At 66.8% G+C, this 52,701-nt stretch carries 51 protein-coding genes; 27 read left to right on the top strand and 24 right to left on the bottom strand.

What is annotated here, in order from left to right:
- A partial coding sequence (locus tag B2R83_RS19730) for an anti-sigma factor family protein (RefSeq protein WP_414674450.1) occupies positions 1-376 on the bottom strand: 376 nt, incomplete at its 3' end.
- Positions 373-861 carry an RNA polymerase sigma factor gene (locus B2R83_RS19725; protein ID WP_292044281.1) on the bottom strand — a complete coding sequence of 163 codons (489 nt, stop codon included), beginning with the start codon at positions 859-861 and terminating at the stop codon, positions 373-375. The genes B2R83_RS19730 and B2R83_RS19725, both read right to left, overlap by 4 nt.
- Before the next feature lie 111 nt (positions 862-972).
- Here B2R83_RS19725 and B2R83_RS19720 point away from each other — a divergent pair, with 111 nt between their 5' ends.
- A complete protein-coding gene (locus B2R83_RS19720; RefSeq protein ID WP_292044280.1) occupies positions 973-2,277 on the top strand; it encodes a S8 family serine peptidase in 1,305 nt (434 codons plus the stop codon).
- A 94-nt stretch (positions 2,278-2,371) separates the two neighbouring features.
- Positions 2,372-3,196: a hypothetical protein gene (locus B2R83_RS19715; RefSeq protein WP_292044279.1), complete on the top strand. Its 825-nt coding sequence runs from the start codon at positions 2,372-2,374 to the stop codon at positions 3,194-3,196.
- A 3-nt stretch (positions 3,197-3,199) separates the two neighbouring features.
- Here the strand turns inward: B2R83_RS19715 and B2R83_RS19710 are convergent, their stop codons facing one another.
- The 3 genes from B2R83_RS19710 to B2R83_RS19700 all read right to left on the bottom strand — a co-directional run bounded on the left by B2R83_RS19710 (position 3,200) and on the right by B2R83_RS19700 (position 5,591).
- Positions 3,200-4,048 carry an SDR family oxidoreductase gene (locus B2R83_RS19710; RefSeq protein WP_292044278.1) on the bottom strand — a complete coding sequence of 283 codons (849 nt, stop codon included), beginning with the start codon at positions 4,046-4,048 and terminating at the stop codon, positions 3,200-3,202.
- 15 nt (positions 4,049-4,063) lie between these two features.
- Positions 4,064-5,221, bottom strand: coding sequence for a mechanosensitive ion channel family protein (locus B2R83_RS19705; RefSeq protein ID WP_292044277.1), 1,158 nt, complete (start codon positions 5,219-5,221; stop codon positions 4,064-4,066).
- Positions 5,222-5,411: 190 nt separating this feature from the next.
- Positions 5,412-5,591, bottom strand: coding sequence for a DUF3606 domain-containing protein (locus B2R83_RS19700; protein ID WP_027864044.1), 180 nt, complete (start codon positions 5,589-5,591; stop codon positions 5,412-5,414).
- 182 nt (positions 5,592-5,773) lie between these two features.
- Here B2R83_RS19700 and B2R83_RS19695 point away from each other — a divergent pair, with 182 nt between their 5' ends.
- Positions 5,774-6,097: a thioredoxin family protein gene (locus B2R83_RS19695; protein ID WP_285376230.1), complete on the top strand. Its 324-nt coding sequence runs from the start codon at positions 5,774-5,776 to the stop codon at positions 6,095-6,097.
- Entirely contained in the window at positions 6,094-7,395 is a 1,302-nt protein-coding gene (locus tag B2R83_RS19690; RefSeq protein WP_292044276.1) for an MFS transporter, read from the top strand. Before B2R83_RS19695 ends, B2R83_RS19690 begins: the two co-directional genes overlap by 4 nt.
- A gap of 53 nt (positions 7,396-7,448) precedes the next feature.
- On the opposite strand, the gene B2R83_RS19685 is transcribed toward B2R83_RS19690, so the two are convergent.
- Together B2R83_RS19685 and B2R83_RS19680 are read right to left on the bottom strand one after the other, a co-directional pair.
- Positions 7,449-8,258, bottom strand: coding sequence for a DUF481 domain-containing protein (locus B2R83_RS19685; RefSeq protein ID WP_036212589.1), 810 nt, complete (start codon positions 8,256-8,258; stop codon positions 7,449-7,451).
- Between the two features lie 120 nt (positions 8,259-8,378).
- Positions 8,379-9,671 carry an NCS2 family permease gene (locus B2R83_RS19680; protein WP_027864047.1) on the bottom strand — a complete coding sequence of 431 codons (1,293 nt, stop codon included), beginning with the start codon at positions 9,669-9,671 and terminating at the stop codon, positions 8,379-8,381.
- 147 nt (positions 9,672-9,818) lie between these two features.
- On the opposite strand from B2R83_RS19680, the gene B2R83_RS19675 reads away from it, so the two are divergent.
- Together B2R83_RS19675 and B2R83_RS19670 are read left to right on the top strand one after the other, a co-directional pair.
- Positions 9,819-11,039, top strand: a complete 1,221-nt coding sequence (locus B2R83_RS19675) for a hypothetical protein (RefSeq protein WP_027864048.1) — start codon at positions 9,819-9,821, stop codon at positions 11,037-11,039.
- Positions 11,040-11,478: 439 nt separating this feature from the next.
- Entirely contained in the window at positions 11,479-12,666 is a 1,188-nt protein-coding gene (locus tag B2R83_RS19670; protein WP_084416271.1) for a glycosyltransferase, read from the top strand.
- A gap of 278 nt (positions 12,667-12,944) precedes the next feature.
- On the opposite strand, the gene B2R83_RS19665 is transcribed toward B2R83_RS19670, so the two are convergent.
- The 3 genes from B2R83_RS19665 to B2R83_RS19655 all read right to left on the bottom strand — a co-directional run bounded on the left by B2R83_RS19665 (position 12,945) and on the right by B2R83_RS19655 (position 16,510).
- Positions 12,945-13,256 (bottom strand): KGG domain-containing protein, encoded by a 312-nt coding sequence (locus B2R83_RS19665; RefSeq protein ID WP_036212791.1) that lies wholly within the window; start codon positions 13,254-13,256, stop codon positions 12,945-12,947.
- Between the two features lie 186 nt (positions 13,257-13,442).
- Entirely contained in the window at positions 13,443-14,075 is a 633-nt protein-coding gene (locus B2R83_RS19660) for a mechanosensitive ion channel family protein (RefSeq protein WP_292044275.1), read from the bottom strand.
- A 128-nt stretch (positions 14,076-14,203) separates the two neighbouring features.
- Entirely contained in the window at positions 14,204-16,510 is a 2,307-nt protein-coding gene (locus B2R83_RS19655; RefSeq protein WP_292044274.1) for an ATP-binding protein, read from the bottom strand.
- A 208-nt stretch (positions 16,511-16,718) separates the two neighbouring features.
- Between B2R83_RS19655 and B2R83_RS19650 the strand changes: the two genes are divergently transcribed.
- Entirely contained in the window at positions 16,719-17,555 is an 837-nt protein-coding gene (locus B2R83_RS19650; protein WP_027864050.1) for a phytanoyl-CoA dioxygenase family protein, read from the top strand.
- A gap of 39 nt (positions 17,556-17,594) precedes the next feature.
- On the opposite strand, the gene B2R83_RS19645 is transcribed toward B2R83_RS19650, so the two are convergent.
- The 4 genes from B2R83_RS19645 to B2R83_RS19630 form a co-directional block, all read right to left on the bottom strand.
- Positions 17,595-17,867 carry a hypothetical protein gene (locus B2R83_RS19645; RefSeq protein WP_027864051.1) on the bottom strand — a complete coding sequence of 91 codons (273 nt, stop codon included), beginning with the start codon at positions 17,865-17,867 and terminating at the stop codon, positions 17,595-17,597.
- Positions 17,868-17,932: 65 nt separating this feature from the next.
- Positions 17,933-18,202: a DUF5985 family protein gene (locus B2R83_RS19640; protein WP_027864052.1), complete on the bottom strand. Its 270-nt coding sequence runs from the start codon at positions 18,200-18,202 to the stop codon at positions 17,933-17,935.
- Positions 18,203-18,206: 4 nt separating this feature from the next.
- A complete protein-coding gene (locus B2R83_RS19635) occupies positions 18,207-18,464 on the bottom strand; it encodes a DUF5985 family protein (protein WP_027864053.1) in 258 nt (85 codons plus the stop codon).
- A complete protein-coding gene (locus B2R83_RS19630) occupies positions 18,464-18,856 on the bottom strand; it encodes a hypothetical protein (RefSeq protein WP_027864054.1) in 393 nt (130 codons plus the stop codon). The genes B2R83_RS19635 and B2R83_RS19630 overlap by 1 nt, the downstream gene beginning before the upstream one ends.
- A gap of 181 nt (positions 18,857-19,037) precedes the next feature.
- On the opposite strand from B2R83_RS19630, the gene B2R83_RS19625 reads away from it, so the two are divergent.
- The 6 genes from B2R83_RS19625 to B2R83_RS19600 all read left to right on the top strand — a co-directional run bounded on the left by B2R83_RS19625 (position 19,038) and on the right by B2R83_RS19600 (position 25,920).
- Complete coding sequence (locus tag B2R83_RS19625; RefSeq protein WP_036212794.1) at positions 19,038-19,823, top strand: DNA/RNA non-specific endonuclease; 786 nt, start codon at positions 19,038-19,040, stop codon at positions 19,821-19,823.
- Positions 19,824-19,848: 25 nt separating this feature from the next.
- Entirely contained in the window at positions 19,849-20,103 is a 255-nt protein-coding gene (locus B2R83_RS19620) for a hypothetical protein (RefSeq protein WP_292044273.1), read from the top strand.
- 150 nt (positions 20,104-20,253) lie between these two features.
- Complete coding sequence (locus B2R83_RS19615; RefSeq protein ID WP_292044272.1) at positions 20,254-20,691, top strand: DUF2382 domain-containing protein; 438 nt, start codon at positions 20,254-20,256, stop codon at positions 20,689-20,691.
- Between the two features lie 13 nt (positions 20,692-20,704).
- Positions 20,705-21,916, top strand: coding sequence for a YsnF/AvaK domain-containing protein (locus B2R83_RS19610; protein ID WP_292044271.1), 1,212 nt, complete (start codon positions 20,705-20,707; stop codon positions 21,914-21,916).
- A 230-nt stretch (positions 21,917-22,146) separates the two neighbouring features.
- Positions 22,147-24,204: a hypothetical protein gene (locus tag B2R83_RS19605; protein ID WP_292044270.1), complete on the top strand. Its 2,058-nt coding sequence runs from the start codon at positions 22,147-22,149 to the stop codon at positions 24,202-24,204.
- 378 nt (positions 24,205-24,582) lie between these two features.
- Complete coding sequence (locus B2R83_RS19600; protein ID WP_292044269.1) at positions 24,583-25,920, top strand: hypothetical protein; 1,338 nt, start codon at positions 24,583-24,585, stop codon at positions 25,918-25,920.
- Between the two features lie 99 nt (positions 25,921-26,019).
- Here B2R83_RS19600 and B2R83_RS19595 read toward each other — a convergent pair whose 3' ends face one another.
- The 3 genes from B2R83_RS19595 to B2R83_RS19585 all read right to left on the bottom strand — a co-directional run bounded on the left by B2R83_RS19595 (position 26,020) and on the right by B2R83_RS19585 (position 31,019).
- Complete coding sequence (locus B2R83_RS19595; protein WP_292044268.1) at positions 26,020-28,896, bottom strand: M16 family metallopeptidase; 2,877 nt, start codon at positions 28,894-28,896, stop codon at positions 26,020-26,022.
- Between the two features lie 97 nt (positions 28,897-28,993).
- A complete protein-coding gene (locus tag B2R83_RS19590) occupies positions 28,994-29,992 on the bottom strand; it encodes a sensor domain-containing diguanylate cyclase (protein ID WP_292044267.1) in 999 nt (332 codons plus the stop codon).
- A gap of 127 nt (positions 29,993-30,119) precedes the next feature.
- On the bottom strand, positions 30,120-31,019 hold the full coding sequence (locus B2R83_RS19585) for a sensor histidine kinase (protein ID WP_292044266.1): 900 nt from the start codon (positions 31,017-31,019) through the stop codon (positions 30,120-30,122).
- A gap of 206 nt (positions 31,020-31,225) precedes the next feature.
- On the opposite strand from B2R83_RS19585, the gene queE reads away from it, so the two are divergent.
- The 9 genes from queE to B2R83_RS19540 all read left to right on the top strand — a co-directional run bounded on the left by queE (position 31,226) and on the right by B2R83_RS19540 (position 38,945).
- Positions 31,226-31,861, top strand: coding sequence for a 7-carboxy-7-deazaguanine synthase (gene queE / locus B2R83_RS19580; protein WP_027864063.1), 636 nt, complete (start codon positions 31,226-31,228; stop codon positions 31,859-31,861).
- Positions 31,862-31,876: 15 nt separating this feature from the next.
- Positions 31,877-32,323, top strand: coding sequence for a 6-carboxytetrahydropterin synthase QueD (queD, locus tag B2R83_RS19575; protein ID WP_027864064.1), 447 nt, complete (start codon positions 31,877-31,879; stop codon positions 32,321-32,323).
- Positions 32,316-32,789: a tRNA adenosine(34) deaminase TadA gene (tadA, locus tag B2R83_RS19570; RefSeq protein ID WP_027864065.1), complete on the top strand. Its 474-nt coding sequence runs from the start codon at positions 32,316-32,318 to the stop codon at positions 32,787-32,789. Before queD ends, tadA begins: the two co-directional genes overlap by 8 nt.
- A 174-nt stretch (positions 32,790-32,963) precedes the next feature.
- On the top strand, positions 32,964-33,890 hold the full coding sequence (locus tag B2R83_RS19565) for an alpha/beta fold hydrolase (RefSeq protein ID WP_292044265.1): 927 nt from the start codon (positions 32,964-32,966) through the stop codon (positions 33,888-33,890).
- Entirely contained in the window at positions 33,887-34,816 is a 930-nt protein-coding gene (ldcA, locus tag B2R83_RS19560; RefSeq protein ID WP_292044264.1) for a muramoyltetrapeptide carboxypeptidase, read from the top strand. The genes B2R83_RS19565 and ldcA overlap by 4 nt, the downstream gene beginning before the upstream one ends.
- A gap of 149 nt (positions 34,817-34,965) precedes the next feature.
- The gene (locus B2R83_RS19555) at positions 34,966-36,567 is read left to right on the top strand and encodes an ABC-F family ATPase (RefSeq protein WP_349681068.1); all 1,602 of its coding nucleotides are present in this window, start codon (positions 34,966-34,968) and stop codon (positions 36,565-36,567) included.
- 16 nt (positions 36,568-36,583) lie between these two features.
- Entirely contained in the window at positions 36,584-37,732 is a 1,149-nt protein-coding gene (gene nadA / locus B2R83_RS19550) for a quinolinate synthase NadA (RefSeq protein ID WP_292044263.1), read from the top strand.
- On the top strand, positions 37,729-38,625 hold the full coding sequence (nadC, locus tag B2R83_RS19545; protein WP_292044262.1) for a carboxylating nicotinate-nucleotide diphosphorylase: 897 nt from the start codon (positions 37,729-37,731) through the stop codon (positions 38,623-38,625). The genes nadA and nadC overlap by 4 nt, the downstream gene beginning before the upstream one ends.
- Complete coding sequence (locus B2R83_RS19540; RefSeq protein WP_229445947.1) at positions 38,622-38,945, top strand: hypothetical protein; 324 nt, start codon at positions 38,622-38,624, stop codon at positions 38,943-38,945. Before nadC ends, B2R83_RS19540 begins: the two co-directional genes overlap by 4 nt.
- A gap of 37 nt (positions 38,946-38,982) precedes the next feature.
- On the opposite strand, the gene B2R83_RS19535 is transcribed toward B2R83_RS19540, so the two are convergent.
- From B2R83_RS19535 to nadB, 4 genes are all read right to left on the bottom strand, one after another.
- Positions 38,983-40,029: an alpha/beta fold hydrolase gene (locus B2R83_RS19535; protein WP_292044261.1), complete on the bottom strand. Its 1,047-nt coding sequence runs from the start codon at positions 40,027-40,029 to the stop codon at positions 38,983-38,985.
- Positions 40,030-40,058: 29 nt separating this feature from the next.
- Positions 40,059-40,919: an NAD-dependent protein deacetylase gene (locus tag B2R83_RS19530; RefSeq protein WP_292044260.1), complete on the bottom strand. Its 861-nt coding sequence runs from the start codon at positions 40,917-40,919 to the stop codon at positions 40,059-40,061.
- 120 nt (positions 40,920-41,039) lie between these two features.
- Positions 41,040-41,939: a DMT family transporter gene (locus tag B2R83_RS19525; protein ID WP_292044259.1), complete on the bottom strand. Its 900-nt coding sequence runs from the start codon at positions 41,937-41,939 to the stop codon at positions 41,040-41,042.
- A 52-nt stretch (positions 41,940-41,991) separates the two neighbouring features.
- On the bottom strand, positions 41,992-43,620 hold the full coding sequence (gene nadB, locus B2R83_RS19520; RefSeq protein ID WP_036212699.1) for an L-aspartate oxidase: 1,629 nt from the start codon (positions 43,618-43,620) through the stop codon (positions 41,992-41,994).
- A gap of 159 nt (positions 43,621-43,779) precedes the next feature.
- Here nadB and B2R83_RS19515 point away from each other — a divergent pair, with 159 nt between their 5' ends.
- Together B2R83_RS19515 and pnuC are read left to right on the top strand one after the other, a co-directional pair.
- Complete coding sequence (locus tag B2R83_RS19515; RefSeq protein ID WP_209586656.1) at positions 43,780-44,280, top strand: pyridoxamine 5'-phosphate oxidase family protein; 501 nt, start codon at positions 43,780-43,782, stop codon at positions 44,278-44,280.
- Between the two features lie 93 nt (positions 44,281-44,373).
- Positions 44,374-44,967, top strand: coding sequence for a nicotinamide riboside transporter PnuC (gene pnuC / locus B2R83_RS19510; RefSeq protein ID WP_292044258.1), 594 nt, complete (start codon positions 44,374-44,376; stop codon positions 44,965-44,967).
- Here the strand turns inward: pnuC and B2R83_RS19505 are convergent.
- Complete coding sequence (locus B2R83_RS19505) at positions 44,964-45,305, bottom strand: hypothetical protein (protein WP_292044257.1); 342 nt, start codon at positions 45,303-45,305, stop codon at positions 44,964-44,966. The genes pnuC and B2R83_RS19505 overlap by 4 nt on opposite strands.
- 64 nt (positions 45,306-45,369) lie before the next feature.
- Positions 45,370-45,813 (bottom strand): DUF411 domain-containing protein, encoded by a 444-nt coding sequence (locus B2R83_RS19500; RefSeq protein ID WP_036212499.1) that lies wholly within the window; start codon positions 45,811-45,813, stop codon positions 45,370-45,372.
- Positions 45,814-45,920: 107 nt separating this feature from the next.
- Between B2R83_RS19500 and B2R83_RS19495 the strand changes: the two genes are divergently transcribed.
- Positions 45,921-47,081, top strand: a complete 1,161-nt coding sequence (locus B2R83_RS19495; RefSeq protein ID WP_292044256.1) for a tyrosine-type recombinase/integrase — start codon at positions 45,921-45,923, stop codon at positions 47,079-47,081.
- A gap of 22 nt (positions 47,082-47,103) precedes the next feature.
- Here B2R83_RS19495 and B2R83_RS19490 read toward each other — a convergent pair whose 3' ends face one another.
- Positions 47,104-47,382 (bottom strand): hypothetical protein, encoded by a 279-nt coding sequence (locus tag B2R83_RS19490; protein WP_027864081.1) that lies wholly within the window; start codon positions 47,380-47,382, stop codon positions 47,104-47,106.
- A gap of 246 nt (positions 47,383-47,628) precedes the next feature.
- On the opposite strand from B2R83_RS19490, the gene B2R83_RS19485 reads away from it, so the two are divergent.
- Together B2R83_RS19485 and B2R83_RS19480 are read left to right on the top strand one after the other, a co-directional pair.
- Positions 47,629-48,507: a protein phosphatase 2C domain-containing protein gene (locus tag B2R83_RS19485; protein ID WP_292044255.1), complete on the top strand. Its 879-nt coding sequence runs from the start codon at positions 47,629-47,631 to the stop codon at positions 48,505-48,507.
- Between the two features lie 503 nt (positions 48,508-49,010).
- Positions 49,011-52,001, top strand: coding sequence for a TonB-dependent receptor (locus B2R83_RS19480; RefSeq protein ID WP_292044254.1), 2,991 nt, complete (start codon positions 49,011-49,013; stop codon positions 51,999-52,001).
- The last annotated feature ends 700 nt before the right edge of the window (positions 52,002-52,701 follow it).

The following is a 52,701-nucleotide window of genomic DNA, read 5'->3' as shown; positions in this document are numbered from 1 at the left end:
CGCCACCCACCCATCCAGTGCCGAGGCTGCCGGCCAGCACGCCGACCGCCAGCGAGGCGGCGAGGGCGCCCCATTGGGGCCACGACACGCGGCGCCGCAGGCTTGCACGATCCTCCGGCGCCGTCGCGTCGCGTGCGGCGCGCGCTGCGCCCAGATCGAGAACCCGGGCCGCAGCCGGCGGCTGCAGGCGTTCGGGTACCGGTTCGTCGAGGGTCCCTGCAAAAGCGGCAAAGACGTCCTGGCGCAAGGCCTGGTGGCGTGCAACGGCCGCCGCCACGGCGGGATCGTCGCGCATCGCCTGGGCGATGGCGGCGCGTTGTGCCGGGTCGAGTTCGCCGTCGGCATAGGCCATCAGGGTGTCGTCGTCGTAATTCATGCGCGTGCTTTCGTGTGGTCGGACAGGATCTGCTGCAAGGCGTCACGGGCCCTGGCCAGGCGGCTGGTAAGGGTGCCCACGGGAATCTCGAGCACCTCGGCGGCTTCCTTGTAACCCAGGCCGTCCACCAGCACCAGGCCGACCACCAGCCGGTGCTCTTCGGACAGCAGGCTCACCGCCTTCTGGATCGCCAGGCGCTGCTGGTGCGCCTGCGCGAAGTCGTCGCCGACCTGCTCGCCCGCTTCTTCGGGAGCGAACAGCTCGTCGCGCCGGGCACGGCTGCGTACCTCGTCGATCCAGGCGTTCTTGATGATGCGGAACAACCAGCTGTCGAGGCGTGTTCCCGGCGTGTACTGCTCGCTGCGGCCGAGCGCGCGCTCCATCGCGATCTGGACCAGGTCGTCCGCGTCTTCGCGATGGTAGGCGAGCGAACGCGCGAAACGGCGCATCCGCGGCAGCAGGGCGGCAATCTCGCTGGCTAGCATGGTCGGCGGTCTTTCAAGGATAACGTGCGGCGCAGGGATTTTATTCCATCGTCGATTCGTTCATACATATCTCAGGTGCAATCCTCAGTTGCAATCATATATGATCCTCGCATGAAATCAGGTCGCCTCTTGCTCGTTTGCATGCTGCTTGCCGCCGCCTCGCCGGCCCGTGCCCAGCTCGGTTTGCCGTCGCTGCCTTCCGTGTCCTTGCCCGAGCGTATCGGTCCGCTCGGGACCGGGGAGCTGCGGCGGCCGCTCGAGCGCCTGCTGGACCGGGCGCCGCTGCCTGAGCTGGAACGCCTGCGCATCGACCGGCTCGCCGGCCTGCTGGCGCGCCATCCGGAGCGCCTGGCACAGGATCCCTACGGGAACGTCATCGTGCGCGGCGAGCTCCTGGCCTGGTCGCCGGGCCCGGCCGGCATGCAGGCCGCCGCCGACGCCGGCCTGTCCGTCGTGCGGGAAGAGGCGTATCCGGACCTGGGCCAGCGCCTGGTGGTGTTCCGGGCACAGCTAGCGAGCGGGCCGTCCGTGGCCAGCCTGCTGGAGGCGCTGCGATCGGCCGATCCGGAGGGTGTCTACGACTTCAACCACCTGTTCAGCGGCAGCGGAGCGCAGCCCGGGGACGGCGCCGGCCGCGCGTCCGGACCGGGTGCGGGCGCTGCGGTGCGCGTCGGCCTGGTGGACAGCGGCGTCGACCGTTCCCACGTCGTGTTCGACAAGGTCGAGGTCCGCCAGTGGGGATGCGGCGGCGCGCAGCATCCGGCGCCGCACGGGACGGCCGTGGCCGCGCTGATGGTCGGCCGTTCTCCCCATTTCAGCGGCGCGGCGCCCGGCGCCAGCCTGTACGCGGCGGACGTCTACTGCGACGAACCGGCCGGCGGATCGGTCGACCGGATCATGGGCGCGCTCGGCTGGCTGGCGCGCGAACGGGTCGGCGTGGTGAACATCAGCCTGGTCGGTCCGCGCAATGCGGCGCTGGAGCGCGCGGTAGAGGCACTGGTGGGACGTGGACACCTGCTGGTGGCGGCGGTCGGCAACGACGGCCCGGCGGCGGCGCCGCTGTACCCGGCCAGCTATCCGGGGGTGGTCGGCGTGAGCGGTGTCGACCGGCGCGGCCAGCCCTTGCCCGAGGCCGGGCGCGGGCCGCAGGTCATGTTCGCAGCCCCGGCGAATCACATGGTCAGCGCGGTACCCGGCAGTCCGCCCTACCGGCAGGTGCGGGGCACCTCGTATGCCGCGCCCATCGTGGCGGGGCTTCTGGCGCGCGACCTGCCGCGTCCCGACCCCGAGGCAGCCCGGCGTGCGCTGGCCGCATTGGTACGTGAAGCGAAAGGCAGGGATGGCAGCATCAGCAATGCGACCGGTCATGGTGTGGTCGGAACCGAGGTCCGTATCGACCCCGCGCGCCTGCGCTGAACTTTTTTTTGCGTTGATGGAATAAATCGCCACGCGGCATCGTTTTCCTTGTATCGGCAGCGAAATCAGTCGCGCCACTCACAAGGAGAACACCATGAAAGCCAAGAAGATCGTCCAGCACATCGTCATCGCCCTGTCCCTGGGTGTCGCAGCATCCTCCCATGCCCAGTTGCTGGGTGGTGGGTCCCTTGGCGGCTCGGTTGGCGGCATGATCGGAGGGGGCATGGGCCGGATGGGCGGCATCGACGCGTCAAGCATGGTGCGCGGCGCCGGCCGCCTGGATGCCGATATCGCACGCCCGACAAGGAGCATGGCCGGCCAGGCCGTCGAGCGCGTGCGGGAAGCACGCCCGCAGCCGGAAGCGCCAGGCGCCGGCCGCGGACTCGGCGGCGTGAACGGCGCCCTGGCGGGCACGGTGTCGGGCGATGGCGCCGCGACTGGTGAACTCGGTGCTGGCCAGGCCGCCGGCGGCTTGCGCGGCGCCGCGGATGTGGCCGCCGACAGGGTGGCACAACTGCGTTCCGCTGGCCGGGACGCCACAGGCAGCGGCAGCGCGGGCCTACACAGCGGCGTGCAGGCAGCAGGCGAAGGTGTACGTGGCGGCGGCCCGGGCGCAAGGTCCATGCTGGCAGCTGCGACGGGATCGGTGTCGGGCGCCGGCGCGCTGTCGCAGCCTGCCGGTGCCGGGGCGCAGGGCGGTAGCAGCGCGTCCGCTTCGGGCAAAGACGCCGCAAACCTAGGCCTGGATGCATCCGGCGCAGGGAGCATGGCCGGCAGTGCAGGCCGTGCGGTGCGTGCAGGCTCGGACGCCGATTCCGGCAGCGCCGGGAAGTCCACCCCGGCTAAAGGCGGCGCTGCGGCCTCCCTCTCGCTGAGCGCGAACGCCTCGGCCCGGGGCCGCGCGAACGGCGCAAACTAGGTCCTACAGGATCGGGGTGCCGCCCGTCACCGCGATGCGTGCCCCGGAGATGTAGCTGGCCTGGCTGGAAGCCAGCAGCACGTAGACCGGCGCCACTTCGGCCGGCTGGCCGGGCCGCTTCATCGGCACCTGCTGGCCGAAGCTTTCGACCTGGTCGGGCGGCATGGTGGCGGGAATGAGCGGCGTCCAGATCGGACCCGGCGCCACCGAGTTCACGCGGATGCCTTTCTCGGCCAGCAACTGGGCCAGGCCGGCAGTGAAATTGGCGATGGCGCCCTTGGTGGCGGCATAGGCCAGCAGGGTCGGTTTCGGGTTGTCCGAATTGATCGAGGTGGTGTTGATGATCGATGAGCCCGGCTGCATGTGCCGCACCGCCGCCTTGCAGATGTGAAACATCGCGGTGATGTTGACCTTGAAGGTGTACTCCCATTCGTCGTCAGGGATCTCTTCCAGCGAGTCGTGAGTCATCTGGAAGGCGGCGTTGTTGACCAGCACGTCGATGCGCCCGAATTCCTGCACCGCCTTGTCGACGATCGCGCGGCAGTGGCTCGGGTCGGCCAGGTCGCCCGGCGCCAGCACCGCCTTGCGGCCGGCTTCCTCGACCAGGCGCGCGGTCTCCTGCGCATCCTCGTGTTCGTTCAGGTAAGCAATCAGGACATCCGCTCCCTCGCGCGCGAAGGCCAGGGCGACGGCGCGGCCGATGCCGCTGTCGCCGCCGGTGATGAGGGCGGCCTTGTCCTTCAGCTTGCCGGAGCCCTGGTAGCTCGACTCGCCGTGGTCGGCCTTCGGCGTGAGTTGCGCCTCGGTTCCCGGCGCTTCCTGCTGCTGTGCTGGCTGTTGCGTCTGGTTCATCGCGTTTCCCTTCGCTCAGTGATTGAGGAGGCGCGGGCGCGCGGAAGCTGCGCCCGGCGTGTCTTCGTTGGCGGCCGGCTTTTCCTCGCCCCGCAGGTCGCGCGCCTCGGGCGCTTCCTGCAGCAGGACGTGCCTGGGACGCGGCGCGGTCGAGATGCCGAGGTCGTCGAACATTTGCATGGCGTCGAGGTTGATGGCCTGCTGGGTGTCCATGTAGAGGGTGTAGTCGGCGTCGAGCATGGTGTAGACAATCTCGTACTCGATCCAGTTCTGGTCGAGGGTCTTGAGGTGGGCGCGGTCGAAACGCACTTTCTCGCGCTTGCCGATGATCTCGCGCAGCATGTCCGGCACGCGGGCCGCCAGCTCGCGCGGCGTCGCGGGACTCGCCCGCAGCGCGAACACGATCCGGCGCGTGCTCATCCGGCGGTAGTTGTACACTGTGTTGCGCAGCAATTCGGCGTTCGCAATGATGATCTGTTCTCCGCCGAGGGCGCGCACGCGTGTCGTCTTCAGCCCGACATGCTCGACGGTACCGCTGAATCCGTTCACGGTAATGAAGTCGCCCACCTCGAAGGGCTTGTCCACCGCGATCGACATCGAAGCGAACAGGTCGCCCAGGATGTTCTGTACCGCCAGCGCGATGGCGACGCCGCCGATACCGAGGCTGGCGACGAAGGTGGTGACGTTGATGCCCAGGTTGGACAGCATGGCCAGCACGAACACCACCCAGACCGTGGTCTGCAGCAGCCAGATCACGACCGTGTGGGCGACCGTGACCTGGTCGTCGGCCGCGCCGCGTCCGTGGCTCAGGAAATAGCGGCGCGCGCCGATCTTGACGGCGCGGTGCAGGAAGGCGGCGATCTGGATCCCGAGCGTGAAGAACCACAGGTGGCCCAGGCGCGTGTTCCAGGGTTCGGGCAGGTCCAGCACCGACAGGCCGATCAGGATCGAGGTGGCGACGATGGCGAACACGCCGGTGCGGGCCAGGGTCTTGCCCAGTACCTGGGCGATGGTGCGGTGCTGGTGCTCCTCGCTCAGCTGGCCGAGCCGGCGGCGGAACAGGATCAGGGCGCCGTGCATCAGCGCGTAGCTGGCGACGCTGGCGGCGACGGCGAACAGGGCGTTCGGCAGGGTGATGTTCAGGGATGCGAAGAAATGTGGAATATCGTTCAAACCGGACTCCTTATCGGGAGGGCCGGCGCTGGCCGCGCGTGCCGGAATGGGCGGGGAAGGGCATGCGGCAGCGGCGCACGGCTGGCAGCGCGCCGCGCGACCGGCCAGCCAGGGCCAGGCGCAGGCGCGCCGGAAGGGCGCCGTGAAGCCGGCGCGGGCAGGGAGCGTGCGCCTTGCCCGCGCCGTGGAATCAGTGACGCTTCAGGTGCTCGCGCACGGCTTCGGCGCTCGGGCCGACCTGTTTCACCGCGCGTTCGAGCTCTTCCTTGCTCACGCCGAGCGCTTCGGTCCAGTGGCGCACTTCCCATTCCTCGTTGACGTTGATGCGGGCGCGGTCCTGTGCGCCACGGTTCTGCAGGTTGTCGGACATGATGGCCTCCTTGTTCACTTTGCTCGCTGCCAGAGTGCCAGCCACAACCGATGCGTTCCGTACGCTGTTTCACCTTGCGCGCCATTCTCGACCCGGCATCGACCCGCGGGCCGTGCCAATGGCAACTTTTTGAGGTACGCTTGCCATATCGATAGCAATCGCACCACAAGGAGGAGACCTGCATGTCCGCACCCTACGAAACCGCCCAGCCCGAACGCAGCGCCGTCGACGCCATGCCCGGCACCGTGATGCTCGATTTCGGCGCCAACTGGTGCGGCTACTGCCGCGCCGCCGAGCCCCTGATCGACGAGGCCCTGACGGGCAGCCAGGGTGTGCGCCACGTGAAGGTGGAGGACGGGCCCGGCCGCCCGCTGGGGCGCTCGTTCCGCATCAAGCTGTGGCCGACCGTGGTCGTGCTCAAGGATGGGCAAGAGGTGGCGCGCGTGGTGCGTCCGGTGTCCGCCGACGAAGTCCGCGTCGCACTGGCCCAGGCCGGTGCCGCATGAGCGAGGCTGCCGCCGCCCCTGCCAACAAGCCGCGCACGGTCCTGTTCGCGAGCCTGATCGGCACCACCATCGAGTTCTACGACTTTTACATCTACGCCACCGCCGCGGTGCTGGTCTTCCCGCGCCTGTTCTTCCCGGCCGCCGACCCGGCCGCGGCGACCCTGCAGTCGCTGGCCACCTTCGCCATCGCCTTCTTCGCCCGGCCGGTGGGTTCGGCCGTCTTCGGCCACTTCGGCGACCGCATCGGCCGCAAGGCGACCCTGGTGGCGGCGCTGCTCACCATGGGCATTTCCACCGTGCTGATCGGCCTGCTGCCCACCTATGATTCGATAGGCACGCTGGCGCCGCTGCTGCTGGCCCTGTGCCGCTTCGGCCAGGGCCTGGGCCTGGGCGGCGAGTGGGGCGGGGCGGTGTTGCTGGCGACCGAGAATGCGCCGCCGGGAAAACGCGCCTGGTACGGCATGTTCCCGCAGCTGGGGGCGCCGATCGGCTTCTTCCTGTCGGGCGGCACCTTCCTGCTGCTGGGCACCCTGATGGCGGACGAGGAATTCTTCCGCTGGGGCTGGCGGATTCCCTTCCTGGCCAGCGCGCTGCTGGTGCTGGTCGGCCTGTACGTGCGCTTGAAAATCACCGAGACCCCGGATTTCCAGAAGGTGCTGGATCGTAACGAGCGGGTCAAGGTGCCGGCGCTGGCGGTGCTCAAGGACCATACCCGCGCGCTGGTGCTGGGCACCGTCGTCGCGCTGGCGACCTTCGTGGTGTTCTACCTGATGACGGTGTTCGCGCTGAGCTGGGGCACGACCAGGCTGGGCTTCTCGCGCCAGGCCTTCCTCACCATGCAGCTGGTCGCGGTGGTGTTCTTCGCCCTGACGATCCCGCCATCGGCACTGCTGGCCGACCGCCACGGACGGCGCATGGCGATGATCCTGGTGAGCGCGGCGATCGCCGTGTTCGGGCTGCTGTTCGGGCCCCTGTTCGGTTCCGGCAGCCTGGTCGCGGTGGGCGCCTTCATGGTGCTCGGCATGTGCCTGATCGGCTTTACCTACGGGCCGCTCGGCACCTTGCTGGCCGAGCTGTTCCCGGCCGAGGTGCGCTACACCGGGGCCTCGCTGACCTTCAATTTCGCCGGCATCCTGGGCGCTTCGCTGGCGCCCTACATCGCCACCTGGCTCGCCACCAACTACGGGCTGGCCTGGGTCGGCTATTACCTGACGGCAGCGGCACTGCTGAGCTTGTTTGCCCTGCTGGCGGTCGGGGACGGGTACACCGGGGCCGCGCCGCGGCCGGCGTCCCGCTGAATGAGGAAGGGCCCCGAACGGGGCCCTTTTCACGTTCGTCCCGGCCGCTGGCCTCAGAACGAATAGACCATCGTCAGCGAAGTCTGGGTATCGGTATTCTTCTTGCCGTCCGGAACGCTCGAGTCGTTGCGCGCGCTGAAGCCGGCCTTCATCTGCATGGTCGAATTGATCTTGGTGCTGAGCGAGGTCTCGGCCACCGAACGGGTGTTCGAGGTGCCTTTCTCGACGCTGACCGTCTGGGCGAAGAAGGCCGAAGGGCTGACGCGCCAGCGCAGCTGGGCTGCGCCACGCACCGTGAGGCCGCTCTCGTCCTCGCCGGTGGCGCGCTCACCGGCAAAATAACCGGGACCGATCTCGACGTCGAGCGAGGTGTCGGGGGTGTTCAGCCAGCGCGAGCCGTGGCCGACCGCGATCGAGGAATAGCGGTTGTAGGCGCCGAAGCGGTCGGTGACGTGCGAGCCGATCACGAAGGCGCGCTTGTTTTCGCCCAGCAGCTTGAGCGAGGCCTTGGCCGAGGCGGCGAAGCGTTCCGCCGACTTGCTGCGCTCGATGTTGCCGTCGTCGTTCTCGTATTCGTCTTCCTTGAAGAAGCCGCTGACGACGAATTCATGGCTCCAGTTGGCGGTCTCGTGGCGGGCGTCGATCTTGCCCGTGACCGAGGTGCCGGTCGTGTTGCCCGAGGTGGTGATCGCGCCCAGCTCGGCCGAGGTGAACCAGCCGCCTTCGGGGATCTCGGGCTTGGCCACGGAGATCGGCCCGTGGACGTTGCCGACTGCCGGGAGGTCGAAGTCAGCCTGTGCGGCGCCATGGAAGGCGCACAGGCCGAGCGCAAGAAGAGATGCAGGGAATTTGAAGTGTTTCATAAGCACTGTATTGCCAGCAAGATGCGCGACATTGTATCCCAAAGAACGCGCAAAACGATGCGTTGAGACACATTCGGCGCGTTTTAATCAGCTCCCTTGGATGTCTGGCATCGGACCGAGCTATGTTCCGATCACGACGATCTTGAACGTGAACAGGGCGGCAATCACCCAGACCACCGGCGCCACCTCGCGTGCCCGGCCGGTCAGCAACTTCAGTACCGCGTAGCTGATGAAGCCGAAGGCGATGCCTTCCGCGATCGAGAAGGTGAAGGGCATGACGAGGGCGGTGACCGCGGCCGGGATGCTCTCGGTGGAATCGCCCCATTCGACTTCGCCCAGGTCGGACAGCATCAGGCAGGCGACGAACAGCAGGGCCGGTGCGGTGGCGTAGGCCGGGACCACGCCGGCCAGCGGCGCGATGAACAGGCAGGCCAGGAACAGCACCGCCACGGTCAGCGCCGTGAGGCCGGTGCGGCCGCCCGCCTGCACGCCCGAGGCGCTTTCCAGGTAGGCGGTGGTGCTCGAGGTGCCGAGCACGCTGCCGGCCACGATCGCCCCGCTGTCGGCCAGCAGGGCCTTGTTGAGGCGGTCCATCTTGCCCTCGACCAGCAGGCCGGCGCGGCGCGCCACGCCCATCAGGGTACCGGTGGCGTCGAACAGCTCGACCAGGAAGAACACCAGCACCACGTTCATGATGCCGACCGACAGGGCGCCGGCGATGTCGAGCTTGAACAGGGTCGGCTCGATCGAGGGCGGGGCCGAGAAGATCCCGTTATAGGTGTTCCCGCCGAAGAAGAAGGACAGCACGGTCACCAGCACGATACCGATCAGGATCGCGCCCTTCACGCGCAGGCGGTCGAGCGCGACGATGGCGAAGAAGCCGACGATGGCCATGATGGCTTCCGGCTTGTGCAGGTCGCCGGCCTTGACCAGGGTCGCCGGGCTGGCCACCACGATGCCGGCGTTCTTCAGCGCGATCAGCGCCAGGAACATGCCCAGGCCGACCGTGATTGCGACCCGCATCGACTTGGGGATGCCGTTCACGATCATGCCGCGCAGGCCCAGCAGGGAAACCAGGATGAACAGGCAGCCGGACATGAACACCGCGCCCAGCGCCGCCGGCCATGGGATGCCCATGCCCAGCACCACCGCATAGGCGAAATAGGCGTTCAGGCCCATCCCCGGGGCCATCGCGATCGGGTAGTTCGCGTACAGGCCCATCACGGCGGTGCCGAGCGCCGCCACCAGGCAGGTGGCCACGAACACCGATTCCTTCGGCATGCCGGCGTCGCCCAGGATCGAAGGATTGACGAAGATGATGTACACCATCGTCAGGAAGGTGGTCAGGCCGGCCAGCAGTTCGGTGCGGACGGTGGTGCCGCTTTGGGTGAGTTTGAAGAATCGGTCGAGCATTATTATTGGACTCCAGGCGTGTTTTGGCTGAAGCATAACACTCCGCGGTACTGCCGAGCGAGTATTGGCTGCTCCGACATGCAGCGTGGCCCCGCGCATCGGTGCCAATGCGCTAACATGGCATCTCCATCATTACCACCACATGTCATGCCGAAGAATAAGCGTCCGTTGCCCCGTACCTCGAATAATCCGCGCGAGCCCGACAACGCCTCCGTGGCGCAGGAGCTGGCCGACCTGGCCCTGGCGATCGCCGAAAGGGAGGAGGCGCCCGGCTTCGGCAGTGCCGACGAACGCGAGGAGGAACTCCTGGCCGCGGTGCGCAAGCTGCTGCGCAAGAAGCGCGACGAGGCGCTGTATGAGGCGATCGAAACGGCGCGCTACACCGATCCCGAGGCCTGCCGCCTGCTGCGCGGCCGCATCGAGGAGGAAGCCGCCAACCTGCGCCTGCGGCGCGAGGACGGCAACGGCAAGGGCGTGGAATACGAGATCGACGCCTTCCTGATCCCGCTGTTCGTGCGCAGCACCGGGGGCCTGCAGGCGGCCGACACCTTCCAGGACGAGGAGGCCTTCGAGGCGCTGGCCAACAGTTTCCACCCGGCCGGGCTGGAGAGCGCCGGCGGCAAGCTGGTGCTGGTCCAGCATGCCTACGACCTGGCCGAGATCGACCACGTGTCCTATTCGAGCCTGCAGGAGATGCTGCGCGAGGCTGCCGGCACGCTGCTGGAAAAGAAACTGCAGCCGGCGCCGACCATCGAAGCGAGCATCCGCGGCTGGACCGGCGAGCGCTTCGCGCCCGACGAGTCGGCCCTGGAGCTGCGCTTCCTGCTGGGCTTTTCGCTCAAGCGTACCGACGATCCGTTCTATGCGGTGCCGCGCGACGAAGCGGGCGCCGACGCCTGGTACGCGGCGCGCGAGGAGCGCTTCCGCGCCTGGACCGCGCAGGCCGCCCCGCTGGTGCGGCGCCTGCTGGGGCGCGAGCCCGACGGCATCCATGTCGACTTCCTCTACCAGGATCTGTTCTACGGCGCCAAGGAGCAGGGCGTGAGCGAGCTCACCACCCTCGGCATCCTGTCCGAGATCGCACGCACGCTGTCCGACAAGGACCTGGCGCCGGACCAGGTCCATGCCGCCGTCGCGCCGCTCGACGCGGGCGAGCACATCGTCCTGCGCATCAACCTGTATGCGCTCGACGGCGGCACGCCCTGGGGCAGCGTCGAGACCCCGGTCGACCTGGCCGCCGACCTCGGCGCCGAGATCGACAACCTGTGCGATGCGCTGCTGTCGCTCGGCCTGGAGGGCGTGTCGGTCGCCACCGGTTTCAGCGAGGACGGGCACCCCGAAGGCGCGGAACCCTACCAGCCGGGTTGACGGCGGTAAGGCCTTCCGACCGCGCTCTCGCTACCCCTGCGGCCCTTCCGGCGGCCGCATGAAGCCCTCATTCTTCGTTTTTCCCAAACAAACATCGCCGCCGGTCGTCCCGGCGGCGCCCGTGCACGCCCGGGCACGGTAAAAAGTGCGGTGACTTTTCGTAGTGGATTTTCTTGTATGGCTGTAGGAGCAGCCCTACATGAGTGCGTTCAGCCGGCAACTCTCTCCTATGAGAGGTCTTTGTAACATCTCGTTGCAACATTTCTAGTTAGCAATATTGCAATGCATAAATGAAAATAATGGCAATTTTGCATGTTACGATTAGCGGGTCCGGTGTGGGATTGAACCGCAATTGTCCACACCCGGGGAACTGGCCAACAGAGAGAAAACGCCAGGCTTTGCCAACAAAATAGCGCCACGAAGGCGAAAGGAAATAAATATGCCGACCTTGATCGTGTTTTGCCACCTGCGCTGGGACTTCGTCTTCCAGCGTCCCCAGCACCTGATGACCCGTCTGGCGGAACACTACGATATCCTGTTTGTCGAGGAACCGGTCTATAGCGAAGGGCAGGCATACCTGAAGAAGACGGCCGTCGCGCCGAATATCACGGTGTGCCAGCCGCATACCGCCATCCATGCACCAGGCTTCCACGATGACCAGCTTCCGACCCTGCACACCCTGTTGGCCGACCTCGTGCCGGAAGGCGAGCAGCCGGTCGTCTGGTTCTATACCCCGATGGCGCTGCCGCTGCTGCAGGGCCTGAACCCGTCCAAGATCGTCTACGATTGCATGGACGAGCTGGCAATGTTCAAGAACGCGCCGAAACAGTTGCTGCAGCGCGAAAGCGCGTTGCTGAACATGGCCGACGTCGTCTTTACCGGCGGCCCGAGCCTGTACCAGTCCAAGCGTGACCGCCACGCGAACGCGCACTGCTTCTCGAGCAGCGTCGACGCCAAGCACTTCCGCCAGGCCCAGGACCGCGCGATCTCGCATCCGGACCAGGCCCATATCGCGCACCCGCGCCTGGGCTTCTACGGCGTGATCGACGAACGCCTCGACGTCGAACTGGTCTCCAAAATGGCCGATGCCCATCCGGAATGGCAGATCGTGATGGTGGGCCCGGTCGTCAAGATCGACCCGGCCACGCTGCCGAAGCAGCCCAACGTCCACTATATGGGCCAGCGCAGCTACGACCAGCTGCCGAAGTTCCTGGCGGGCTGGGACGTATGCCTGCTGCCGTTCGCGATGAACGATTCGACCAAGTTCATCTCGCCGACCAAGGTGCTCGAGTACATGGCGGCGGAGCTGCCGGCGGTGTCGACCCCGATCACCGACGTCAAGGTGCCGTATGGCGACGTGGTGGCGGTTGCCGCCACCGCGGAAGAGTTCATCGCCGCCTGCGAACGCCAGCTGGCCCTGAGCGAAGGCGAGCGCCTGGCCATGGCCAAGCGCATGCGCGAAGTGGTGGCGAACACCTCCTGGGACCTGACCGCCAGCCGCATGCACGAGCTGATCGAAAGCGCCGTGCCGGGCCGCCATGCGCGCCTGCCGGCCAATCCGGATGTCGCCAAGGCCGACGTGCTGCCCGTGAAGGCAGCCAAGCTGCCGGTGGCGAAGAGCGCCTGACAGGGTAAGCGGCCAGCGCGGCGGGCAAACCGCCAGCGCTGGCTGGCGACGGCACGGCGGCGGACCCTCGCGGGTACCGCCGCCGTGTTTTTTTGCGTGGGTGGCCGGCTTCGTCGAGTGGGCGGCTCTACCCGGCACTGTGCCCCTCATCGCCGTATGGGCCGCCCACGCGGTGATGGATAGACGCTCCGTTTGCGGGCGTCGAACGAACAAGAACGGCGCGGTGTCCTGGGACACCGCGCCGTTTTCGGCCATGTTGCGAGGGTCAGGCGACCCGCTTAGCGGTTGCCGCCACGTCCGCCGCCATTGCCGCTTTGCGAATTACCGCGGTTGCCGCTCTGCTGGTTGCCGTCGTTCTTGTGGCTCATGCGTCCGGCTTCGCGCGCCTCTTCCGAGGTGAACTCGTGGGCGTTGCCTGATGCGTGGGCCGCGCGGCCGCCCTGCGAAGCGATTTCGCGCTGGCGCTGCGGATCCATCGAGGCGAAGCCGCGGCCACCGCCGCCATTGCCGCCGCCGCCGCTTTGCGAGTTCCCGCCGCGTCCGCTCTGCGAATTGCTGCGCTTGCTGTTGCCCTGGTTGTTCGATGCCATGATGGTCTCCTTTATCGATGACAGGGTTGGTCGGTTCTCTTCCGGCCGCTGCCGCCGCGTCCTGCGGAGGTGTCCGTTTCCGGAAGAGGTGAGTCCATCTTAGGCCACCGGCCTGGGCCGCGGAATAGGACTGCCCGGCCCAGCGCTGTAGGACCGTTCCGGCGCATACCGTCGCGCACCCGATGCTCAGTGGGGAAGCGCGCCGCCGGGAGTCGGAGCGGCGGGCGGCCAGCCCCCGACCGGATCGTGGGCGCCAGCTACCCGTACCACCGACAGCGGGTGGGCGAACTGGATGCCTTCGCGCTGGAAGGCGCGGTAGATCTGCAGCAGGATCTGCTCCTGGGTGTCCATGTGCAGGATGTAGTCGGGGCTCTTGAAGTGGTACACCACCTCGTAGTCGAGCGACCAGTCGCCGTAGCGGAAGAAGTGCGCCCGTTCGAAATTGACGTCGGCCCGTGACGAGATGATGTCGCGGATCATGGCCGGGATCGCGGTCACCTGGGCTTCGCTGGTGCCGTAGGCCACCCGCAGGAGGAAGGCGACGCGGCGCGACTCCATGCGCTTGTGGTTGTGGATCCGGCTCCTGAGCAGCTCGCCGTTCGAGAACACGATCTGCTCGCCGCCGAGGCCGCGCAGGCGCGTGGTCTTCAGGCCGATGTATTCGACGGCGCCGAGGGCGTCGCCGACGATGATGAAGTCGCCCACCTCGAAGGGCTTGTCGAGCATGATCGAGAGCGAGGCGAACAGGTCGCCGAGGATGTTCTGGGTAGCCAGGGCCACGGCGATGCCGCCGATATTCCATCCCTGACCCCATCCCATCGTCACCGCAAAGGGAGTAGTGTGGGGGCCAGCAGGCCTGCGGCGCGCACAATTGACGCTGGCCGCGCATGGCCGAGGTCCTGCTGTCGATCCCCTGGTAGTCCGGCGCGCCGCCGCTACCTGGAAGTTCAGGCCAGCGCTTGCTCGATGGCGGCGGTGGTGGCCGGCTTGGTGAGGTGCCGGTCGAAGCCGGCGCGGGCGCTCCGCTCGCGGTCGGCCTCGCCGCCCCAGCCGGTCAGCGCCACCAGCCGCACGCCGGCATGGCGCGGTTCGCGCCGGATCGCTTCGGCCACCTCGAAGCCCGACATGCCCGGCATGCCGAGGTCGAGGAACACGACGTCGGGCTGGAATCCCGCCATCATGCGCAGCGCCTGGTGGCCGTCGTTGGCCACCAGCGCCTGGTGGCCGAGCTGGCCCAGCACGGCCGACAGCGTCTCGGCCGCGTCGCGGTTGTCGTCTACCACCAGCACGCGCCGGGCCATGCGCGCCGCCGCGGCTGCATCCGCCGGCCCGGGCGCCGGTACGGGAAGCTCCACGGGCGCCAGCGGCAGGCGCACGGTAAACACGCTGCCGGCATTGGTGCCGGCGCTGCTCGCCCGCACGCTGCCGCCATGCAGTTCCACCAGGCTGCGCACCAGCGACAGGCCGATGCCCAGCCCGCCCGCCGCATGGCGGCGGCCTTCGCCGATCTGGGTGAACATCTTGAACACATCTTCCAGGCGCGCGGGATCGATGCCGATGCCGTTGTCGGAGACGGCGATGACCGCGTCGTCGCCGTCGCGTTCGGCCGCCAGCACGATGCTGCCCCCGCGCGGCGTGTAGCGCGCCGCGTTGTTGAGCAGGTTGGACACCACCTGGGTCAGGCGGGTGGGATCGGCATCCACCACCAGGGTTTCCTGCGGCAGGCGCAGGTCGAGCTGGTGGCGCGCCGCCTCGATCAGCGGCATGCTGGTCTCGACCGCCGCCGACAGCACGCCGGCCAGGTCGATGCGTTCGCGCTTGAGCGCCACCTGGCCGCGCGTGATGCGGGCCACGTCGAGCAAGTCGTCGACCAGGTGGACCAGCTGCCCGAGCTGGCGTTCCATGATCTCGTGGATGCGCGCCACTGCCGCCGGGTCCTCGGGCGCGCGCCGGATGAACTGCAGGCCGCTGCGCAGCGGCGCCAGCGGGTTGCGCAGCTCGTGGGCGAGGGTTGCCAGGAATTCGGTCTTGATGCGGTTCGCTTCTTCCAGGTCGGCCGCCATCTGGCGCAGCGCGTCCTCGCCCTTGCGCCGTTCGGTGATGTCGTTGAACACGACCGCGATCCGGTGCTGCTCCGGCGGCCCGATCCGGGCCGCATAGACGTCGAACCAGCGGCCCAGCTCGCGCGCTTCGTTCACGAAGCGCACCGCCTCGCCGGTCGCGGCAACCCTTCCATAAATCTCGAACCAATAGCGCTCATGGTGCGGGGCGATCTGGCGGATGTTGCGCCCGATCGCATTGGCCAGGCCGGTATGCTTGACGAAGGCTGGATTGGTTTCCAGGAAGCGGTAGTCGCAGGCTTGTCCGGTATTGTCGTACAACATTTCGATGACGCACACGCCCTCGTCGATCGAATCGAACAGGGTGCGGTAGCGTTCCTCGCTCAGGCGCAGCTGCTGTTCGGCCTCGAACTGGCGCGAGGCATCGATCACCACGCCGCGCATGCGCGCGCTGCCGTCCGCCGCCGGCGCCACGCTGCCGCGTGCGATGACCCAGCGCCAGCCGCCGCCGGCGCGCCGGATGCGGAAGGTCGCGTCGTAGGGCGCGCAGCGCGCCACCGCGTCCGACAGCAGGGCCTGCACGGCCGCCACGTCATCCGGGTGGAGCGCTTCGAAGTAGCGCGCCACCGGCGCACTGTCTCGCATCGCCTCGGGGATGTCGAACAGGGCGGCCATGCGGGCGTCGCCGGCGACGCGGTCGGGACCGATGTCCCAGGTCCACACCCCCAGCTCGGCGGCGGCGATGATGGATTCGAGCCGGGCACTGGCATCGATGAGGTCCGCCTCGGCGCGCCGCCGCTCGGCGGTGGCCTGGAAGGCGTCGATGTAGAAGCGCAGCTTGGCGCGCAGGATCACCGGGGACAGCGGCTCGCTCAGCACCGCTACCGCACCGGCTTCATACAGGGGTTCGACCGGGAAGCCGGCGCCGGCCGGCACGCCCAGTGCGACCACCGGCGTGTGGACCGAGCGGCGCGTGGCCCGGACCTGGCGGATGGTGGCGGCCAGCGCGCCGGCATCGCCCGCATAGCCGACCAGCACCAGCGCGAAGTCATGGTGGCGCGCCTGCTCCAGGCCCGCCGCCACCGAACGGGCATGCAGGACCGTCTCGCCCAGCTCGTCCGCGACGCGTCCCAGCACCGGGTCGGGAACCGGGCGCTCGCAGATGAACAGCACGCTGGCGGGGCCAGGGGTCAAGGCCTGCCCCTGTGGGCCGGTAGGTGTCTCATGGTCGGATCCTGTTGTGGTGGTGGCGACAATCTACGGTCAGGATGCCTCCCTGTCAACGTCCGGAGGCCGCCACGCCGGGCTTGCGCCGCGGCTTGGCAATTGCCAGTAGTATTTCCCAACGATGGACCACATGTCGGCCGCATGGCCGTCCGCACGCACAAGGGAGGAATGGAGCATGGAAAGCGGAGCTAGCACCGCACGATACGAAGTGGCCGACATCATGCGCGGCATTTATGGGGACGGCATCATCGCCTGCCGCGGGGCCTTCAGCCGCGAGCTGATCGGGGAACTGCGCGCCGACATCGACATGCTGTTCGACGAAGCGCTGGCGCGCGAGGGCGGGGCCCTGAACCGCGGCCCGAACCGTTACTACGTCGAGGTGCATCCGGAGCGCCTGCGCTCCTTCGTGACCATCGCCAGCCATCCCTGGGTGGCCGCGGTCTGCAGCGCGGTGCTGGGGCCGGAATGGCGCATCGTCGAAGTGGGCTTCGACGTGCCGGGACCGGGCGCCATGCACCAGCCCTGGCACCGCGACTTCGCCTCGCCGCCGGAAACGGTCCAGGGCCGGCGCCTCAGTTCGCTGGCCTTCAACCTCACCACGGTCGACGTCACCGAGGACATGGGCCCCTTCGAGATCGCCCCGGGCACCCAGTGGGACCTGTACGACGGCGACCCGATGTTCCCCGACAAGTCGCTGTATCCGCGCTACGAGGCCCTGGCCCAGCGCAAGCTGCCGCAGGTGGGCGACATCTCGGCCCGTTCGGCCCTGACCATCCACCGCGGCACCGCCAACCGCTCGCAGGTCTCGCGTCCGGTGCTGGTGGTGGGCGCCGATGCGCCGGATGCGACCAACGCGATCAAGCACGACCTGCAGCTGTCGCGCGCCTACCATGACAGCTTGCCGGAAGGGGTGCGCAGGCACCTGAACTGCCGCGTCGTCGAGCAGCTTGTGCCGATCCGGCAGGCGCACACGATCGAGGGCCTGAAGATGGGCGTGACGATGGGCGGGTGAGGGAGAGAGGAGGGGCCGCGCGCAGCGGCCCCGAAAGACTTACTCTTTTTCCGGGACGCCCTGCGAGGGCACCGGTGTCTTCAGTGCGTCGGGCAGCGCGTCGGCGATGCCGTTCTCGGGCATCTGGCCGACCCGGCGCGCCTCGTCGGAATGCTGGTCGAGGCTGACTTCCTCGGCGACGTCGAAGCGGCCGTCCTCGGCGCCTTCCTCACCGGGAAGCAGATTGTCGGAACGCTGGTCCTGGCCGCCGCCGGCGACGGGGTTCGCCTGCGGCCGGGCCTGCTCGTTTTCTGGCTGGGGTGCTGGGGCCATGCTGTCCTCCTGTTGACGGTTTTTCATGACCCATTATCGCGCCGCGCCCGCCGGCCGGGCGCACGCTAGTCGCGCCGCTCCTTGCGCGGCAGGTTCTTTTCCACGATCGCCCACACGATCATCCCGTAGGCCAGTACCCGGATCAGGTAGTGCAGCGGTGAATCCTCGCCGGCCTCGTTCAGCACCGCGGAATAGATGCGGTGCACGCCTTCGATGAAGAAGGACAGGGCGAACCAGAGGAAGAAGCGGTCGCCGGTATTGCGCCAGAAGCGCAGGAAGAACAGGGCGATGGTGAGCGAAGCCATCGAGATCGCGCCGTACATCATCTGGACCATCGGCTCACTCCTTCTCGTAGATCAGGCCGTACAACAACAGCAGGCATGCCACCAGGGCGCTGATGACCCGCAGCGGCATGAAATCGACATTCGGAAACACGATCTTGTCGAAAATCAGGAACAGGTTATTGAAAGTCATCACCGCAAAGCACAGACCGCTCCAGAACAGGAGCCGGTAACGCGTGCGCCGGTAGCTGGCGAACAGGAGCCAGGTACAGGCCAGCGAGGTCAACATGCACAAGGTGTAGATGAGTTCGCCCATTAGGTATCCTTTCGCAGGCGGAAGGCGTCGGCGAACTGCTGCGCCTTGCGGTCGAGAGTGGAATGGATGAGGTTGGTGACGTCCACCAGGTGACGCGCGTAGAGCTCGGCCAGGCCGTCGATCCGCTCGCGCAGCGCTTCGGACGCAGGGGAATAGCAATAGGAATGCTCGTTCGGCGCAGGGCAGGGCGCGGCCATGCCGGATCGGCACAGCTCGTCGAGGAGTGCCTGGGCGGTACGCTCACTGGTATACAAGCGGCGCGCCAGCGTCTCTCCGCTCCATTGCTGGCCGGAATTCGCGCGCAGCAGCAGCAGCGCCTCGAGGAAGGGCACGGAGGGAATGCTCGTCAGGACAAAACGGCGCAAGTCCTCTGGGATTGGCGGACGGTTCATTCGCTTCGGGTATACTTTCCCAAAAGGAATCTTTTGTTAAGAAAGGCGCAAGTTTATCTCATTCTCGATGGAAAGGCATTTCCAATCGTGCGCATGCTGGCGTATGGTTTGTTTGACCTCCCTCAACTGCGCTCGGCTACAATACGGGCTAACGATTTTCTGGTTCGTCCCGCACATCCTCATGTTTCGCTCCACCCTGGCCCGGCTTGCCCGCGCCTTCTTCCTCGGCGGCCTGCTGGCCGCCGGCGCGGCCCAGGCCGCAAGCTGCCCCGACCATTACCTCGACGGCCGTGCGCCCGAGATCCGCAACCCCAAGCTGGCTGCCGCCACCCGTGAGCTGTGCTACAGCGAATTCGGCGTGATGCATTCGGGCGTCACCCGCACCGCGCTGTGGTCGGCCGAGCACCTGGCGCCAAGCCAGCTCGAAGCCGCCGAGGGCCTGGACCGCAACAACAAATTCCATCCCGAGCCGCGCCTGCCGCGCGGCCAGCGCGCCGAGCTGTCCGACTATGCGCGCAGCGGCTTCGACCGCGGCCACCTGGCGCCGAACGGCGACATGCCCGACCGCCGCGCCCAGCGCGAAAGCTTCTCGCTGGCGAACATGGTCCCCCAGGACCGCGAGCACAACCGCCACATCTGGGCGCCGATCGAAGGCGCGGTGCGCAAGATGGCCAAGCGCGAAGGTTCCCTGTACGTGATCACGGGCCCGGCCTTCCTCGGCAGCAACCTGCGCAAGGTCGGTAACGTGATCGTGCCGAGCCACCTGTACAAGGTGGTGTACAGTCCGCGCCAGAAGGCTGCCGCCGCCTGGTTCGTCGAGAACCGCGCCGATGCGCCGATCCAGGTGATCCCGGTCGCCGAGCTGGAGCGTATCGTCGGCATCGAACTGCTGCCCTCCCTGAGCCGCCAGCAGAAGGAGCGCATGCTGGCGCTGCCGAAGATCCGCCAGAAGAAGCAACGCAACTGACCGCACCGCCCAGGAAGGAAAACCCATGCCGAAGAAACCGTTCAAGCCCTTTGCCAATGAAGCCGACGTCCTCGAGATCGGCAACTTGATGCTGGAGAACCGGCTCGACCGCATCACCATCTCCGGCGACGTCGACCTGACCGCCGACAAGGCCGGGCTCGCGCTGGCGCGCCGCCTGCACGCGCAACTGGGCGCGGTGGTCGAGGCACTCGAGGCGCGCGAGCTGCCCGACCGCCTGCCGCCGCCCGACGTCGAGACCGTCGACAATCCCTTCGCCTGACTCCCCCAGGTCCTGTCCGGGTCGCCGGTTCGCATAGCACATGAGGGCGCAACCGGGCCGTACCGTTCCGCACGTCAAAGGTGCGCAGGGGCCCACGGAAAAGGCGTAATCTCGTTCGCTCCCCAACCGGCGATGCGAGGAGCTGTCCCGATGTCGAGCAATATCCCCGAGAACAACCAGCAGGAAGGCCTGCGCATACCCGTGATCGAGGAGCAGCTGGCCGTCGGTACTCGCGTCGTCGAGACCGGCCGCGGCGTACGTGTCCACAAGACGGTCAGCGAACAACCGGTCACCATCGACGAGCGCCTCATGCGCGAAGAGGTGGATGTCCGGCACGTTCCCGTGGACAGGATCGTCGCGCCGGAAGAAGCACCTGCAAGCCGCTACGAAGGCGACACGCTGGTGGTGCCGGTTCTCGAAGAAGTGCTGGTGGTCGAACGCCGCCTGCGCATCAAGGAAGAACTGCACATCACCCGGGTCCGGCACGAGGAGCCTTACCGAGAGACCGTTCCGCTCAAGGCGGAACGGGTCGAGGTGGAGCGCTTCGACGACGCCGGGCCGCCGCCCGCATCCGATACCCACCAATGATGGAGGAACGACCATGCAACATACTTTGGTAGCCGTATTCGATAACAACGCCGACGCGCGCAGCGCGATGGACGAACTGCTCGCCTCGGGCTTCCCGCGCCAGGACGTGCGCATGTCCGGCGACACCGGCGCCGGCATCACCGGCAGCTCCAGCACCACCACCACGACCACCACGGCCACGTCCACCGACACCGACACGGGCATCGGCAGCAGCATCAAGAATTTCTTCAGCGACCTGTTCGGCAGTGACGAGGACGACAGCCGCCGCCTCAGCCGCTACGAAGGCGCCGTCTCCGGCGGCAAGTGCGTGATCACCCTGACCGCCGATTCGCTGCCGGAGGTCGAGCGCGCCGCCGACATCGTCGAGCGCTTCGGTCCGATCGACATCGACGAGCACTCGGACAACGTCGGCAAGATGGCGTCCAGCGGGGCCATGCTGCAGGGCAGCCAGAGCGGCATGCAGTCGTACTCGACGTCCACCCAGTCGGCCTCGGCCCAGCAGCAGGGCGCCCTGTCCGGCGCCTCGCTGCAACGCGACACCGCGATGGAAGCCGGCCGCACCGGCAGCACCCAGTCCATTCCCGTCGTCGAAGAACAGCTGAAGGTCGGCAAGCGCGAAGTCCAGCGCGGCGGCGTGCGCATCTACTCGCGCGTGGTCGAGACCCCGGTCGACGAGACCGTCGGCCTGCGCGAAGAACACGTCGACGTCCAGCGCCGCGCCGTCGACCAGCCGATCAGCCCGGCCGACGCGACCGCGTTCAAGGAACAGACCATCGAAATGCGCGAGACCGCGGAAGAAGCGGTGGTCGAGAAATCGGCCCGGATCGTCGAGGAAGTCACGGTCGGCAAGCAGGTCAATGAACGCCAGGAGCAGATCCACGACACCGTGCGCCATACCGAGGTGGACGTGCAGCGCCTGGACGGCAGCACGGCGCGCTCCGACCTGCGCGACGACGACAGCTATTTCCGCAACCACTTCACCAGCACCTACGGGGCCACCGGTGCATCGTATGACGATTATGCGCCGGCCTACAGCTACGGTTCGCAGATGGCCAGCAGCGGCCGCTATACCGGACGCCAGTGGGACGACGTCGAATCCGACCTGCGCACCGACTGGGAATCGCGCTACAGCGGCGGCCCCTCGACCTGGGAAAAGATGAAGGCCGCGGTGCGGCACGGCTGGGACCGCATGACCGGCGACACCGGCACCAACCGGACCTACTGAGCCCGCTTATCCGCAGTACCGACGGCGCCTGCGGGCGCCGTTTTCCATCCTTCCTACTGTCCCGTCAGGCGCGCGCGCGTACAGCCGGGTTTGGAGTAATCTGGTCCCGTGCATTTGCGCGCGGCGGGCTGGCGCGCGAGCTGTCTCGACCTCGTCCTACTCACGCGAGCGGTCCGGGGCCGGATTGTTCGGCAGCCACCCCCGTCACTCACTTTAAGGGAGGAATGACCATGCAACATACTCTTGTAGCCGTGTTCGACAACCGGACCGACGCACAGAATGCGATGAACGAGCTCATGTCCTCGGGCTTCTCGCGTGACGAGGTCAAGTTGAGCAATGCCGACCCGACCGGCATGACCGACAGCGTCACCGGCAGCACCGGGGACACCGGCCGCAGCGACACCCTGGCCGACGGCACCGGGATCGGCATCGGCGCTTCCATCAAGCACTTCTTCACCGACCTGTTCGGCGCTGACAACAGCGAGCATGCCAGCAGGTACGAGGGCGCGGTCACCCGCGGCCACCACGTGCTCACCGTGCGCGCCCAATCCCTGCCGGAAGTCGAGCGCGCCGCCGACATCGTCGAACGCTACGGTCCGACCGACATCGACGAGCAGGCAACGGGCGTCGGCGCGATGGGCGCCGGCAGCGGCCTGTCGGAGTCGATGCGCATGAGCGGCGCCGGCGGCATCCAGCAATCCTCGCAGATGTCGGCCCAGTCCGGCGCCGGCATGAGCGGCAGCACGACGGCCGGCAGCGGCAGCCTCGCGACGGCGGCGGGCGCCGGCGCAGCCACGGGCGCCAGCCAGCAGCTCGACAACCCCGGCGACCGCAAGATCTTCCAGCAGCAGTCGCTGCACCAGGCCGAACCGATGGGAACCACCTACCAGGAACCGATGGGCCAGAGCGGCCTGAGCGCGACTGGCGGCACCTCGCTCCAGGGTTCGACCCTGCAGGAAAACTCGGTGCAGGCCTCGTCGCTCGAAGGCACGCAGAACGACATGTCGATCCGCAGTTCGGGCGGCCAGGGCGGCACCCTGCAGGGCTCCTCGCTGGAAGGGTCGGCGATGCAGGGAGGCGCCGGCTCGATGCAGCGCGATACCGCGATGGGCTCTTCGCCGGGCAGCAGCCGCTTCACCGAGACCCAGCGCGGCAAGTCGCGTATCTACTCGCCGGGAGCTACCACGGCAGGGACCGGCAGCGGGCTCGATATCGGCAGCAATTTCTTCGGCGACGATGACGATTACTACCGCAACCACTTCCTGGCCAACTACAGCGGCGAAGACTACGACCGCATGAAGCCGGCCTACGCCTACGGCTCCGAGATGGCGCGCAACGACAAGTACCGCGGCCGCAAGTGGGACGAGGTCGAGAACGACCTGCGCAGCGACTGGAGCACTCGCAGCGGCGATACCGCGGGCGACACCTGGGACCGCATGAAAGCCGCCGTTCGCCGCGGCTGGGATCGCATGACCAACGACGATGACGACACCATCTACCGCAGCCATTTCAGCAGCACCTACGGCACGACCGGTGGATCGTACGACGACTACGCGCCGGCCTACAGCTACGGCGCCGAAAGCGCACGCAGCGACAAGTACCGCGGCCGCCGCTGGGACGAGGTCGAGAACGACCTGCACAGCGACTGGGACACCCGTAGCGGCAGCAGCGCCGGTTCGACCTGGGAGAAGATGAAGTCGGCCGTGCGCCGCGGCTGGGACCGCATGACCCTCGACAAGGACGACGACAGCTACTACCGCAGCCACTACGACAGCACGCTGGGAAGCTCGGGCATGGATTACGACAGCGTCAAGCCGGCCTATGCCTACGGTTCCGAGATGCGCAAGAGCGAGCTCTACCGTAATCGTCCGTGGGACGACATCGAAGGCGACCTGGCGCGCGGCTGGGATTCGCGGATTTCCGGCGGCACCGGTGCGAGCACCGCGGCCGGCACCGGCGTGGGCGGCGCATGGGAAAGCATGAAGTCGGCGGTCCGCCACGGTTGGGACCGCATGACGGACGACGACGATAACGACCGCGAGTACCGCAGTCACTGGAACGCCACCTACAGCACCTCCAGCGACGCCGGCAGCTATGACGACTACAAGCCGGCCTACGCCTATGGCTCGTCGATGGCCCAGGATCCGAAGTACCGCGGCCGCCAGTGGGGCGAAGTCGAGAACGACCTGCGCACCGACTGGGATACCCGCTACGGCAGCGGCGGCCAGTCAACCTGGGAGAAGATGAAGTCGGCGGTGCGCCATGGCTGGGATCGGATGACTTCCTGACCGAACGCCATGCCATGGCGGCCTGATAAATAGTCAGGGACGCCGCCGAGCGTGCAAAGCCCTCCAGGGTCGAACCTGGGGGGCTTTGTTCTTTGCGCTGGCGGGGTATTGGAGTAGGCTGTTCAGAACCTATCCCAGTGGGGAAGAGGAAGTTGATGGCGATGCATGGCAAGCGGGGGCAAGGCGCGAGGAGGACGCATGGCTGGCCCATGCAACGACGAGCAACGCAGCACCCGCTTGTCAGGCGCGCCAGCAACGACTCATTCCCTACTGGGATAGGTTCTTAGTGCAACGGCCATGCGCCGGAGCGGGACGGGCCGGTCGGTACGGCAGCCAGGATTGGCGCGCCCCGGGACTCACCGATTGGGAGGAAGGACCATGCGACATACTCTTGTAGCTGTGTTCGGTAACCGGACCGACGCACAGAACGCGATGAACGAGCTGATAACTGCGGGTTTCCCGCGCGAGGAGCTCACGCTCTCCAACGCCGATCCGACCGGCATGACCGACAGCGCAAGCGGCGCCGGCGGCAGCGCCACCCCGGGCGGCGGCGCCGACGCCGGGAACAGCGCCAACCTGAGGCGCGTCTTCACCGACCTGTTCGGCGCCGACAACAGCCCGCGCGCCAGCCGATATGCAGGCGCAGTCACACGCGGCCACCACGTGCTGGTGATGCGCGCCGATACGCTTCCGGAAGCCGAGCGCGCCGCCGATATCGTCGAGCGCTTCGGTCCCTCGGACGTCGACGAGGAGGCGCTTCCAGGCAGACCGCCCGAATCGATGCGCATGGGCGCCGCCGCCAGCATGCAGCAGGCTTCACCGGCGCCGGCGCAGCCGCGCGCAGCAAGCAGGCCGCATCTCGACAACCCGGGCGACGGCATGATCTTCCAGCAGCATTCGCTGTACCAGTCCGAGCCGACCGGCGGGACCTACCAGGAGCCGCTCGGATCGAGCGGGCTCGGCGCGACCGGCAGCACCTCGCTGCACGGCTCGACCTTGCGCGACAATGCTGGCCATGTCCCCACCTTCGAGGACATCGAGACGGGCGGCGGCGAATCGATGCAGCGCGAATCCGGCCCGGGCGGCGTGCCCGTGGCGAGCCCGCGCCTTGCCGAGACCCAGCGCGGCCGGTCGCGCATCTATTCGGCGGAACCCGAGTCGCCCGCAGCCGGCGGCAGCGGCCTGGACATCGGCAGCAATTTTTTCGGCGATGACGACGATTACTACCGCAACCATTTCCTGTCCAACTACGGCGGCGAGGATTACGACCATGTCAAGCCGGCCTACGCCTACGGCGCCGACATGGCGCGCCACGAGAAGTATCACGGTCGCGCGTGGCATGTAGTCGAAAGCGAGCTGCGCCGGGAGTGGGAGGCCCTCAACGCAGGGGTGGCCGGTTTGACCTGGGAAAAGATGAAGGCCGCCGTACGCCGCGGCTGGGACCGGATGACGGTGCACCACGACGCCGACAGGTACTATCGCAGCCACTACGACACCCACCTGGGCGGCTCGGGGATGGAGTACGACAGCGTCAAGCCGGCGTATTCGTTCGGCGCCGAGATGCGCAGGAGCGAGCTGTACCGCAATCGTCCGTGGGACGACGTCGAGGGCGACCTGGCGCGTGCCTGGGATGCGCGTCGCGGCACCAACAAGGGGAGTGCCTGGGATCGCATCAAGGCGGCGGTGCGGCATGGTTGGGAGCGGATCAAGTCATGATCCGCGCCGGGCCCGGGCTGCACAGCGCGGCATTGGGCAAAACAAATCGGCGCCCAAGGGGGCGCCGATTTCATTGTCACAGCCTGAAGAGCAGCCGCATCATTGCGCAAACGCCTGCGCCGCCGGCGTGATCCGCACCGCCTCCGGCTTGATTCCGAGCTTCATCGAGCCGATCTGCTGGTCTTCGTCCAGCAGCGCCTGCGGCTTCTTCGCGTCGTAGCTGATCGGCGAGAAGGCATCCGTCATCAGCTTGTCCTTCAGGGCAGCCGCGTCCTTGGTGATGATCACCACCGACAGGTTCTTGGCCGACAGGTGCTTCCTGATCGCCGCATTCACGTCGGCCACGGTGAGCTTGGCCAGGCCGTCGCGCATCATGCGGGTGAACTCGGGCGTGCGGTACCACTGGGCGTCGAGGGCATAGCCCAGCTGCTGGTCCTGGGTGGCCGTCATCACGAACACGTTTTTTTCAAGATAGCCGCGGGTGGTCTCGAAGTCCTGCTGCGACAGGCCGTTCTGGATCATCTTGTCCAGCTCGAACAGCGCGGCGCGCAGGGCGAAGTGGCCGTTCTGCGGCGCCACCGGGCGGATCCAGACTTCGAACAGCTGCGCCTTGCGGCCCAGGTTCGGATTCGGGAAGAACTGGAACATCCCGCGCGGGAAGGCTTCGATATAGGCGTAGTCGCCGTAGTTCATGCCGCGCTCTTCACGGATGCGCTGGTACAGGCGGGCGCTCGAGGCGCGGTGTTCGCCCAGCCAGGTCTTGGCCAGCCACAGGGCCGGGAAATCCGGATGCGAACGGGTCACCTCGATCGGCAGGCCGAAGGAGATCGCGGTGGCGCGGGTGTTCTTCTCGATGATCTCGACGTCCAGGCCGTTCGGCATGCGGCCGCGGATGGCCGGGGTCGGGGCCAGGCCGCCGGCCGCCGGCAGGCGCGCCAGCGCGCCCTTCAGGGAGGCGACCATGGCATCCGAGACGTCACCCGAGATGCCGACCCGCACCGCGCCCTGCGTGTACGCCTGGCGATAGAAGTCCTTGACGTCGTCCAGCGTGATCGATTCGATGCCCTTGACCGTGCCCAGCACCGGATGGCCGTAGGGCGTGCCGGCGAAGACATTGGCCTGCAGGCGCTCCTTGCCGAATTCCTCTTCGTTGTTGTCCTTCAGGTCCAGCACCAGGGCATTCTTCTGCGCGTCCTTCAGGCGGCGGAAATCTTCCTCGCGGAAGCCCGGGTCCACCAGCAGCGGCAGGGCGATGCCGAGGTACTGGTCCCAGTTGTCCTTGTGGGTCGAGCCGCTGAAGGTGGTCATTTCCTTGTCGGTCTGCTCGCTGAAGCTGCCGGCCAGCGGGAACAGGGCCTTGGTCACTTCGTCGATCTTGCGCTCGCGCGAGCCGCTCGACGCGACCATGGCCGCGGTCAGCGCCGCCAGGCCTTCCTTGCCCTTGGGGTCGTGCGCCGAGCCGGCCGCGAACAGCAGCTTGAAGCGGATCTGCGGCAGGGCCGACTTCTGGACCAGCACGTCGAATTTGGCCTCGCTCGCCTTCGGTGCGAAGTCGGCCAGCTTGGGCAGGTTCTTGATCTCCGCCGGCAGCGCGTCGTGCGACAGGGTGGTCACCACCATCGACTCGTCCACCAGGTACTTGCGCGCGGCCGCCTGCAGGTCGGCCGGCGTGAGGCTGTCGACCACGCGGTAGTAGCGGTTCAGGGTGTCGTAGGACCGATTGAAGTGCACGTAGGAGGCCAGGGTGGAGGCGATCGCCTCGGTGTTGTCGAGCGTGCGGATCAGCCCGTATTTATTGGCGGATTTCGCATCGGCCAGCGCGGCGGCCGTGACCGGCTCGTTGCGCAGCTTCGCCACGGTCTGCAGGATGGCGTCGCGAACGTACAGCGCATCGGTCGGCTTCTTCACGCGCGCGCCGATGGTGGCCAGGGTCGGGTCGACCCGGTTCGGCACGAAGTCGAACAGCTGGTCGACCTTCTGCTCGTCCTGCACCAGGCGCTTGTACAGCGGCGAGGTGCGGCCGAAGGACAGCGACAGCAGCATCGACAGCGCCGCCTGGTCCTTCCGGGTATCGGAAAAGGCCGGTGCGCGGAAGGCGACCGTCACCAGCGGCAGGGTAGGGGTCTGCCAGGCCACGTGGCGGTATTGCGCGCCTTGCGGGGCCGGCTCGACCGGCACGTTCGACTTGAAGCTGCCGCGCTTCCATCCGCCCCAGTATTTTTCGACCATCGCCACCGCCTTGGCCGGCTCGACGTCGCCGGCGATGATCACGGTGGTGCGCTCCGGACGGTACCAGCGGTCGAAGAAGACCTTCGAATATTCGTACTGGTTGGGCATGTCCTCGATGTCCTTCAGGAAGCCCATCGTGGTGTGACGGTAGGTGTGGGTCGAGAACGCGGCTTCGCGCTGGGTCTCGAACAGCTTCTGCATCGGGTTCGCGCTGTTCTTGTTGTACTCGCCCAGCACGGCGCGCGATTCGGTCTTGAAGGCCTCGACCGGGTAGGACAGGTGCTGGAAGCGGTCGGCTTCGACCTTGAGCACGGTATCCAGGTCTTCCTTGGCGAAGGTGGTGTAGTAATTGGTGAGGTCGTCGCTGGTATAGGCGTTCTGGCGCGCGCCGGCCCTGGTAATGATCTGCTGGTACTTTTCCGGCGGGTAGCTTGGGGTACCGCGGAACATCATGTGTTCGAAGAAGTGGGCGAAGCCCGACTTGCCCGGCTCGACCTCGTTGCGCGAGCCGGTCTGCACCGGGATGTGGACCGACACCAGGTTCGGGAAGCCGGTCGGCACCACGATGATCTTGAGGCCGTTCGGCAGGGTTTTTTCGACTGCCTTGAACGGCAGGACGTCGCCGCCGGCGGCTTTGGCCGTGGAGGCTTGCGCCTTTGTTGCGGCGCCGGCGGCGGGCGCGAACGCCAGCAAGGCGGCCGGCACGAGGGTCGCCAGGACGCTGCGCGACAGGGTGGTTTTCGACACGTTCTCTCCTTTTGGGAATATTGCTATCCGCAAAGGATAGATTATTCGACAAGGAAAGAACAGGGGATTCAGGTATGCATACGTCCCGAACGCGCGGCTAAGCGGCCTCGCTCAGCGGCAGGCTGATGCGGTTGCGGCCCAGGTGCTTGGCCCGGTACAGCGCGGCGTCGGCGGTGGCGACCAGCTGGCTGGCGGTATTGTCCGGACTGGCCAGGGCGGTGGCGGCGCCGATCGACACCGTCACGTGGCGGGTCGGCGCGGTGCAGGGCAGCTGCAGCTGCTCGACCCGGCAGCGAATCCGTTCGGCCACGATGGCGGCGCCCTTGAGCGACTGGTTGGGCAGGATCACCGCGAATTCCTCGCCGCCGTAGCGCGCCACCAGGTCGTTGGCGCGCATCTCGCTGGCCACCGCGCGGGCAATGCGCTTCAGGCATTCGTCCCCGCCCAGGTGGCCGTTGGCATCGTTGTAGGCCTTGAAGTTGTCGACATCGACCATCAGGAGCGACAGCGGCTGCTGCTGGCGCAGGGCGCGCGCCCATTCGGCGTGCAGGGTATCGTCGAAACAGCGGCGGTTGGCCAGGCCGGTCAGTCCGTCGCGGGTGGCCAGCTGTTCCAGCGCCACCTGGGCCATCTTTTCGTCGGTCAGGTCGCGCAGGGTCTCGACCACGGCCGCCAGTTCGCCGTCCGAGCCGAAGATCGGGCTGGCGTCGGCCGCCAGGTAGCGCCGGCGGCCGGCGCGCGGCATGTCGAACCAGCTTTCGATGCACAGGCCGGTGGGCGAATTGTCGGAGGCGGAGCGCGGCAGGATCTTGCGCACGTCCTCGCTGCGGTTCTGCAGCACCAGGTCGGCCAGGGTAGGGCGGCGGTGTTCGTAGAAGCTGCGCCAATGGTCGCCCGTGCCCAGCACTTCGTGGGCCGGCACGCCGGTGAGCTGCTCGCAGGCGCGGTTCCAGATCATGACCCGCGCCTGGGTGTCGAGGACGAAGACCGGAATCGACAGGGACGCCACCAGCTGGCCGACGAACGCCCCGTCTTTCACGAGAGCTGTCGGGGCGGGCGCGCTGATGCTGATGCTGGAGCTGTGTGGGCTGATCATGGTCGTCCTCTACGGTTCCGGTCCGGCAGCCGAATTGACTGCCAACAGGAAACGATTCTGCTACTGCGCAGGGACGAACTTATTGATTTTCAGCAAGAGCCCTTCCTGCTTGCCCTCACCACCGGTTTCACACGGGGGCAGGTATCCGCGTCAGGGGCAGTGTTGCGCACACGACCGTCCCGCCGCGCCGGCCGGGCAGCACCGTCAGGGTGCCGCCGAAGGCCTCGGTGCGCTCGCGCATCCCGGCGATGCCGCAGCCGCGTGCCTCCAGATGGTCGAGGGCGCTTGGCCCGATGCCGTCGTCCTCGATCGTCAAGACGGCCTCGTCGGCCGACTCCACCAGGGTGACGCAGACCATGGTGGCCTGGGCATTGCGCGCCACGTTGGACAGCGATTCCTGCAGCACGCGGAACAGCACCGCGTCCTGCTCCTGGTCGCGCCGCTCGTCTTCCTCCAGCCCGTCCCGCCCCGCATCGAAGCGGTAGTCCAGTCCGTGCAGGCGCGCGAAGTCGGCCAGGTGGCGCTCGGCCGCCTGGCGCAGGCCCAGGCCCTTGGCGATCGGGCGCAGGCCGGACACGAGGGCGCGCACCGAACGGATGGCGGTATCGAGGTTGCCGATGGCGACCGTCAGCTTGTCGTGCACGGCGGCAGAGGTGCCGCGTACCGCGGCCTGCTGCAGCGCCAGCTCCACCCGCAGCGACAGCAGGCGGTGCCCGAGCTCGTCGTGCAGGTCGCGCGCGATCCGGGCACGCTCGGCTTCGCGCACGCTTTCCTGCTGCCGCACCAGGCGGCACAGCACTTCGTGGCTGCCGGCGAGGGCGTCTTCGACGTCGGCGTGGGCGCCGCGCTCGGCCTCCAGCTGCTGTTCCAGCGCGCGGATTCGTTCCTGGGTAGCGTGCCTGAGCCGCTCCAGCAGCACGGCCAGGGCGATGGCGGCCAGCGTCACCATGGCGGCGGCCATCATCTCCGGCGGCGCGCCGCGCAGCGGCAGCGGCATGACGGCATTGGCCGGGGCGCTGAACGCCATGGCGCCGAGCGCTGAGGCAAAGGCTGAATATCGGACTAGGAATGAGGTGGACTTGTTCATAGCATCCTTCTGACTAGCATTCGGAAGATTCCGTATGAAGGTACACCTGAGTCCGTCAGGCAATATTGCTCATCCTCAATGCATGGATGCCTGGCCCACGGGCCGCCGGCCGCGCGTTATAATGGAGGGTTGACGAGAGGCTTACCGTGACTTACAGCATCAAAGAGATCTTCTACACCCTGCAGGGCGAAGGCGCCCATGCGGGGCGCCCGGCCGTATTCTGCCGCTTTTCGGGCTGCAACCTGTGGACCGGCCGCGAGGCCGACCGCGCCGCGGCCGTCTGCACCTTCTGCGACACCGACTTCGTCGGCACCGACGGCGAGCGCGGCGGCAAGTTCCGCGCGCCCGAGCTGCTCGCGGCAGAGATCGACGGCCTGTGGCCGGCCGCCCACGCCGCCAGCAAGTACGTGGTCTTCACCGGCGGCGAACCGCTGCTGCAGCTGGACCGGGCGCTGATCGACGCCATGCACGCGCGCGGCTTCACGATCGCCATCGAGACCAACGGCACGCTGCCGGTCCCGGAAGGCGTGGACTGGATCTGCGTCAGCCCCAAGATGGGCGCCGAACTGGTGGTCGCGAAGGGCAACGAGATCAAGGTGGTGATTCCCCAGGCGGGCCAGGACCTGTCCGCCTACGAGGGGCTCGACTTCGAGAACTTCTACGTGCAGCCGATGGACGGCCCGCTCGCCGCGCAGAATACGCGCCTGGCGATCGAGACCTGCCGCCGCAACCCCAAGTGGAAGCTGAGCCTGCAGACCCACAAACTCCTCCAGATCCCCTGAATCATTGCTGACCCGATGTTAACTATCACCCGCAAGCTGGAATTCGATGCCGGCCATCGTATTCCCGACCACAAGAGCCAGTGCCGCAACCTGCACGGCCACCGCTATACCCTCGAGATCACCCTGACCGGCGACGTCATCGATGTTGAAGGAAATTCCGACAACGGCATGATCATGGACTTCTCCGACGTCAAAACCCTGGCGAAGCAGCACCTCGTCGACGTGTGGGACCATGCCTTCCTGGTGTACGAAAAGGACGACCTGGTGCGCGAGTTCCTGGCCTCGCTGCCCGGCCACAAGACCGTGGTGATCGACTGCATCCCGACCGTGGAAAACCTGGCGCGCGTCGCCTTCAACATCCTCAAGACGGTGTTCACCGACCGTTACGGCACCGGCCTGCGCCTGCACAAACTGGTGCTGCACGAAACCCCGAACTGCTGGGCCGAAGTGACCGATGTCTGACCGCTACATGGGGCTGGCCCTGGAGCAGGCCAGGCTGGCCTGGGCCGAGGGCGAGGTGCCGGTAGGAGCGGTGGTGGTCAAGGACGGTGAAGTGATCGCCACCGGCTACAACCAGCCGATCGGCCGCCACGATCCCACTGCCCACGCCGAGATCGTCGCGCTGCGCGCCGCCGCCGACAAGCTTGGCAACTACCGGCTGCCGGGCTGCGAACTCTACGTTACGCTCGAGCCCTGCATCATGTGCTCGGGTGCGATGATGCATGCGCGCCTGGCGCGCGTGATCTACGCCGCGGTGGATCCGAAGACCGGCGCCTGCGGCTCCGTGCTCAACCTGTTCGACCAAGAGCGTCTCAACCACCATACCGAGGTGCAGGGGGGCGTGATGGCCGACGAGGCGAGCAGCCTGTTGCGGGCCTTCTTCGCCGAGCGCCGGGCCGCGGCGCGCAAGCTTCCCGCGTCCAGCTAGGCAAGGGCCGTTTTGCTGTTGGGCGTAAGACAAGTCGTACGCCCGCACTAGCGCCTGGCCCCCGTTGAAAGTGATATGCTGTTTGCAAGCCGTTCGGGGTTTTTCCTCCATGCGGCGAGCCAACCCCGTCGCTAGAAGAGCCGATGCCGCCTTGCGCGGCGCCGGCATGCCGCCATGCCCACGCTGAACGCCAACGGAATCCGCATCGCCTTCGACACCGCAGGCGACCCCAAGGCCCCACCGCTGCTGCTGGTGCATGGGCTCGGCATGCAGCTGACCGCCTGGCCCGACGAGTTCGTCGAAGGCCTGGTCGAGCTCGGCTTCTACGTGATCCGCTTCGATAACCGCGATTGCGGCCTGTCCACCAAGTTCGAGCAGGCCGGCATCCCCAACCTGATGCTGGCCTCGATCAAGGCCAGGCTCGGCTGGCCGCTGCACGCCCCCTACCGCCTGGAGGACATGGCCGAAGATGCGATCGGGGTGCTGTCGGCCCTCGGCGTGGCGCGCGCCCACGTGGTCGGGATCTCGATGGGCGGCATGATTGCCCAGATCCTGGCGGCGCGTTACCCGCAGCGCATCCTGAGCCTGACCTCGATCATGTCGAGCAGTTGCCGCCGCGGTTTGCCCGGCCCCGAGAAAAAAGTCAGCAGCCTGCTGACCCGGCGTCCGGCCGACCCCGGAGACATCGAGAGCATTGTCGACCACGGCGTCAGCGTCATGCGCGCCATCGGCAGCCCGTCCTACCCGACCCCGGACAAAGCCTTGCGCAAGCGCGTCGCCCGCTCGGTGCGCCGTAGCTATTGCCCCGGCGGCGTGGCGCGCCAGATGATGGCGATCGCGGCCTCGGGCGACCGCTGCGCGCTCCTGCGCACGATCACCGCGCCCACGCTCGTGATCCATGGCGCCAACGACCCGCTGGTGCCGCTCGCCTGCGGCGAAGACACGGCCAGCCGCATCCCCGGCGCCCGCCTCGAAGTCATCCAGGGCATGGGCCACGACCTCCCGCTGCAGCTGGTCGAGAGGCTCCTTGCCTTGATCGACGCCCACGCCAGGGGTAAGATGTTGCCAGACTCAACACCTCGGCTCTTTGTCAAACAGTGATCACCCAACAAATCGGCATCGCCATCGTGGCCCCGGCCGGCCAGGCGCTCGACCCGTGCGCGGTCGACCGCGGCATCGCCCGCCTCGAGCAGCAGGGCTGCCTCGTCCATAACTATTACAACCACGCCGGCATCCACGAACGCTTCGGCGGCACCGACCAGGGCCGCCTGGACCAGCTCGCCGCCGCCATTGCCGATCCGGACGTGCAGATCATCATGGCCCTGCGCGGCGGCTACGGCACCACCCGCCTGCTGCCGCACATCGATTTCGAGGCGATCGCCGCCAGCGGCAAGCTGGTGGTCGGCTTTTCCGACGTCACGGCCATCCACATGGGCCTGATGGCGCGCACCGGGGCGCTCAGCTACGCCGGCCCGATGATCGCGGGCGACTTCGGCGCCCGCGAACCGGTGCAGTTCACGCTTGACGACTTCTGGCAGTGCCTGGCGGGCCCAACCCACACCATCAGCGAATGTGTGGCAGGCAATCCGCGCATCGACGAAGCGGGAACCGTCTGGGGCGGCAACCTGGCGATGATCGTCTCGCTGCTGGGCACCCCTTATTTCCCGCGCATCGACGGCGGCATCCTGTATCTGGAAGATATCGGCGAACACCCTTACCGGGTCGAACGCATGCTGCTCCAGCTGCACCAGGCCGGCGTACTGGAACGCCAGCGCGCGGTCGTGCTGGGCGACTTTTCCGGCTACAAGCTGGCGCCGAACGACAACGGCTACGATTTCGACACCATGCTGGCCCACCTGCGCGCCACGCTGCCGGTCCCGCTCATCCAGGGCCTGAGCTTCGGGCACATCCCGCGCCGGGTGACGATTCCTTTCGGCGCCCAGGGACGCCTGGTGTCGCGCGACGATGGGTTCACACTGTCGCTGTCGGATTATCCGACGCTACGCCGGGCCGGCCACTGCGGCTGAGCGGTCCGCGCGCACCTGTCCTCGACGGCGCACGCGAGTGCGCCGTTTTGCCTTGTCGGCCGCAGCGATTCGCCCTCCAGGCCCCGCGATGGTAGAATCGCGGGTTATCCGGCAACACCGTTGCTAACTCCGCTTCTAAAGGTTTCCTAGTGCTATCCACTGCCAATATCACGATGCAATTCGGCGCCAAGCCGCTGTTCGAGAACATCTCCGTCAAGTTCGGCGAAGGCAACCGTTACGGCCTGATCGGTGCGAACGGTTGCGGCAAGTCGACGTTCATGAAGATCCTCGGCGGCGACCTGGAGCCCTCGGCCGGTAACGTCAGCCTCGACCCGGGCGAGCGCCTCGGTAAACTCCGCCAGGACCAGTTCGCCTACGAAGACGTGCGCGTGCTGGACGTCGTCATGATGGGCCACACCGAACTGTGGAATGCCATCTCCGAGCGCGACGCGATCTACGCGAACCCGGAAGCGACCGACGAAGACTACATGAAAGCCGCCGAGCTCGAAGGCAAGGTCGCCGAATACGACGGCTACTCGGCCGAAGCGCGCGCCGGCGAGCTGCTGCTCGGCCTGGACATCGCCAGCGAACTGCACCAGGGTCCGATGAGCGCCGTGGCGCCGGGCTGGAAGCTGCGCGTGCTGCTGGCCCAGGCCCTGTTCTCGAATCCGGACATCCTGCTGCTCGACGAACCGACCAACAACCTGGACATCAACACGATCCGCTGGCTGGAAGACATCCTCAACCAGCGCAACTCGACGATGATCATCATCTCGCACGATCGCCACTTCCTGAACCAGGTCTGCACCCACGTGGCCGACATGGACTACGGCACGCTGAAGATCTACCCGGGCAACTACGACGACTACATGCTGGCCTCGACCCAGGCGCGCAACCAGCAGCTGGCCAATAACGCCAAGGCCAAGGAAAAGGTCGCCGAACTGCAGGACTTCGTGCGCCGCTTCTCGGCCAACAAGTCCAAGGCGCGCCAGGCGACCTCGCGCGCCAAGATGATCGACAAGATCAAGATCGAGGAATTCAAGCCGTCCTCGCGCGCTTATCCTTTCGTCCGCTTCGAAGGCGAGAAGAAGCTGCACCGCCTGGCGGTAGAGACCGAAGGCCTGTCGAAAGCCTATGACCGCCAGCTGTTCAAGAACTTCTCGATCATGGTCGAGGCAGGCGAACGCATCGCGATCATCGGCGCCAACGGCGCCGGCAAGACCACGCTGCTGCGCTGCATCGGCGGCGCCGAGATCACCGGCCTGGACGCCGACAGCGGCCGCGTGAAGTGGGCCGAGAACGCCGACGTCGGTTACATGCCGCAGGATCCAACCGAGGAATTCGCCGGCGGCGAAAACCTCACCGACTGGATGGGCCAGTGGACCCAGGAAGGCGACGACGACCAGGCGGTGCGCTCGATCCTGGGCCGCCTGCTGTTCGGCGGCGACGAAGTCAAGAAGTCGGTCAAGGTGCTGTCCGGCGGCGAGAAGGGCCGCATGATGTACGGCAAGCTGATGCTGGGCCGACACAACGTGCTGCTGCTCGACGAACCGACCAACCACATGGACATGGAATCGATCGAGTCGCTCAACATCGCCCTCGACAAGTACGCCGGCACCATGATCTTCGTCTCGCATGACCGCGAGTTCGTGTCCTCGCTGGCCACCCGCGTCCTCGAGATCCGCGAGAACGAGATCATCGACTTCCGCGGCAACTACGAAGAGTACCTGACGAGCCAGGGCATCGCCTGATAGGAGACCCGACCGCATGATCACCGCACCGATCAAGACCTACGAATACGACCGCCCGCAGGTCGGCGAGGCCTGCAGCATCAACCCGGCGACGGCCGAAGCCTGGGCGCGCGTGCCCGCCGTGCCGAGCGCCGCCGAAAAGGCGGAGCTGAAGGAACGCATCAAGCGCCTGCTGAAGGAACGCAATGCCGTGCTGGTGGCCCACTACTACGTGGACGCCGAGCTGCAGGACCTGGCCGAGGAAACCGGCGGCTGCGTCTCGGATTCGCTCGAGATGGCGCGCTTCGGCCGTGACCACCCGGCCCAGACCCTGGTCGTGGCCGGCGTGCGCTTCATGGGCGAGTCGGCCAAGATCCTGAGCCCGGAAAAGACCATCCTGATGCCGGACCTGGACGCGACCTGTTCGCTCGACCTGGGCTGCCCGGCCGACGAGTTCGCGGCCTTCTGCGACCAGCATCCGGACCGCACCGTGGTGGTGTACGCCAATACCAGCGCCGCCGTGAAGGCGCGCGCCGACTGGATGGTGACCTCGTCGATCGGCCTGGACATCGTGAAGCACCTGCACGAGCAGGGCAAGAAGATCCTGTGGGCGCCCGACCGCCACCTGGGCTCGTATATCCAGAAGCAGACCGGCGCCGACATGCTGCTGTGGCAGGGCTCCTGCCTGGTGCACGACGAGTTCAAGGGCGTCGAACTCGATCTGCTCAAGCTTGAATACCCGGATGCGAAAGTGCTGGTGCACCCGGAGTCGCCCGCCTCGGTGGTGGCCCAGGCCGACGTGATCGGCTCGACCACCCAGCTGATCAACGCCGCCGTGAACCTGCCGGCGACCACCTTCATCGTCGCCACCGACAACGGCATCCTGCACAAGATGCGCGCTGCGGCCCCGGGCAAGCACTTCATCGAAGCGCCCACCGCGGGCAACAGCGCCACCTGCAAGAGCTGCGCCCACTGCCCGTGGATGGCCATGAACGGCCTGAAGAACCTGGCGGAAGCACTGGAAAGCGGCGCCAACGAAGTCCACGTCGACCCGGAGATCGGCCGCCAGGCCAAGCGCGCGATCGACCGCATGCTCGATTTCGCCGCCGCCAAGAAGGCACAGGCCCTGCCGAGCGGTGCGCTCGAGCAGAACACCAAACTGTTCAACGGAGTCGGCCCCGCATGACGACCCTGCGTAATCCTTATATTCTTGACGCCCAGTTCGACGAGAAGCTGCAGTCCAGTTTTGAAGCCAACATCCTGGCGGCGCTGCTGGAAGACGTCGGCACCGGCGACCTGACCGGCATGCTGGTCCCGAGCGAGCCGCGCGTGCAGGCGCGCGTGATCGTGCGCGAAGCGGCCGTGCTGTGCGGCGCGCCCTGGTTCGAGGGCGTGATGCTGGCCGTCGACCAGGACATCGAGATCGCCTGGCAGTATGCCGAAGGCGACCTGATGGCCAAGGACTCGACCGTCTGCACCATCGAAGGCTGCCCGCGCTCGCTGCTCACCGCCGAGCGTGCGGCGCTGAACTTCATGCAGCTGCTCTCGGGCGTGGCGAGCGCCACCCGCAAGTATGTCGACGTGATTGCCGGCACCAAGGCGGCCATCCTCGACACCCGCAAGACCCTGCCGGGCCTGCGCCTGGCGCAAAAATATGCGGTGCGTGTCGGCGGCGGCCAGAACCAGCGCATGGCGCTGTACGACGGCATCCTGATCAAGGAAAACCACATCGCTGCGGCGGGCGGCGTGACCCGCGCCCTGCAGGCGGCCGAGGCGCTGAACTCGGGCGCGCCGGTGCAGATCGAGGTCGAGACCATCGCCCAGCTGGAAGAAGCGCTGGCGGCCGGCGTCAAGTCGGTCCTGCTGGACAACTTCGACCTCGACATGATGGTTGAGGCGGTGCGGGTGAACGCCGGCCGTGCGCTGCTGGAGGCCTCCGGCGGGATCAACATGGACACGGTACGGGCGATCGCCGAAACCGGCGTCGACCGCATCTCGGTCGGCAGCCTGACCAAGGACGTGCGCGCGACCGACTATTCGCTGCGGATCGTCGGCGCGATCAAGGAGGTGGCGGCATGATGGACTGGAGCCGTCTGCGCATCTCGACCGGTGCGCGCATCCTGTGGCTGGTCTTCGGCCTGGTGCTGGGCTTGCCGACACTGGCGAATGGCCTGAACGCCAATAGCACCGCCGATCTGTGCTTCGGCATCGGCATGGTGCTGGTGGGCGTGCGCGGTTTCCTGCGTCCGGTCATGTTCGGCAAGGCCGTGCGCATGGAGATGGACCCGCGCACCTCGCAGGTATCGATCGGCTCGCCGGCGCTGCACGGCGGCCTGTCGCTGGTGATCTTCGCGGCGCTCATGGCCGGCATCATCATCAAGTACGTGCTCAAGGGCTGATGGACGGACGCGGCGCGTCCGGTCCCATCATTCTGCTTTACACGCCACTCTCGCTCGCCCGCGCCAGGGCTTCCGCCTCGGGCGAGCGCAGATGCAGCGGTTCGCCCACCTGCGTCGCGATCGTGTCGATCGCCGCCATCACCTTGTCAAGGTCCGCATAGTGCGTCATGTGCCCCACGCCAGGCTCCAGTTCGAGCCGGCTCAGGGCCAGGCGCTCGCTCAGGCGCTCCGAATTGTGACCCGCATCGACGATCTTGTCCTGGGTGCCGGCCACGATGACCGACGGCACCTTTAATTCGGCATAGCGCTTCGACAACGAGGCCGCCGCGGGGATCATGACCGCGGTCTCCGCCGCGGCGGCGCGCAGCTGCTTCGGCCGCAGGGCCATCCAGACCGGGAAGGCATCGAAGCGCCGGTCGACCGGCCTGGGCGAGAAGCTGCGCTTGGCCATGCCGGGCCACATTGCCCGCGCGACCAGCGGCAACACCGTATACCGCAAGACGTCGCCGATGACCGGTATGGCCGGCTGCGTCAGCGTGGCCACGTCCAGGCGTATGCTCGGGTAGTAATATCCCGACAGCAGCACCAGCCCGCGCACGAAGTCGGGCTGCTGCAAGCCCATCGCCAGCGCCACCATCGTGCCCCAGGAGTGGCCAAGCACGATGGCCGATTCCACGCCGATCTGCTCGAGCGCCCGGTGCAGCAGGGCCGCTTGCTTGTCCGGAGTCCATAGCGTGCTGCGCGGACGCTCGCTGTAGCCGAAACCGGGCCGGTCGAAGGCGATCACGCGGTAATGCTCGGCTGCCCGCCGGAGCAGGCCGCTCGTTTCGAAATCTTTCGAATAGACGCCGTTCCCGTGCAGCAGTACGAGGACAGGCCCGGAACCACGTTCCACGTAATGCAGGCGTACCCCGTCGACCTCGACGAACTTGCCCTGCGGTGGATTGTCGCGCTCGGCCTGCCTGGTCTTGGCGCGGACATAGAAGAAGGAGGCGGCCAGGCCGATGGCGGCCAGGATGGCGCCCGTGCGCGGGCCGCTGGAACCCGTGCTGCTCGTTGTTGTCGTGCGGTAGCTCTTGGTCACAAAATCCCCCTGTGGTCGAGTAGTGAATGTCACTCCTCCGGCTCCTCCGCGTGGAGCAGGCCGGCGACGCGCGGCAACAGCCGCTCGGCCGACTCTTCTATTTTGAGTGCGATCAGGTGGTCCGCCCGGGTACGCCCCAGGTTCACCGCCGCGATCGGCTTGCCGCTCTCCTGCGCCATGCGGCAGAAACGGAAACCCGAGTACACCATCAGCGACGAACCGACCACCAGCAAGGCGTCGGCCGCCTCCATCTGCGCCAGGGCGCAGGCGGTACGCGGTGGCGGGATGCCGTCGCCGAAGAATACGACATCCGGGGCCAGCGCGCCGCCGCAATGGAGGCAGAAGGGCAAGTGGAAGTCCTCGAGGGCGTCCGGTTCGATCGCGGCGTCGCCGTCCGGCAGGGGCGCGGCGAGCACGTTCGCCAGCTCGGGATTGGCCTCGTTCAGCAGGGTCTGCACGAAGGCGCGCGGGAACTGCGCCTTGCAATGCATGCACACGACGCTGTGCACGTTGCCGTGCAGTTCGAGCACGGCGTGGCTGCCGGCCTGCTGGTGCAGGCCGTCGACGTTCTGCGTCAACAGGTAGCCGAAGCTGCCGTGCTTTTCCAGGCGCGACAGCGCGCGGTGGCCCTCGTTCGGCCGGGCTTTCGACATGATCGGCCAGCCGACCATGCTGCGCGCCCAGTAGCGGCGCTGGATGTCGACCGAACGCCGGAATTCCGGCCCCTGGATCGGCTGGCGGCCGCGGCGTGTGCCGTCGCGGTCGCGGTAATCGGGGATGCCCGAGGCGGTGGACAGGCCGGCGCCGGTCAGCACCAACGCGCGCGGATACCGTTCCAGGAATTCCGCCAGCGCCTCAGCCTGGTCTTGAACGGGTAAAACTGCTGCCATGTCGCGTGATCCTCCATTGGCTGGGATCGTAGCATCCGGCTTGCGCGGACAGAAACACGATACCCTGGCTAAACAATGAAGGCGACATGGATGCGCCATCCCGTTTTCGCAAGGCGCAGCCTAGCGTGCCGAGACCGCGATGCCGCCCACGATCATGCCGAAGGCCAGCACGTGGTAGAGGTGCGGCGGCTCGCCGAGAAAGGCCGAGGACAGCAGGGCCGTGAACAGCGGCGTCAGGTTGATGAAGAAGGCGCCGATGCTTGGCCCGGCACGCTGCACGCCCGCGCCCCAGCAGCGCATCGCCAGGATCGCCGGGCCGATCGCCACGTACAGCAGGGCAGCCCCCAAGGACCAGCTCCAGCTGATGGCAACATCGCGCAGCGCCCATTCGCCGCCGGCCAGGGCGGCCGACCACAGCACGCCATAGCCGACCTGGGCGAGAAGAAACGCCGCCCAGTCGGCGCGCAGGCCGGGCACGTCCTTCTGCTGCATCAGCATCCAGCTGTAGAAAGACCAGGCGATGGTGGCCAGGATCATGTACAGGTCGCCGATCACCAGGCGCAGCTGCAGCAGGCCGTGGATGTCGCCGCGGCACAGCACCACCAGCACGCCAGCGATCGACAGGATCGCACCGACGACCTGCTTGCGCTTGACCGGCACGCCGTAGAACAGCCGGCCGACCAGCAGCATCCAGACCGGCACGCCTGACGCCACCAGGGTCACGTTGATCGGCGTGGAACTCTGCAGGGCCAGGTATTGCAGCGAGTTGTACAGGCCCACGCCCAGCAGGCCGAGCATGGCGTAGCGGCGCCAGTTGGCCAGCACGCCGCTGCCGTGCCTGAGCGCCGCCCGCCCGAGCGGCACCAGCACCGCCAGCGCGATCGACCAGCGGATCAGGTTGAGCGTCATCGGCGGCACCGCGTCGCGCACCAGGCGGCCGACGATGGCATTACCCGCCCACAGCACCGGGGGAACGGTCAGCAGCAGGATGGTGGAAGGCGTGAGGGCGGGGCGGGACATGGGCAATGCCTGGCAAGGCGGCCGGCCCGCGCTTGCGGGCCGGCCGGGGAAATCAGCGGCGTTCCGGCGTCAGCACGCTCGGCAGGGCCTTCGGCAGGGTATCCGGGAAGTCGCGCGAATAATGCAGGCCGCGGCTTTCGTGGCGCGAGAGCGCGCTGTTGACGATCAGCGACGCCACCTCGACCAGGTTGCGCAGCTCCAGCAGGTCGTGCGTGATGCGGAAGTTGCGGTAGTACTCGTCGATCTCTTCCTTGAGCAGCTTGATGCGGTGCTGGGCGCGCTCGAGGCGCTTGGTGGTGCGCACGATGCCGACGTAGTTCCACATGAAGCGGCGCAGCTCGTCCCAGTTGTGGGCGATCACCACCTCTTCGTCGGCATTGGTCACGCGCGACTCGTCCCAGGGCGGCAGCACCGGGTTCTCGATCTTCGGCGCGGCCGCGATCTGGTGCGCGCAGGCGCGTCCGATCACCACGCACTCGAGCAGCGAGTTGCTGGCCAGGCGATTCGCGCCGTGCAGCCCGGTGCAGGCGGTCTCGCCGACCGCGTACAGGCCGGGGATGTCGGTGCGGCCGGCCAGGTCGGTGACGATGCCGCCGCAGGTGAAGTGCACCGCCGGCACCACCGGAATCGGCTCCTTGGTGATGTCGATGCCCAGTTCCAGGCAGCGCGCATGGATGGTCGGGAAGTGCTCCTTGAGGAATTCCGGGTCCTGGTGGCTGATGTCGAGATGGACGTAGTCCAGGCCGCGCTTTTTCATCTCGAAGTCGATCGCGCGCGCCACCACGTCGCGCGGGGCCAGCTCGCCGCGCTCGTCGTGGGCCGGCATGAAGCGGGTCCCGGCCGCGGCGCCGGCTTCGGGCGGCAGCTTGAGCAGGCCGCCTTCGCCGCGGATCGCTTCCGTGATCAGGAAGGATTTGGCATACGGGTGGTACAGGCAGGTCGGGTGGAACTGGATGAATTCCATGTTCGATACCCGGCAGCCGGCGCGCCAGGCCATGGCGATGCCGTCGCCGGTGGCGGTGTCGGGATTCGTCGTGTACAGGTAGACCTTGCCGGCGCCGCCGGTGGCCAGCACCGTGTGCTCGGCTTCGAAGGCGAGTACCTCGCCGCTTTGCTCGTCCTGCACGTACAGGCCGTAGCAGCGCGGCTGGCCCACCAGGTGCGGGGCGCCCCCGTGCACGCCCTTGCCGGTCAGCTTGTCCGAGGTGATGACGTCGATCGCGCAGTGGTGCTCGAACAAGGCGATGTTCGGGTGCGCGCGCACTTTCTGCTCCAGCGTCACCTGCACCGCATGGCCGGTGGCGTCGGCCGCATGGATGATGCGGCGCTGGCTGTGGCCGCCCTCGCGGGTCAGGTGGAAACCGAGTTCCGCCGATTCGTCGCGGGTGAAGGGCACGCCTTGCTCGATCAGCCATTCGATCGCCGCGCGGCCGTTCTCGACGATGTAGCGGGTCGCCGCTTCCTCGCATAGGCCGGCGCCTGCGATCAGGGTATCGGCGATGTGCTGGTCGTGGCTGTCGCTGGAATCGAGCACCGCGGCGATGCCGCCCTGGGCCCAGTTGCTGGCGCCGTCGAGGAGGGCGCGTTTGGAGATGATCGCAACCTTGCGCGTTTGCGCCAGGTGCAGGGCCACCGACAGGCCGGCCAGACCGCTGCCGACAATAGCGACGTCAAATTTCATGGTGAGGTCAGGTTTGTACAGAGGCATCACTATAGTCGATTTGGCCAGCTCGCGTCAGGGAGGGGCCGGTGGGTCAAGGGCGGGACACTGTACGCGGACGCACGGATGGGCCTTTGAAGCGGCGCTAGGATCGCCTTTCCACCTAATGAAAGGATTGCCATGTCAGCTCAACACGCCCAGGCGCACGCGGCCGCGCTGTCCGAGAAGATCGGCTCGATGCGCTTCGCCATGTTCACGACCCGTGACCAGAACGGCCACCTGGTCAGCCAGCCGATGACCAACCAGCAGGTCGACGGCGAAGGCGCCCTGTGGTTCTACACCCGCACCACGACCGAGCTGTGGGACAACATCGCCCACGAGCCGGAGGTGAACGTCAGCTTCGCCGATCCCGACAACAGCACCTGGGTCTCGGTCAGCGGCCACGCCGAGCGCGTGGTCGAGCGCACGCGGATCCACGCGTTGTGGAACCCCATGGTGCAGGCCTGGTTCCCGGCCGGTCCGGAGGACGAGCACGTCGTGCTGGTGCGGGTGCTGCCGCACGCCGCCGAATACTGGGATGCGAACGACAGCAAGATGGTGCGCATGTTCGCCATGGCCAAGGCGGCCGTGACCGGCACCACGCCGGACGTCGACGCCGACCACGGGACCATCCGCATGTAAGGTCCCTTGCCGACGCCGGCCGCCTCGCTTACAGTGCTCATCATTTCTTGGGGAGCCATCCATGGGGCGAGACTTGCGGTACGGGGCGGCGCATTGAGCCCGCTCGAGATCGGGGCGAATGCCTTTACCGCGCTGGCGATCGTGCTCGCCGGGCGCAACAGCGTGCATACCTGGTGGACCGGGATCATCGGCTGCACGCTGTTCGGCGTCCTGTTCGCACGGCACAGGCTGTACGCCGACGTCGTGCTGCAGGTGTTTTTTGTGGGGACCAGCCTGCTCGGCTGGTGGCGCTGGCTGCGCGGTCGACAAGGGGCGCCACTGCCGGTGACGCATGCGGGCGTCCGCACGCTGCTGTGGATGCTGCCGGTGGGTGTCGCCGCCACAGCCGCCTATGGCGCGCTGCTGCACCATTACACGAACGCCTACGCGCCTTTCGTCGATTCCGCCGTGCTGGTGTTCAGCGTGATCGCCCAGCTCCTCATGATGGGGCGGCGCATCGAGAACTGGCCGGTCTGGCTGCTGGTGAACAGCATCGCCGTGCCGCTCTACGCCAGCCGGGGACTGCACCTGACGGCGCTGCTGTACGCCGGTTTCTGGGTCAATGCGATCGTGTCCTGGATCTGGTGGCGCAAGCTCGCCGCGCGCGATGCGGCGGCGGCGATGGTGCCGGCAAGGGAACCGGCCTAGCGCGCGGGCGGCAGGTCGGCCTCGCTCTGGTTGCCGCCGGTTTCAGGCGTCCCGAGGCCGGTGCCGGTGGGGCTGGCCTGGTTCGGACGGGTGTCCTGCGGACCGCGCCCGATATTGGTCATGGCGCTGCCTTCGGCGTCGACGTGCCCGCTTGCGGCCGGGGCGCCGCTCGGCGCATTGGCGGTCTCGCCGGACTGGTTGCGCGTCAGGCCGTCGCCGCCGCTGCCGCCGGTTTCCTGCTGGGTCTCGCGGCTGGGCGTCGCGCCTTGCTGGCCGCTGGTGGTGCCGCCGACGCCGAGCGTCGTCGACGGGTCATTCTGCGGATGCTGGTTGCTCATATCGGGCTCCTCGATGCTGGAAGCCCATTATGCCAATGACGCCGCAGGGCCGGCGCGGGCTTCGTTACTCGTAGCGCTTGTAGACGCTGGTCTTGCCGCCATCCTTCACCAGCAGCACCTCATAGGGATCCTTGCGCGCGCCTTCCATGCCGGGTGAACCCATCGGCATGCCCGGCACCGCGAGGCCGCGCGCCTTGGGCTTTTCCGCCAGCATGCGCTTGATGTCGGCTGCCGGCACGTGGCCCTCCACCGCATAGCCGCCCACGCGGCCGGTGTGGCAGGAGCCGTATTCGGCCGGGATGCCGAACTTCTCGCGGTAGTCGGACGGATTGGCGACGTTCTGGGCCTTGACCTGGAAGCCGTTTGCTTCGAGGTGCTTGATCCACTCCTTGCAGCAGCCGCAGTACTCGGTCTTGTATACCTCGATCACGGGCTGCGCGGCACTGGCGGCGAGCGGCAGGGCGAGGAGGGTGGCGGCGCCGGCTTGGCGAATGAAACGCAGGAACATGGTCACTCCAGGATCGAGGGGAACAAACCCGCATTATGCCCCAGCCGCACGCTTGGTGGCCCGGCCACCGGATGCTATACTGTATAAAGACACAGTATCGTTTCAACATGCCCAGCTTCCTCCCGATCGACCTCGACCCGCTTCCCGAAGATTCGCTCCTGCGGCTGGCGGCCAGCGCGCGTGGCGCCGTGTTCCGCGGCGTCGGCGACGAGCCGGTGACGGATGCGCGCAGCGATGCCGAGCTGGCGCGCGAATACATCGGCCAGGGAGAGCTGAGCCTGAAATCCATCGCCAACACCCAGAAGGAGCTGTACCGCTTCCTCACCTGGTGCCGCGAAGAGGCGCGCAAGACCTTCCGGCAACTGACGGTGGCCGACCTGAACGCCTACAAGGAATTCATCCGCAACCCGCCGCCGGAATGGATCTCCACCACCAAGTGGCCGCGCAACGATCCGCGCTACCGGCCGTTTTCCGGCCCGCTGTCGGACGCCAGCCGCCGCCAGGCCATGATCGCCGTGAAGGGCCTGCTGGGCTATGCCGAGCAGACCGGCTACCTGCGGCGCAATCCGGCCCGGCTGGTGCGCAACGTGCGCGCCGCCCACGGCAGCCGCATCACCCGCTACCTGACGCCGCAGGCGATCGCGCATGCGCTGGACGCCGTCGCGGCGCGCGTGGCCGATACGCCGGCCAGCCTGCGCCAGCGCGAGCGCGACCGCTTCCTGCTGGTCGCGTTTGCCCAGACCGGGGCGCGCCTGAACGAGATCGTCGGCGCCCACATGGGCGCCATCTACAGCGAGGGCGACGGGCGCTGGTGGCTGGACGTGATGGGGAAGGGCGCCAAGCCGCGCCGCCTGCCGGTGCCGCCGGCAATGCTGGCCGCCTACCGCGACTACCGCCAGGCCTTCGGCCTGCTGCCGCAGGCCAGCCGCGCCGACCGCACGCCGCTGGTGCTGTCCAGCCGCAGGGAGGAAGCGGTGCGCATCACCGACGAAGCCGCCTCCGAAGCGCTGAAAGCCGTGTTCGCGGCAGCCGCCGACCGCGCCATGGCGCAGGGCGACGCCGACAGCGCGGCCGCGCTGCGCCAGGCCTCGACCCACTGGCTGCGCCACAGCATGCTGACCAACCACGCCAACAGCGGGGTGCAGCTCAAGACGCTGCAGGACACGGCCGGCCATGCCAACATCGCGACCACCGCCGCCTACCTGCACAAGCGCGACCACGAACGCCACGACGAGATCATCGGTTCGGGCGCCAAGCTGGTTCCCTGAGCCGCAGCCGGGGAGGGCGGCCTCAGATCGGCAGTTCGGATTCTCCGCCGGCCGAGCTGCCGAAATCCTGCAGGGCGTCGAGCGACAGGCGGCCCTCGTTCAGGGCGGCGACGATCGCCTTCAGTTGCTCCGGGTCGGGGTGCAGGTAGACGATGCGCTGCTCGAGCTCGTTGTCCCAGTACTTGGTGTAGGGCACATCGGTCTCCGCCATGACCTTGGCGTCGAAGCTCCCGTCCATCATTTCGCCGACCAGGGTGACCTTGGCCGTATCCGGCGTCGTATTCTTCACGGTGATGCCCATGCTCGTCCTTTCGAGTGATCAGTTCGCATAACTGCATTTTTACCCACGTGGGGCAGGGGTGCAAACGGCCGCTCGCCAGTCGTGCGCGGGCCGGACCAGCCCAGCACACAGCAGGCGGCTTGATGCATAGCAAAATCATTCCATGCGGACCATGATTTAGGAATATTCATGCCACATCTCACTCGACATTAGCATATATAATGTCGAGTTCGGTTCGACCGGCTACTATTCGAGCAGTTTCACACCATGTTCATGCACATCGATTCAATCTCCGACGGCGCAAAGCCGGACCACAACGAGGACTGGGCCGGCAGCTTTCGGACGCCCGCAAGCACCGAACTGGTCGTCATCGACGGCGGCACCTCGGTCGCCGACCGCGACTACGTCGCGCCGGGCGAAGGCGACGTGGTCTGGTTCGTCACCCGGTTCGCGGCGGCGCTCGGTCCGGCCATCGATGCCGGGCTCGGTCAGCGCGAGGCCGCGCACGCCGCCGTCGAGCAGGTCCATCGGGAATTTCTTGCACGCTGCGCCGGCAAGGAGGTGCCGCTGTACGCCTGGCCGATCGCGGCGCTGAGCTGGGTGCGCGCGCACCAACATGGCGACGGCCACCGGCTGGAGCTGTTCTGCCTGGGCGACTGCAAAATCCTGCTGCGCCGGCCTGACGGCGAGGTGCTGGACCTGGATCCCTTCGTCAATCCGCAGGAAGCGATCCTGCGCACCGAGATCGAGAAACTCAGGCGCGAAGGCATCCATGACGCCGCGGCCAGGCAGGCCCGCTTGACACCGATGCTGCGCGCCCGGCGCGCCTTCCAGAATTCCGTGGCCAACACCAATTCACTGTGCCTGCGGCCAAACGGCGCCTTCGGCGCACGCACGTCCACGTTCGAGGCGCAGGCCGGGTCGGCCATCCTGGTCATGAGCGACGGCTTCTATCGGCTGGTGGACACCTACGCGCTGCACACGCCGCACAGCCTGTTCCGCCTGTGCATGGAGCACGGCTTGCCGGCCGCACTTGCGCAATTGCGCGACCACGAAGCCGCGACGCGGGCTTCGGGGCCGGCCGTGGTGAAACAGGCGGACGATGCATCGGCGATCCTCTGGCGCAGCGATCATCCGCGCGTTTGAGCACGCCGAATCCGGGCCTGCGCTGCAGCCTTGCCGGCCGCTTGAGCGGCCCGGACAGCTTCTGCGGCTCTGCCATAAGGGAGAGCCGGTGCGCCGGTTCCGTTGCCGGCAAGTCGTTTAGTTGTGGCCATACAACGTCTTTACATATCTGACTAAAAAGTTAATAAGAACGCCCTTGCTCAACGTGTACGGAAAAGCATCGAACGCGCGCATATCTTCCGCCCATCTGCCGAACGCTGCCTGAAACGTCCTCCCAGGTATGCATGAATTGGAAAATCTATTTTCTAATGACATGCATCGCCGTCAAGTATTTACTAAATACAATCGTTAAATCTTTCTTAGTCCAAGCAGACCTACCGGCTGCAACTGGCTGAAGGAGGAGTCCAGCCTGTCCCTGACTCGGCGGCAGGTTCACAAACGATAGGAGAAAGTTCATGGCAGTAAAAACGAAACTGGCTCGTTCGCTCGCTCTCGCATTCGGAGCGACCGCACTGACGCTGGGCATGAGTTCGACGGTACTGGCCCAATCGAACACGACAGGTAACGTCTACGGCGCGGTGGAAAGCCCGGCCGGCGCGACCGTCGTGGTGGAGAACCTCGACACCAAGCTGCGCCGTACCGTCTCGATCGAAGGCAACGGCCGCTTCCTGGCGACCTCGCTGCCGCCGGGCCGCTACGCGGTCCAGCTGGTGCGCAACGGTAGCGTGGTCGAAAGCCGCGAAGTCGAAGTGCTGATCGGCCAGGGCGCCGAAGCCGTGTTCTCGACCCAGCAGGTGCAGATCGTCGGCCGCCGCCGCGCGATCGACGTGACCAATACCAACAACGGCGCCATCTTTACTGCCAGCCAGCTGGAAAAGCTGCCTATCGCGCGTAACGTCGAGTCGATCATCCTGATCGCGCCGAACACCACCCAGGGCGACAGCCGCTACCCGAACGGCGCCAACAGCTTCGGCGGCGGCGCGGTCTCGGAAAACTCGTACTACGTCAACGGCTTCCCGGTCACCAACCCGCTGACCCAGCTGGGCTACATGGAACTGCCGTACGGCGCAATCAGCCAGGCGCAGATCCTCACCGGCGGCTTCGGTGCGGAATTCGGCCGCTCGGTCGGCGGCGTCGCCAACATCACCACCAAGAGCGGTACCAACCGCTGGGAAGTGGGCGGCATCGTGCAGTGGGATCCGAAGAACCTGCAGGCCAGCCAGGACGACATCTACTATCCGGTGCTCGGCGCGAGCAACACCGCCGCCACGGACGGCACCCTGTACCGCCGCCGCGCGACCAACGAGACCGACCGCAAGCTGGTCGGCGTGAACGTCGGTGGTCCGCTGATCCAGGACAAGCTGTTCTTCTTCGGCTCGCTGGAGCAGTCGCGTACCGATTTTTCGGGTACCAATGCCGTGACCGGCTTGCGCACCAGTACCTCGGCCGCCGGCCGCGGCTGGGAAGAGTCGGAAACCAAGACCACCCGCTACCTGGTCAAGCTCGACTGGAACATCAACGACAACCACCGCCTCGAGTACACCGGCTTCGGCGACACCTCGAAGAAGGACAAGTACCTGTCCGGCTACGATTACGCCAGCGGCGCCCGCAACGGCGTCATCGGCGCCAGCGAACACTACAAGAACTTCTCGGGCGAGACCCCGGTCGGCGGCATCGTCAACATCGCCAAGTACACCGGCAACATCACCGACAACCTGACGGTGCTGGCCCTGTACGGCAAGTCGACGACCAAGCACGAGAACACCTACGGCACCTATCCGGGCGTCAACCCGAATGTGTACCAGGTGTCGTCCACGCCGGCCGCCCGCGTGCCGGGCCTGTCGTATCCGAATCCGAACCCTGTCAGCGGCAACGTGCCGGTCACCGGCGGCCGTGACACGGTCGAGTCCGCTCGCCTGGACATCGAATACCGTCTCGGCAACCACACGCTGCGCGCAGGTATCGACGAGAACAGGCTGAGCTCCGAAGACGCCGGTGTGTTCCGCGCCGGCGGCGGCCTGTGGACCTACTCGCGCAGCGCGCAGTCGCCGACCACCCCGATCACGCTGCAGAACGTGACGGTGGCGCCGGCCAGCGGGGGAGGTTACGGCCTGCAGGGCTACTACGTGACCGAGACCAAGTTCACCTCGATCACCGACGCCTACTCGGACCAATCGGCCCAGTACCTCGAGGACCGCTGGCAGGTCACCAAGGACCTGCTGCTGACCGTCGGCATACGTAACGAGCAGTTCGAGAACCGCAACGGCGACAAGCAGAAGTTCATGGACATCAAGGACCAGATCGCGCCGCGCTTCGCCGCGTCCTGGGACGTGAACGGCGACTCCTCGTTCAAGGTGTTCGGTACCGCCGGCCGCTACTTCGTGCAGGTGCCGACCAACATCTCGGTGCGCGGCGCCTCGCGTTCGCTGTTCACCACCCAGTCCTTCACCTACACCGGTGTCGACCCGGTCACCGGCGCGCCGCAGGGTCTGGTGCCGCTGGCGCCGGCGCCGTTCTCGACCAACAACGAGTATTTCCAGTACAAGCACCCGAATACCGTTGCCGCCACCAGCCTGGAGCCGACCTACCAGGACGAGATCACGCTCGGTTTCGAGCGCGCGCTGTCGCGTGACATGACCTTCGGCGCCCGCGCCACCTACCGCACGCTGCGCTCGACCATCGACGACATGTGCGACGACCGTCCGTTCAAGGCCTGGCTGGCGCGCAATCCGAGCGTGAACACCAGCAAGTGGACCGGTTTCGGCTGCGCGGCCTTCAACCCGGGCGAGGACAACACCTTCCTGGTCGACTTCGCCAACACTGGCACCAACCTGACCGAGGTGAAGCTGAGCAAGGCGGACCTGGGCTTCGACGACGCCAAGCGCACCTACAAGGCGATCGACCTGTTCCTCGAGCATCCGTTCCGCAATGGCTGGTACGGCCGCGTGAACTACACCTGGTCGAAGAACGAAGGCAACACCGAAGGCCAGACCCAGTCGGACATCGGCCAGCTGGACGTGTCGCACACCATCAGCTGGGACAAGCCTGAGCTGATGCGCGGCAAGTACGGCCCGCTGCCGAACGACCGCCGTCACCAGCTGAAGGCCTTCGGCTTCTACCAGGTCACGCCTGAGTGGATGGTCGGCGGCAACCTGCTGGCGCAGTCGGGCCGTCCGAAGAACTGCCTGGGCGCCGACCCGACCGTGCCGGCCGCCCATAGCTACGGCTCGTACTACGCGACGTGCTTCGGCCGTCCGGCGCCGCGCGGCTCCGAAGGCCGTCTGCCGTGGACCACGCGCCTGGACGTGAACCTGGCCTACATGCCGGCCTTCCTGCCGGGCCTGACGGCAAAGGTCGACGTGTTCAACGTCGCCAACCGCCAGACCGTGCAGTCGGTCTCGGAAATGCTGAACAACGGCTCGACGCAGACGCTGCTGGACAGCTACGGCCGCGTCCTGTCGACCCAGACGCCGCGTTATGCGCGCTTCACGGTCGAGTACAACCACAAGTTCTAAGTTCTAGATCGCTTGTGTGATGAAAGCCGCGGGCGCGAGTCCGCGGCTTTTTTTTGGGTCGATGCGGGCGTGGAGGACTTCGGCGGGCGAGAGGGCTTTCGGCTGTGGACGGCTCTGTTCGTCCGGCGAACTAAATTCGACCTGTCTCGTTCGCATGTAACTATTTGATTCTACGCGATTTCTTTACTCTGCTATCTCAAAGTTAGTTCGCTTTATCGCGAACTAACTTTGAAACTCGGCGAACGCGCGAACTAATTCTGAAACTTCGCGATGACTCTGGCCTGGGGTGCGCTGCCACCTAGAGCGGTTTCGCCCATGCGAGTCAATTGGAAGGTCTTCATACTCTATTCAATGGAGTTCACTCGGCACCCTTCATGAAGGTCCCTGTAGATCTCGCAGACATGCCGGCAAAGACTTCATCATAGCCTTCTTGCGCGGCCTCAATGTCGCGAATCGCAGGCTTCTCAACCAAAAACTGGATCCAACGATCTTAGACTCAAACGCCTAACAGCACATCAGAGGGTAGAGCAGGGCCGCGGAAAAATGTTATGGCACAAAAAGATTCTCTAAGTTAAGATTGCCTAATCGCTAACGTTGGGTTCAGGAGGTGTCATGTCTGTTCCACTGAGGTTCGCAAGTCCCACTGACAATAGTCGTCCGCACGGAAGCCATCGCTATGGCTTTGTTGCGCAAATCAGGC

It is taken from the genome of Massilia sp. UBA6681, assembly GCF_002454935.1.
GTDB lineage: Bacteria > Pseudomonadota > Gammaproteobacteria > Burkholderiales > Burkholderiaceae_D > Telluria > Telluria varians.
The sequence above is the reverse complement of the archived record's forward strand: the minus strand, read 5'-3'. Positions and strand labels throughout refer to the sequence as shown.

What these genes read in the sequence shown, in the direction of transcription:
- B2R83_RS19725 (WP_292044281.1), bottom strand. Translation starts at nt 861, where the DNA reads ATGCTAGCCAGCGAGATTGCCGCCCTGCTGCCGCGGATGCGCCGTTTC.
- B2R83_RS19720 (WP_292044280.1), top strand. Translation starts at nt 973, where the DNA reads ATGAAATCAGGTCGCCTCTTGCTCGTTTGCATGCTGCTTGCCGCCGCC.
- B2R83_RS19715 (WP_292044279.1), top strand. Translation starts at nt 2,372, where the DNA reads ATGAAAGCCAAGAAGATCGTCCAGCACATCGTCATCGCCCTGTCCCTG.
- B2R83_RS19710 (WP_292044278.1), bottom strand. Translation starts at nt 4,048, where the DNA reads ATGAACCAGACGCAACAGCCAGCACAGCAGCAGGAAGCGCCGGGAACC.
- B2R83_RS19700 (WP_027864044.1), bottom strand. Translation starts at nt 5,591, where the DNA reads ATGTCCGACAACCTGCAGAACCGTGGCGCACAGGACCGCGCCCGCATC.
- B2R83_RS19695 (WP_285376230.1), top strand. Translation starts at nt 5,774, where the DNA reads ATGTCCGCACCCTACGAAACCGCCCAGCCCGAACGCAGCGCCGTCGAC.
- B2R83_RS19690 (WP_292044276.1), top strand. Translation starts at nt 6,094, where the DNA reads ATGAGCGAGGCTGCCGCCGCCCCTGCCAACAAGCCGCGCACGGTCCTG.
- B2R83_RS19685 (WP_036212589.1), bottom strand. Translation starts at nt 8,258, where the DNA reads ATGAAACACTTCAAATTCCCTGCATCTCTTCTTGCGCTCGGCCTGTGC.
- B2R83_RS19680 (WP_027864047.1), bottom strand. Translation starts at nt 9,671, where the DNA reads ATGCTCGACCGATTCTTCAAACTCACCCAAAGCGGCACCACCGTCCGC.
- B2R83_RS19675 (WP_027864048.1), top strand. Translation starts at nt 9,819, where the DNA reads ATGCCGAAGAATAAGCGTCCGTTGCCCCGTACCTCGAATAATCCGCGC.
- B2R83_RS19670 (WP_084416271.1), top strand. Translation starts at nt 11,479, where the DNA reads ATGCCGACCTTGATCGTGTTTTGCCACCTGCGCTGGGACTTCGTCTTC.
- B2R83_RS19665 (WP_036212791.1), bottom strand. Translation starts at nt 13,256, where the DNA reads ATGGCATCGAACAACCAGGGCAACAGCAAGCGCAGCAATTCGCAGAGC.
- B2R83_RS19660 (WP_292044275.1), bottom strand. Translation starts at nt 14,075, where the DNA reads ATGGGATGGGGTCAGGGATGGAATATCGGCGGCATCGCCGTGGCCCTG.
- B2R83_RS19650 (WP_027864050.1), top strand. Translation starts at nt 16,719, where the DNA reads ATGGAAAGCGGAGCTAGCACCGCACGATACGAAGTGGCCGACATCATG.
- B2R83_RS19645 (WP_027864051.1), bottom strand. Translation starts at nt 17,867, where the DNA reads ATGGCCCCAGCACCCCAGCCAGAAAACGAGCAGGCCCGGCCGCAGGCG.
- B2R83_RS19640 (WP_027864052.1), bottom strand. Translation starts at nt 18,202, where the DNA reads ATGGTCCAGATGATGTACGGCGCGATCTCGATGGCTTCGCTCACCATC.
- B2R83_RS19635 (WP_027864053.1), bottom strand. Translation starts at nt 18,464, where the DNA reads ATGGGCGAACTCATCTACACCTTGTGCATGTTGACCTCGCTGGCCTGT.
- B2R83_RS19630 (WP_027864054.1), bottom strand. Translation starts at nt 18,856, where the DNA reads ATGAACCGTCCGCCAATCCCAGAGGACTTGCGCCGTTTTGTCCTGACG.
- B2R83_RS19625 (WP_036212794.1), top strand. Translation starts at nt 19,038, where the DNA reads ATGTTTCGCTCCACCCTGGCCCGGCTTGCCCGCGCCTTCTTCCTCGGC.
- B2R83_RS19620 (WP_292044273.1), top strand. Translation starts at nt 19,849, where the DNA reads ATGCCGAAGAAACCGTTCAAGCCCTTTGCCAATGAAGCCGACGTCCTC.
- B2R83_RS19615 (WP_292044272.1), top strand. Translation starts at nt 20,254, where the DNA reads ATGTCGAGCAATATCCCCGAGAACAACCAGCAGGAAGGCCTGCGCATA.
- B2R83_RS19610 (WP_292044271.1), top strand. Translation starts at nt 20,705, where the DNA reads ATGCAACATACTTTGGTAGCCGTATTCGATAACAACGCCGACGCGCGC.
- B2R83_RS19605 (WP_292044270.1), top strand. Translation starts at nt 22,147, where the DNA reads ATGCAACATACTCTTGTAGCCGTGTTCGACAACCGGACCGACGCACAG.
- B2R83_RS19600 (WP_292044269.1), top strand. Translation starts at nt 24,583, where the DNA reads ATGCGACATACTCTTGTAGCTGTGTTCGGTAACCGGACCGACGCACAG.
- B2R83_RS19590 (WP_292044267.1), bottom strand. Translation starts at nt 29,992, where the DNA reads ATGATCAGCCCACACAGCTCCAGCATCAGCATCAGCGCGCCCGCCCCG.
- B2R83_RS19585 (WP_292044266.1), bottom strand. Translation starts at nt 31,019, where the DNA reads ATGGCGTTCAGCGCCCCGGCCAATGCCGTCATGCCGCTGCCGCTGCGC.
- queD (WP_027864064.1), top strand. Translation starts at nt 31,877, where the DNA reads ATGTTAACTATCACCCGCAAGCTGGAATTCGATGCCGGCCATCGTATT.
- tadA (WP_027864065.1), top strand. Translation starts at nt 32,316, where the DNA reads ATGTCTGACCGCTACATGGGGCTGGCCCTGGAGCAGGCCAGGCTGGCC.
- B2R83_RS19565 (WP_292044265.1), top strand. Translation starts at nt 32,964, where the DNA reads ATGCCCACGCTGAACGCCAACGGAATCCGCATCGCCTTCGACACCGCA.
- nadA (WP_292044263.1), top strand. Translation starts at nt 36,584, where the DNA reads ATGATCACCGCACCGATCAAGACCTACGAATACGACCGCCCGCAGGTC.
- nadC (WP_292044262.1), top strand. Translation starts at nt 37,729, where the DNA reads ATGACGACCCTGCGTAATCCTTATATTCTTGACGCCCAGTTCGACGAG.
- B2R83_RS19540 (WP_229445947.1), top strand. Translation starts at nt 38,622, where the DNA reads ATGATGGACTGGAGCCGTCTGCGCATCTCGACCGGTGCGCGCATCCTG.
- B2R83_RS19530 (WP_292044260.1), bottom strand. Translation starts at nt 40,919, where the DNA reads ATGGCAGCAGTTTTACCCGTTCAAGACCAGGCTGAGGCGCTGGCGGAA.
- B2R83_RS19525 (WP_292044259.1), bottom strand. Translation starts at nt 41,939, where the DNA reads ATGTCCCGCCCCGCCCTCACGCCTTCCACCATCCTGCTGCTGACCGTT.
- nadB (WP_036212699.1), bottom strand. Translation starts at nt 43,620, where the DNA reads ATGAAATTTGACGTCGCTATTGTCGGCAGCGGTCTGGCCGGCCTGTCG.
- B2R83_RS19515 (WP_209586656.1), top strand. Translation starts at nt 43,780, where the DNA reads ATGTCAGCTCAACACGCCCAGGCGCACGCGGCCGCGCTGTCCGAGAAG.
- B2R83_RS19505 (WP_292044257.1), bottom strand. Translation starts at nt 45,305, where the DNA reads ATGAGCAACCAGCATCCGCAGAATGACCCGTCGACGACGCTCGGCGTC.
- B2R83_RS19500 (WP_036212499.1), bottom strand. Translation starts at nt 45,813, where the DNA reads ATGTTCCTGCGTTTCATTCGCCAAGCCGGCGCCGCCACCCTCCTCGCC.
- B2R83_RS19495 (WP_292044256.1), top strand. Translation starts at nt 45,921, where the DNA reads ATGCCCAGCTTCCTCCCGATCGACCTCGACCCGCTTCCCGAAGATTCG.
- B2R83_RS19490 (WP_027864081.1), bottom strand. Translation starts at nt 47,382, where the DNA reads ATGGGCATCACCGTGAAGAATACGACGCCGGATACGGCCAAGGTCACC.
- B2R83_RS19485 (WP_292044255.1), top strand. Translation starts at nt 47,629, where the DNA reads ATGTTCATGCACATCGATTCAATCTCCGACGGCGCAAAGCCGGACCAC.
- B2R83_RS19480 (WP_292044254.1), top strand. Translation starts at nt 49,011, where the DNA reads ATGAGTTCGACGGTACTGGCCCAATCGAACACGACAGGTAACGTCTAC.